The 53,212-nt window shown below is 66.0% G+C and carries 56 protein-coding genes and 1 riboswitch (1 of these 57 only partly in view); of the genes, 34 read left to right on the top strand and 22 right to left on the bottom strand.

The genetic code is table 11. The annotated features are described in order from the left end of the window. Positions 1 to 49: 49 nt before the first annotated feature. A riboswitch (yybP-ykoY riboswitch) is annotated at positions 50 to 156 on the top strand. A gap of 80 nt (positions 157 to 236) precedes the next feature. After that, positions 237 to 809: a manganese efflux pump MntP gene (locus AC4PRM_RS02710; protein ID WP_492038689.1), complete on the top strand. Its 573-nt coding sequence runs from the start codon at positions 237 to 239 to the stop codon at positions 807 to 809. 75 nt (positions 810 to 884) lie between these two features. Here the strand turns inward: AC4PRM_RS02710 and AC4PRM_RS02705 are convergent, their stop codons facing one another. Next, complete coding sequence (locus AC4PRM_RS02705) at positions 885 to 1,598, bottom strand: NAD-dependent deacylase (RefSeq protein WP_492038688.1); 714 nt, start codon at positions 1,596 to 1,598, stop codon at positions 885 to 887. 60 nt (positions 1,599 to 1,658) lie between these two features. On the opposite strand from AC4PRM_RS02705, the gene AC4PRM_RS02700 reads away from it, so the two are divergent. From AC4PRM_RS02700 to AC4PRM_RS02675, 6 genes are read left to right on the top strand one after another with little or no spacing between them, the layout of a single operon-like run. Continuing rightward, positions 1,659 to 2,135: a hypothetical protein gene (locus tag AC4PRM_RS02700; protein ID WP_492038687.1), complete on the top strand. Its 477-nt coding sequence runs from the start codon at positions 1,659 to 1,661 to the stop codon at positions 2,133 to 2,135. Then, positions 2,132 to 3,238, top strand: a complete 1,107-nt coding sequence (locus AC4PRM_RS02695) for an S-(hydroxymethyl)glutathione dehydrogenase/class III alcohol dehydrogenase (RefSeq protein WP_492038686.1) — start codon at positions 2,132 to 2,134, stop codon at positions 3,236 to 3,238. The genes AC4PRM_RS02700 and AC4PRM_RS02695 overlap by 4 nt, the downstream gene beginning before the upstream one ends. A 45-nt stretch (positions 3,239 to 3,283) precedes the next feature. Next, positions 3,284 to 3,985: a hypothetical protein gene (locus AC4PRM_RS02690; protein ID WP_492038685.1), complete on the top strand. Its 702-nt coding sequence runs from the start codon at positions 3,284 to 3,286 to the stop codon at positions 3,983 to 3,985. A 37-nt stretch (positions 3,986 to 4,022) separates the two neighbouring features. Further along, complete coding sequence (locus AC4PRM_RS02685; RefSeq protein WP_487922835.1) at positions 4,023 to 4,403, top strand: VOC family protein; 381 nt, start codon at positions 4,023 to 4,025, stop codon at positions 4,401 to 4,403. Positions 4,404 to 4,411: 8 nt separating this feature from the next. Then, positions 4,412 to 5,275 (top strand): S-formylglutathione hydrolase, encoded by an 864-nt coding sequence (fghA, locus tag AC4PRM_RS02680; protein ID WP_492038684.1) that lies wholly within the window; start codon positions 4,412 to 4,414, stop codon positions 5,273 to 5,275. A 12-nt stretch (positions 5,276 to 5,287) separates the two neighbouring features. After that, positions 5,288 to 5,524 (top strand): hypothetical protein, encoded by a 237-nt coding sequence (locus tag AC4PRM_RS02675; RefSeq protein ID WP_492038683.1) that lies wholly within the window; start codon positions 5,288 to 5,290, stop codon positions 5,522 to 5,524. On the opposite strand, the gene AC4PRM_RS02670 is transcribed toward AC4PRM_RS02675, so the two are convergent. Continuing rightward, a complete protein-coding gene (locus AC4PRM_RS02670) occupies positions 5,521 to 5,766 on the bottom strand; it encodes a hypothetical protein (RefSeq protein ID WP_492038682.1) in 246 nt (81 codons plus the stop codon). The two genes, AC4PRM_RS02675 and AC4PRM_RS02670, sit on opposite strands and share 4 nt — an antisense overlap. 150 nt (positions 5,767 to 5,916) lie before the next feature. Between AC4PRM_RS02670 and AC4PRM_RS02665 the strand changes: the two genes are divergently transcribed. From AC4PRM_RS02665 to AC4PRM_RS02645, 5 genes are all read left to right on the top strand, one after another. Continuing rightward, entirely contained in the window at positions 5,917 to 6,531 is a 615-nt protein-coding gene (locus AC4PRM_RS02665) for a superoxide dismutase (protein ID WP_373255968.1), read from the top strand. A gap of 111 nt (positions 6,532 to 6,642) precedes the next feature. After that, positions 6,643 to 7,533 (top strand): MBL fold metallo-hydrolase, encoded by an 891-nt coding sequence (locus AC4PRM_RS02660; protein ID WP_492038681.1) that lies wholly within the window; start codon positions 6,643 to 6,645, stop codon positions 7,531 to 7,533. A gap of 101 nt (positions 7,534 to 7,634) precedes the next feature. After that, positions 7,635 to 10,001 carry a bifunctional diguanylate cyclase/phosphodiesterase gene (locus tag AC4PRM_RS02655; protein ID WP_492038680.1) on the top strand — a complete coding sequence of 789 codons (2,367 nt, stop codon included), beginning with the start codon at positions 7,635 to 7,637 and terminating at the stop codon, positions 9,999 to 10,001. A 150-nt stretch (positions 10,002 to 10,151) separates the two neighbouring features. Continuing rightward, complete coding sequence (gene rpsD, locus AC4PRM_RS02650) at positions 10,152 to 10,769, top strand: 30S ribosomal protein S4 (RefSeq protein ID WP_373255965.1); 618 nt, start codon at positions 10,152 to 10,154, stop codon at positions 10,767 to 10,769. Between the two features lie 149 nt (positions 10,770 to 10,918). Continuing rightward, positions 10,919 to 11,305, top strand: a complete 387-nt coding sequence (locus AC4PRM_RS02645; RefSeq protein WP_492038679.1) for a hypothetical protein — start codon at positions 10,919 to 10,921, stop codon at positions 11,303 to 11,305. A gap of 369 nt (positions 11,306 to 11,674) precedes the next feature. Here AC4PRM_RS02645 and AC4PRM_RS02640 read toward each other — a convergent pair whose 3' ends face one another. Continuing rightward, positions 11,675 to 12,448 (bottom strand): hypothetical protein, encoded by a 774-nt coding sequence (locus AC4PRM_RS02640; RefSeq protein ID WP_492038678.1) that lies wholly within the window; start codon positions 12,446 to 12,448, stop codon positions 11,675 to 11,677. Between the two features lie 169 nt (positions 12,449 to 12,617). Between AC4PRM_RS02640 and AC4PRM_RS02635 the strand changes: the two genes are divergently transcribed. Both AC4PRM_RS02635 and AC4PRM_RS02630 read left to right on the top strand, forming a co-directional pair. Beyond that, entirely contained in the window at positions 12,618 to 12,749 is a 132-nt protein-coding gene (locus AC4PRM_RS02635; RefSeq protein ID WP_373255961.1) for a hypothetical protein, read from the top strand. Next, positions 12,746 to 13,126: a hypothetical protein gene (locus tag AC4PRM_RS02630; RefSeq protein WP_492038677.1), complete on the top strand. Its 381-nt coding sequence runs from the start codon at positions 12,746 to 12,748 to the stop codon at positions 13,124 to 13,126. The genes AC4PRM_RS02635 and AC4PRM_RS02630 overlap by 4 nt, the downstream gene beginning before the upstream one ends. Here AC4PRM_RS02630 and AC4PRM_RS02625 read toward each other — a convergent pair whose 3' ends face one another. The 7 genes from AC4PRM_RS02625 to map all read right to left on the bottom strand — a co-directional run bounded on the left by AC4PRM_RS02625 (position 13,127) and on the right by map (position 18,073). Continuing rightward, positions 13,127 to 13,555, bottom strand: coding sequence for an acyl-CoA thioesterase (locus AC4PRM_RS02625; RefSeq protein WP_492038676.1), 429 nt, complete (start codon positions 13,553 to 13,555; stop codon positions 13,127 to 13,129). Beyond that, positions 13,555 to 13,920, bottom strand: coding sequence for a Grx4 family monothiol glutaredoxin (gene grxD, locus AC4PRM_RS02620; protein WP_487922845.1), 366 nt, complete (start codon positions 13,918 to 13,920; stop codon positions 13,555 to 13,557). The genes AC4PRM_RS02625 and grxD overlap by 1 nt, the downstream gene beginning before the upstream one ends. Before the next feature lie 91 nt (positions 13,921 to 14,011). Continuing rightward, the gene (locus AC4PRM_RS02615; protein ID WP_373255957.1) at positions 14,012 to 14,947 is read right to left on the bottom strand and encodes an aldo-keto reductase family protein; all 936 of its coding nucleotides are present in this window, start codon (positions 14,945 to 14,947) and stop codon (positions 14,012 to 14,014) included. 3 nt (positions 14,948 to 14,950) lie between these two features. After that, positions 14,951 to 15,190, bottom strand: a complete 240-nt coding sequence (locus AC4PRM_RS02610; protein ID WP_492038675.1) for a BolA family protein — start codon at positions 15,188 to 15,190, stop codon at positions 14,951 to 14,953. Positions 15,191 to 15,238: 48 nt separating this feature from the next. Further along, positions 15,239 to 15,766 (bottom strand): GNAT family N-acetyltransferase, encoded by a 528-nt coding sequence (locus AC4PRM_RS02605; RefSeq protein WP_492038674.1) that lies wholly within the window; start codon positions 15,764 to 15,766, stop codon positions 15,239 to 15,241. Next, complete coding sequence (locus tag AC4PRM_RS02600) at positions 15,763 to 17,169, bottom strand: isoaspartyl peptidase/L-asparaginase (RefSeq protein ID WP_492038673.1); 1,407 nt, start codon at positions 17,167 to 17,169, stop codon at positions 15,763 to 15,765. The genes AC4PRM_RS02605 and AC4PRM_RS02600 overlap by 4 nt, the downstream gene beginning before the upstream one ends. A gap of 79 nt (positions 17,170 to 17,248) precedes the next feature. Next, on the bottom strand, positions 17,249 to 18,073 hold the full coding sequence (map, locus tag AC4PRM_RS02595) for a type I methionyl aminopeptidase (RefSeq protein WP_373255951.1): 825 nt from the start codon (positions 18,071 to 18,073) through the stop codon (positions 17,249 to 17,251). A gap of 103 nt (positions 18,074 to 18,176) precedes the next feature. Between map and AC4PRM_RS02590 the strand changes: the two genes are divergently transcribed. Beyond that, on the top strand, positions 18,177 to 18,938 hold the full coding sequence (locus AC4PRM_RS02590) for a competence/damage-inducible protein A (RefSeq protein ID WP_492038820.1): 762 nt from the start codon (positions 18,177 to 18,179) through the stop codon (positions 18,936 to 18,938). Here AC4PRM_RS02590 and AC4PRM_RS02585 read toward each other — a convergent pair. Continuing rightward, positions 18,935 to 19,672 (bottom strand): polysaccharide deacetylase family protein, encoded by a 738-nt coding sequence (locus AC4PRM_RS02585; RefSeq protein ID WP_492038672.1) that lies wholly within the window; start codon positions 19,670 to 19,672, stop codon positions 18,935 to 18,937. The genes AC4PRM_RS02590 and AC4PRM_RS02585 overlap by 4 nt on opposite strands. 112 nt (positions 19,673 to 19,784) lie before the next feature. On the opposite strand from AC4PRM_RS02585, the gene AC4PRM_RS02580 reads away from it, so the two are divergent. From AC4PRM_RS02580 to AC4PRM_RS02570, 3 genes are read left to right on the top strand one after another with little or no spacing between them, the layout of a single operon-like run. Beyond that, on the top strand, positions 19,785 to 20,672 hold the full coding sequence (locus AC4PRM_RS02580) for a glycine--tRNA ligase subunit alpha (RefSeq protein ID WP_492038671.1): 888 nt from the start codon (positions 19,785 to 19,787) through the stop codon (positions 20,670 to 20,672). Further along, on the top strand, positions 20,672 to 22,945 hold the full coding sequence (glyS, locus tag AC4PRM_RS02575; RefSeq protein WP_492038670.1) for a glycine--tRNA ligase subunit beta: 2,274 nt from the start codon (positions 20,672 to 20,674) through the stop codon (positions 22,943 to 22,945). Before AC4PRM_RS02580 ends, glyS begins: the two co-directional genes overlap by 1 nt. A 13-nt stretch (positions 22,946 to 22,958) precedes the next feature. Continuing rightward, a complete protein-coding gene (locus AC4PRM_RS02570; protein ID WP_492038669.1) occupies positions 22,959 to 23,894 on the top strand; it encodes a DMT family transporter in 936 nt (311 codons plus the stop codon). Here the strand turns inward: AC4PRM_RS02570 and AC4PRM_RS02565 are convergent. The 8 genes from AC4PRM_RS02565 to AC4PRM_RS02530 all read right to left on the bottom strand — a co-directional run bounded on the left by AC4PRM_RS02565 (position 23,891) and on the right by AC4PRM_RS02530 (position 31,972). Continuing rightward, positions 23,891 to 24,934: a glycerophosphodiester phosphodiesterase family protein gene (locus AC4PRM_RS02565; RefSeq protein WP_492038668.1), complete on the bottom strand. Its 1,044-nt coding sequence runs from the start codon at positions 24,932 to 24,934 to the stop codon at positions 23,891 to 23,893. The two genes, AC4PRM_RS02570 and AC4PRM_RS02565, sit on opposite strands and share 4 nt — an antisense overlap. 55 nt (positions 24,935 to 24,989) lie before the next feature. Continuing rightward, the gene (locus AC4PRM_RS02560; RefSeq protein WP_492038667.1) at positions 24,990 to 25,898 is read right to left on the bottom strand and encodes a cobalamin biosynthesis protein CbiG; all 909 of its coding nucleotides are present in this window, start codon (positions 25,896 to 25,898) and stop codon (positions 24,990 to 24,992) included. Between the two features lie 104 nt (positions 25,899 to 26,002). Beyond that, entirely contained in the window at positions 26,003 to 26,581 is a 579-nt protein-coding gene (locus AC4PRM_RS02555) for a hemerythrin domain-containing protein (protein ID WP_492038666.1), read from the bottom strand. Next, complete coding sequence (mnmA, locus tag AC4PRM_RS02550) at positions 26,574 to 27,785, bottom strand: tRNA 2-thiouridine(34) synthase MnmA (RefSeq protein ID WP_492038665.1); 1,212 nt, start codon at positions 27,783 to 27,785, stop codon at positions 26,574 to 26,576. Before mnmA ends, AC4PRM_RS02555 begins: the two co-directional genes overlap by 8 nt. Before the next feature lie 128 nt (positions 27,786 to 27,913). Next, entirely contained in the window at positions 27,914 to 28,204 is a 291-nt protein-coding gene (gene sciP / locus AC4PRM_RS02545; RefSeq protein WP_292170909.1) for a CtrA inhibitor SciP, read from the bottom strand. 162 nt (positions 28,205 to 28,366) lie between these two features. Next, positions 28,367 to 29,809, bottom strand: coding sequence for a flagellar hook protein FlgE (flgE, locus tag AC4PRM_RS02540; protein ID WP_487922858.1), 1,443 nt, complete (start codon positions 29,807 to 29,809; stop codon positions 28,367 to 28,369). A 12-nt stretch (positions 29,810 to 29,821) separates the two neighbouring features. Continuing rightward, positions 29,822 to 30,580, bottom strand: a complete 759-nt coding sequence (locus AC4PRM_RS02535; RefSeq protein ID WP_492038664.1) for a flagellar hook assembly protein FlgD — start codon at positions 30,578 to 30,580, stop codon at positions 29,822 to 29,824. A 3-nt stretch (positions 30,581 to 30,583) separates the two neighbouring features. Further along, entirely contained in the window at positions 30,584 to 31,972 is a 1,389-nt protein-coding gene (locus AC4PRM_RS02530) for a flagellar hook-length control protein FliK (protein ID WP_492038663.1), read from the bottom strand. A gap of 395 nt (positions 31,973 to 32,367) precedes the next feature. On the opposite strand from AC4PRM_RS02530, the gene flgK reads away from it, so the two are divergent. The 8 genes from flgK to AC4PRM_RS02490 all read left to right on the top strand — a co-directional run bounded on the left by flgK (position 32,368) and on the right by AC4PRM_RS02490 (position 41,765). Next, entirely contained in the window at positions 32,368 to 34,467 is a 2,100-nt protein-coding gene (flgK, locus tag AC4PRM_RS02525) for a flagellar hook-associated protein FlgK (RefSeq protein WP_492038662.1), read from the top strand. Continuing rightward, positions 34,467 to 35,390, top strand: coding sequence for a flagellin (locus AC4PRM_RS02520; RefSeq protein ID WP_492038661.1), 924 nt, complete (start codon positions 34,467 to 34,469; stop codon positions 35,388 to 35,390). The genes flgK and AC4PRM_RS02520 overlap by 1 nt, the downstream gene beginning before the upstream one ends. Positions 35,391 to 35,452: 62 nt before the next feature. Continuing rightward, on the top strand, positions 35,453 to 36,694 hold the full coding sequence (locus tag AC4PRM_RS02515; RefSeq protein WP_492038660.1) for a putative DNA modification/repair radical SAM protein: 1,242 nt from the start codon (positions 35,453 to 35,455) through the stop codon (positions 36,692 to 36,694). Next, positions 36,694 to 38,142: a UdgX family uracil-DNA binding protein gene (locus AC4PRM_RS02510; RefSeq protein WP_492038659.1), complete on the top strand. Its 1,449-nt coding sequence runs from the start codon at positions 36,694 to 36,696 to the stop codon at positions 38,140 to 38,142. The genes AC4PRM_RS02515 and AC4PRM_RS02510 overlap by 1 nt, the downstream gene beginning before the upstream one ends. A gap of 114 nt (positions 38,143 to 38,256) precedes the next feature. Continuing rightward, a complete protein-coding gene (locus AC4PRM_RS02505) occupies positions 38,257 to 39,372 on the top strand; it encodes an MlaE family ABC transporter permease (RefSeq protein WP_492038658.1) in 1,116 nt (371 codons plus the stop codon). Positions 39,373 to 39,443: 71 nt separating this feature from the next. Continuing rightward, complete coding sequence (locus AC4PRM_RS02500; RefSeq protein ID WP_492038819.1) at positions 39,444 to 40,205, top strand: ABC transporter ATP-binding protein; 762 nt, start codon at positions 39,444 to 39,446, stop codon at positions 40,203 to 40,205. A 13-nt stretch (positions 40,206 to 40,218) separates the two neighbouring features. Next, complete coding sequence (locus AC4PRM_RS02495; protein ID WP_373255932.1) at positions 40,219 to 41,157, top strand: MlaD family protein; 939 nt, start codon at positions 40,219 to 40,221, stop codon at positions 41,155 to 41,157. Further along, positions 41,154 to 41,765 (top strand): ABC-type transport auxiliary lipoprotein family protein, encoded by a 612-nt coding sequence (locus AC4PRM_RS02490; RefSeq protein WP_373255931.1) that lies wholly within the window; start codon positions 41,154 to 41,156, stop codon positions 41,763 to 41,765. Before AC4PRM_RS02495 ends, AC4PRM_RS02490 begins: the two co-directional genes overlap by 4 nt. 6 nt (positions 41,766 to 41,771) lie before the next feature. Here AC4PRM_RS02490 and AC4PRM_RS02485 read toward each other — a convergent pair whose 3' ends face one another. Then, a complete protein-coding gene (locus tag AC4PRM_RS02485; RefSeq protein WP_373255930.1) occupies positions 41,772 to 42,422 on the bottom strand; it encodes a 3-oxoacid CoA-transferase subunit B in 651 nt (216 codons plus the stop codon). Further along, entirely contained in the window at positions 42,422 to 43,126 is a 705-nt protein-coding gene (locus AC4PRM_RS02480) for a CoA transferase subunit A (RefSeq protein ID WP_492038657.1), read from the bottom strand. Before AC4PRM_RS02480 ends, AC4PRM_RS02485 begins: the two co-directional genes overlap by 1 nt. A 199-nt stretch (positions 43,127 to 43,325) precedes the next feature. Here AC4PRM_RS02480 and AC4PRM_RS02475 point away from each other — a divergent pair, with 199 nt between their 5' ends. From AC4PRM_RS02475 to AC4PRM_RS02440, 8 genes are all read left to right on the top strand, one after another. Continuing rightward, a complete protein-coding gene (locus AC4PRM_RS02475) occupies positions 43,326 to 44,243 on the top strand; it encodes an SGNH/GDSL hydrolase family protein (RefSeq protein WP_492038656.1) in 918 nt (305 codons plus the stop codon). A gap of 17 nt (positions 44,244 to 44,260) precedes the next feature. Further along, on the top strand, positions 44,261 to 45,661 hold the full coding sequence (locus tag AC4PRM_RS02470; protein WP_492038655.1) for an MBOAT family O-acyltransferase: 1,401 nt from the start codon (positions 44,261 to 44,263) through the stop codon (positions 45,659 to 45,661). A gap of 13 nt (positions 45,662 to 45,674) precedes the next feature. Further along, positions 45,675 to 46,112, top strand: coding sequence for a hypothetical protein (locus AC4PRM_RS02465; protein ID WP_492038654.1), 438 nt, complete (start codon positions 45,675 to 45,677; stop codon positions 46,110 to 46,112). 229 nt (positions 46,113 to 46,341) lie between these two features. Beyond that, entirely contained in the window at positions 46,342 to 48,843 is a 2,502-nt protein-coding gene (locus AC4PRM_RS02460; RefSeq protein WP_492038653.1) for a S9 family peptidase, read from the top strand. Positions 48,844 to 48,933: 90 nt separating this feature from the next. Then, positions 48,934 to 50,346 carry a circularly permuted type 2 ATP-grasp protein gene (locus AC4PRM_RS02455; RefSeq protein WP_492038652.1) on the top strand — a complete coding sequence of 471 codons (1,413 nt, stop codon included), beginning with the start codon at positions 48,934 to 48,936 and terminating at the stop codon, positions 50,344 to 50,346. A gap of 138 nt (positions 50,347 to 50,484) precedes the next feature. Next, on the top strand, positions 50,485 to 51,417 hold the full coding sequence (locus AC4PRM_RS02450; RefSeq protein WP_492038651.1) for an alpha-E domain-containing protein: 933 nt from the start codon (positions 50,485 to 50,487) through the stop codon (positions 51,415 to 51,417). A gap of 9 nt (positions 51,418 to 51,426) precedes the next feature. After that, positions 51,427 to 52,251 (top strand): transglutaminase family protein, encoded by an 825-nt coding sequence (locus AC4PRM_RS02445; protein WP_492038650.1) that lies wholly within the window; start codon positions 51,427 to 51,429, stop codon positions 52,249 to 52,251. A gap of 103 nt (positions 52,252 to 52,354) precedes the next feature. Continuing rightward, complete coding sequence (locus AC4PRM_RS02440) at positions 52,355 to 53,083, top strand: proteasome-type protease (protein ID WP_492038649.1); 729 nt, start codon at positions 52,355 to 52,357, stop codon at positions 53,081 to 53,083. Positions 53,084 to 53,188: 105 nt separating this feature from the next. Here AC4PRM_RS02440 and AC4PRM_RS02435 read toward each other — a convergent pair whose 3' ends face one another. Next, positions 53,189 to 53,212, bottom strand: partial view of a hypothetical protein gene (locus AC4PRM_RS02435; protein WP_492038648.1) — the 3' end only. The gene runs 1,263 nt beyond the window's last position; 24 of the gene's 1,287 nt are visible here — the last part of the coding sequence; its start codon lies beyond the right edge, outside the window — the gene reads right to left on this strand; it ends in the stop codon at positions 53,189 to 53,191.

Genomic DNA, 53,212 nt, shown 5'->3' with positions numbered 1-53,212 from the left:
TGGGGGAGGAATAGGTCGAGCCTTGCGTCCGTCGGCGGGCTTCTGTAGTCACCGCGCCGTTGGGGAGTAGCCGCCGGCAAGGATCAGCCGGGATCGCGTCAACACACTCGTCGTTCCCATGCGACGTGGTGCGATCAGCGGATTTCATATCCGCCTGGCGAGACCAGCGTGCTTTGCGACCCCACCGGCGGGGCCGTGAACGCGCTGTCCCGTGTGTCCGGCGAGTGCTCGTTTCCATGACCCCCATCTCCATCGCCGTGCTGTCGCTCAGCATGTCGGCCGACGCCTTTGCCGCCTCCGTGGGGCGCGGGGCGGCGCATCGTCCCAACTTTTCCACAGCCGTCAGAAGCGGCCTGGTGTTCGGCCTGATCGAGGCGATCACCCCCCTGATCGGCTGGGCCCTGGGTCTGGCGGCGGCCGGGTTCGTGGAGCGGGTCGATCACTGGATCGCCTTCGGTCTTCTGGCGGCGGTCGGCGGCAAGATGCTGTGGGAATCGTTCCAGCCGGTCGAGGCGGACGACGGGCGCAGGGCCGCGCGGCGCGGCGTGCTGGCCCTGATCGCCACGGCCATCGGCACCAGCATCGATGCGGCCGCTGTGGGCGTGGGCCTGGCCTTCATCGGCGCCAACATCTGGATCATCGCCGCCGCGATCGGCTTCACCACCTTCGTCATGACCACGGTCGGCATGCTGATCGGACGGGCGGTCGGTCTGAAGTTTGGCAAGATCGCCGAGATGATCGGCGGGGTGGCGTTGATCGGCCTGGGGACGATGATCCTGCTGGAGCACACGGGTGTGATCGGGGGGTAAAGGAGCGCGGACCTCCAGGTCCGCGTTTCTCGGTGGCAGGCGTTCGCGGACCTGGAGGTCCGCGCTCCTCAAGAGTTACTTCAACATCTCAAGATACGGCGGCAGGGTCTGGGTCGCCGGACCATACAGACCCAGGTCGAAGCGGTGGCTGCCGCTGGTCGGGGCCAGGTCGAATTCCACCGTCTGCGCCCCCGCCGCCCGGGCAATCTCGACGAAACCGGCAGCGGGCCAGACCGCACCCGATGTCCCGATGGACAGGAACAGGGCGCAGGCCTCGAGCGCCGCCTCGATCCGCTCCATCTGAAGCGGAATCTCCCCGAACCAGACGATGTGGGGGCGCAAGGTGCCGCGCGGGTGATGGGGCGAGGGCTCATCCACGGCCATATCGCCGGGCCAGTCGCAGATCGCGCCCGACACGGTGCAGCGCGCCTTCAGCAGTTCGCCATGCATGTGGACCAGGTCGAAGCCCGGGGCGGGTGCCACTTCCGCATGCGCCCGGTCGTGCAGGTCGTCGACATTCTGGGTGACCAGCAGGAATTCTCCCTGCCAGCGTGCCGCCAGTTCGGCCAAAGCCATGTGCGCGGCATTGGGCACGACGGTAGCCAGCAGGCGACGGCGCTGATTGTAGAAGTCCTGCACCTGGGCCGGATCGCGCGCAAAGGCCTCGGGCGTCGCCACATCCTCGATCCGATGCCCCATCCACAGCCCGTCCGACGCCCGAAACGTCGGCACGCCACTCTCGGCCGATATGCCGGCCCCGGTCAGGACGACGAGGTTGCGGTGGGTCATGGGGTTCCATAGCATCTGCGGTCTGTCATACAGGAGCGGCAACGCAGAGAGGTTCTTCGCGTGAAAACCTACTCCACCTGCATCGTCATCGTTCTGTTGGCAATTTCGATGGCGGGATGTGAAGGCGAGCCATCTTCGGGTGTGAGCAACGCCGAACGAGTTGCCCTATGGAGATCGGAGGCGGCAGACAATGCGCGGGCTGACGTCGAGTTGACGGTCGCCGTTCAAGGGACCGTTGCGGCGGTCAGCGCGACAAACCGCTCGGACAGGCCGCTTTGCACATCGGGAACTGTCTGGCCAGACAAGCAGATGGCAGGCGACGCGTTCCTGATTAGGGCTGGCGGCCGCTACTGGCTCTATGGCGGGCCGTTGTCCAGCATCATTGGCTATGATTCAATAGCTGTGGCCCCGGGTGAAACCTTGCGGGGCAGGGTGGACATCGCGCCGTATTATACTTTGCCTTCTGACGCCGGAATCGAGACAATCGAGTTTTCGGCTCGGTTCTATGACTGCGCACCCAAAGGAAACGCTAAATGAAAACCCGCGCCGCTGTCGCGTTCGAAGCCAAACGTCCGCTGGAGATCGTCGAGGTCGATCTGGAGGGGCCGCGTGCAGGCGAAGTGCTGATCGAGATCAAGGCGACGGGCATCTGTCACACCGACGCCTATACGCTGGACGGGCTGGACTCGGAGGGCATCTTCCCCAGCATCCTGGGTCACGAGGGCGCGGGCGTGGTGGTCGAGGTGGGGCCGGGCGTGACGTCGCTGGCCGTCGGCGATCACGTGATCCCGCTGTACACGCCGGAATGCCGTCAGTGTAAGTCGTGCCTGTCGCGCAAAACCAACCTCTGCACCTCGATCCGCGCCACCCAGGGCAAGGGCCTAATGCCGGACGGCACCAGCCGCTTCAGCTACAAGGGTCAGGCGATCGCCCACTACATGGGGTGTTCGACCTTCTCGAACTATACGGTGCTGCCGGAGATCGCGGTGGCGAAGATCCGCAAGGACGCCCCCTTCGACAAGGCCTGCTACATCGGCTGTGGCGTGACGACGGGCGTCGGCGCGGTGGTCAACACCGCCAAGGTCGAGCCGGGTGCCAACGCCGTGGTCTTCGGCCTGGGCGGCATCGGGCTGAACGTCATCCAGGGTCTGAAGATGGTCGGAGCCGACATGATCGTCGGCGTCGACATCAATGCCGACAAGGAAGAATGGGGTCGCCGCTTCGGCATGACCCATTTCGTCAATCCCAAGGAGGTGAGCGACGTCGTCGCCCATCTGGTCGAGATGACCGGCGGCGGGGCCGACTACACCTTCGACTGCACCGGCAACACCGTGGTCATGCGCCAGGCGCTGGAGGCGTGCCACCGCGGCTGGGGCGAAAGCATCGTCATCGGCGTGGCCGAGGCGGGCAAGGAAATCTCCACCCGCCCGTTCCAGCTGGTCACCGGCCGGGTGTGGCGCGGCTCGGCCTTCGGCGGTGCGCGAGGGCGGACGGATACGCCCCGGATCGTCGACTGGTACATGGACGGCAAGATCGAGATCGACCCCATGATCACCCACACCCTGCCGCTGGAGCGGATCAACGAGGCCTTTGACCTGATGCATGCGGGCGAGAGCATCCGTAGCGTGGTGGTGTTCTGACAGATTGACTGGCTAGCTTGGGCTTCTGCGGATCGACCTGTTCACATGCAAAAAGATCGTCTCGCTCTGAATCAGGAATTCTTCGAGCGCGCTTTGAAGGCTATCGATACCCTGACCGAAAGAGGAAATAAGTCAGGTGTGGCGCGCAACTATACCCGACTTCCGGGCTATCGGTTTATGTCGGCTCTACTGCTCTGGCGTCGGGGTGAAAATCCCCGTGATTACATCGACCAGGGCATCCAGACTCTGGAGGATAATGCGCCGTCCCTCATAAAAGAGATTCCGGACATAGGGCCGAGCGACTTCCATCTCGAGGTCGGCGCTGTGTTCGCTTTCCTGATTGGCCGTCCTTACTTCTATGACCTTCAGCCAGGGGAGATCGGTTATCCGGATGGTCGCCTTACCGTGCATCTATTGCACGCTCTAGAAGGTAGGCTTGATCGTCCTGCGATGGAGGCCGAACTGGAGTCGTTTGCGCGCAACAAGCGCCACGCCTTGGCGGCCAAAACCTACAGACAATACTTTGAAATCCTAGACGCCGCGGCGGTTGGGCGGCCCGTAGACGGCCTGATTGAACAGGCCGGCGTCCTTTACGAAAAGCGTGAAAAGAACGCATTCTATTCAGGCGGTCCGGCACTGGAAGGCGGCGGACCCGGCAACAGCGATCTAATCGACTACAACCTCGGTGCAGTTCTGAAATACATCGATTATCGAGGACCCTGCATCCACGCTTGGCGGTGGGGTTGAGCCGAAGATAAGGCCAGCCATCCAGGAAAGAAAACACATGTTCACACACATCACCATCGGCGCGAACGACATCGAGGCTTCGCGGAAATTCTATGATGCGGCCCTGGGCGCGCTGGGCATTCCGCCGGGCACGGATGACGACCGGGGCCGGGTGTGGTGGCGCACGCCGCGCGGGGCCTTTGCCATCACCAGGCCGCTGGACGGCCAGCCCGCCTGCCACGCCAATGGCGGCACCATCGGATTTGGCGCACGCGACGCCGAGGCCGTGAAGGCGTTCCACGACGCCGGCGTGGCGGCCGGCGGCACATCGATCGAGGACCCGCCCGGCGAGCGCAACGGCGCGTTCGGCACACTGGTGCTGGGCTATCTGCGGGACCCGTCCGGCAACAAGATCTGCGCCGTGCACCGGCCCGGGTGAGCCAGATCATGGACGTGACCAAGACCCACGCCGTCCACGGCGGCACCCTGCGCTATCTGAAGCACGACAGCGCGACGACCGGCACGCCCATGACACTGTCGGTCTTCGTGCCGCCGGGCCCCGACGGAAAAGGAACAGGGCCGTTTCCGGTGCTGATCTGGCTGTCGGGGCTGACCTGCACCGAGGACAATTTCACCACCAAGGGTGAGGCCTATCGGGCGGCGGCCGAGCACGGGATCATCGTTGTGGCCCCCGACACCTCGCCGCGTGGCCCCGATCTGAAGGGCGAAGGGGTGGCGGACGATGCGGCCTATGACCTGGGGCAGGGGGCGGGATTCTATGTCGATGCGACTGAAGGACCCTGGGCCCCGCATTTCCGGATGGAGACCTATGTCACCTCCGAGCTGATCGCCCTGATCGACAATCAGTTTCCGACGACGAAGACGCGGTCGATCAGCGGCCATTCGATGGGCGGACACGGGGCGCTGACGCTGGCGCTGCGGCATCCGCACCTGTTCCGTTCGGTCTCGGCCTTTGCCCCGATCGGGTCGCCGACGCGCTGTCCCTGGGGCGAAAAGGCTTTTGCGGCCTATCTGGGCGACGACCGGGACGAATGGGCGCGGCATGATGCGGCCCTGCTGATCGAAGCGGGCGCAGCGCGGGGCCACTACGACGACATCCTGATCGATCAGGGGGACGCCGATCAGTTCCTGACCGACCAGCTCAAGCCGGAGCTGTTGCAGGCCGCGGCCGAGGCGGCAGGTCAGCCAGTCACCCTTCGCATGCAGCCCGGATACGACCATTCCTATTTCTTCATGGCCAGTTTCATGGCGGATCATGTGGCGTTTCATGCCACACGTCTGCGCGACTGAAGGACGACTGCCATGACCGACACTGCCCCCAACTACGACGACCTATTCGCCGCCCTGTGCCGCGAGGTCGGCTTCTGCCTGCATCCCAAGGGCGAGGCCAGGGTGCGCGCCGCCCTGGCCAACGGGCTGGACGCGGCCACCAGGGCCGTGTTCGAGGCGGACGGAGCGGACTTCACCGCCGCCAACGGCGATCAGCGCCGTGCGGTGCGGGACTGCCTTAAGGCGAACCTGCCTGCGACTGAGGGTTAGGTTTCGTCGTCTTCATCGACCGGGGGCGAAGGAGACGTTGTCGTCGTTGTGGTCGTCGTCACCGTCGTGCTGCTCTGATTGACGGAGTAGCTGACTGTACATCCCGGCGTGGGGATGAAGTCTCCTCGGCTGGTATGGCAGGTCGACTGCGCCTGCATCGTCGAGGGCGTGGCTGCACTCATACAGCCGCCGAGGATGAGCAGAGCAGCGGGGGCCAGAAGGCTGAGATTGCGACGACGCATGGAGACGCTCCGTTCCAGGGTCGTCACCTTCCCGGATGGATTGCAACTCTGCAAGCGCACAAGGTTCAGCATTTTCTTGTCTGCACCTTTGGATCAGGCACAACAGCCCCTACATGCCGGTAGCCTCATTCTGTCGAAAGGATCTCTTCCATGGCCTTCACCCTCGCCCCCCTGCCTTATGCCTATGACGCGCTGGAGCCGGCCATCGACAAGGAGACGATGACCTTCCACCACGACAAGCACCATCAGGCCTATGTCGACAATCTGAACAAGTTCGTGGACGCCACGCCTGCCGCCCAGGGCAAGAGCCTGGAAGAGCTGCTGGCCGTGATCTCGACCCTGCCCAAGCCGATCCGCAACAACGGCGGTGGTCACTGGAACCATGCTCTGTTCTGGGAGCTGCTGGCCCCCGTCGGCGAAACGGGCGAGCCGTCGGCTGAGCTGGCCGCCGCCATCGACCGCGACTTGGGCGGAATGGACAAGTTCAAGGAAGACTTCAACGCCGCCGGTGCTGGCCAGTTCGGCTCGGGCTGGGCCTGGCTGATCGTGCAGGACGGCAAGCTGAAGGTCACCTCGACCCCGAACCAGGACAATCCCCTGATGGACGACGTGGCCGAGAAGGGCGCTGTCGTCCTGGCCGCCGACGTGTGGGAACACGCCTATTACTTGAAATACCAGAACCGCCGCCCGGACTATCTCAAGGCCTTCTGGACCGTGGTGAACTGGAACAAGGCCAACGAACTGTTCGCCGCCGCCACCGCCTGATGCTGATGACGCCCGCCGGATCGATCCGGCGGGCGTTTCTCTTTCCGAACCGGAGCCGATGATGCGCCTGACCCTGACCGCCGTTTCCGCCCTGGCCCTGACCATGGCGGCATGCTCCCCCCTGCCGCCGAAAAGGCCGCCGAGACGCCGGCCACCGCGTCTGCCACCACCACCCAGTCCACGAACGAGGCCTTCGCCTTCAAGATCGGCGCGCTGGACGCCTATGCCCTACAGGACGGTAGCCTGTCGGTGCCGAACAATGGCGAGGTGCTGGCGATCGGCGAGGCCAAGGCGGATGTGGATGCGCTGCTGACCGCCAACGCATTGCCGACCGATACGCTGGGCCTCAGCATCCAGCCGCTGCTGGTCAAGATGGGCGACAAGGTCGTGCTGTTCGACACGGGCGCGGGCGGTCAGATGGGCACGGAGGGCAAGCTGCTGACGTCGCTCACTGCGGCGGGCGTGCAGCCGGGTCAGGTCACCGATATCCTGATTTCGCACGCGCATGGCGACCACGTTGGCGGTCTGGTCAATGGCGAGGGTCAACTGGTGTTTCCGAACGCCACCATCCGCATGACGACTGACGAGTGGGACGCCCTGAAAGCCGATCCCACGATGACCGCACTGGTCACGGGCCTGACGCCCAAGGTGCAGACCTTTGCGGCCGGTGCCGAGGTCCTGCCCGGGGTGACGGCGGTCGACATCCAGGGCCATACACCCGGCCACACCGGCTATCAGATCGCCTCGGCCAACGAGGGCCTGCTCTACATCGGCGACACCATGCACCACTCCGTGATCTCGGTGCAGCGCCCGGACTGGACTATCCAGTTCGACGGGCGGGCTGATGTCGCCGAGGCCAGCCGCCGGGCCTTGCTGGAGCGCGCGGCTAGCGAAAACCTGCGCCTGTACGCCGTCCACTTTCCCTATCCGGGCCTGGGCCGGATCGAGCGGCGGGCCGACGACTTCGTATGGGTGGCCGAGCCGGGGCCTGCCGCCCGATAGGTCCGGGTGATGGCAAGGAACGGTTAAGCCTGATCGTTAGGCCTGCGCTCAAGGTTCCGCATTAGGAGCTGCTGCAGTTTCAGTTCGTTGCGGCAGTTCGTATGCGTGTGTTTTCGTGCCTGGTGGAGGATCACAACCTCTACCTGACGGCCCTTGCGGCCGTGATCTGCGTATTGGGGGCCGTCATCATGGCCCGACTATACCGCAAGGTGAGGGCCAGCCGCCGGCGGATGCGCTGGTCCTGGCTGTTCCTGGGGGCTGTGGCTGGCGGAGCCACCATCTGGTGCACCCATTTCGTGGCCATGATGGCCTATCGACCCGGCGTCGAGATCACCTATGCGCCCTTCCTGACAGGAATATCGTTGCTGGTCGCGATCGTCGGCTGCGGACTGGCCATGGCCATGGGGTCGCAGCGGCACCGTCTGTCGCCCGAAGCGGGCGGCGTGACCTTTGGTCTGACGGTGGCGGCCATGCACTATGTCGGCATGGCGGCCTTCACCGCCGATGCCCTGGTGATCTGGTCGCCGGTCTATGTGGCCGCATCCCTGATCGCGGCGGTGGTGTTCGGCGCTCTGGCCTTTGCCCAGGTCCGGAACACGGTGTCGGGGCTGAAGACCTATATCGCCCCCGGCTTGCTGGTTCTGGCGATCGTGTCGTTGCACTTCACCGGCATGGGGGCCATGACCATCCTGCCCCTGGCCCCGGTCGAAGGCGCAGTCACGGGTGATGTTGCCTCCGCCCTTCTGGCCGTGGGCGTGGCCGTGGTCGGTTTTCTGATCCTGGGCGTCGCGATCGCCAGCCATGCGCTGGAGGACCAGACCAGCCGGGATTCCAACAGCCGCCTCTATCAGCTGATCGAGGGCAGCGTGGACGGGATGCTGGTCGAAAGCGAGGGCGTGATCCTGATCGGCAACGCAGCCTTTGCGGGTCTGTGCCGCGTTGCGGTCGATGATCTGGTGGGAGAGCCGCTGGAACGCTGGCTGGACGAGGAAGCGCGGTCCGCAGACGGCATGCTGGTTCAGGGAGCCCTTACGGCCAGCGACGGCGAGGCGATCCCGGTCGAGATCGCCGTGCGCGCGGCGCGGCGCGACGACGGGGCCGGTCACTATCGCATTTTTGCGGTCCGCGACCTGCGGGCCCGGCTGGCGCAGGAGCGTCGCATCGTCCATCTGGCCCGCAACGACAGCCTGACCGGACTGCCCAACCGCGTGTCGTTCCTGGAGGAGATGGAGCGCCGGGTCGCCCAGTCGGGTGGCCAGCAGTTTGCCCTGTTCGCCATCGACCTGAACCGGTTCAAGGAGGTCAACGACGTCTATGGCCACGGGGTCGGCGACCGGCTGCTGATCCATGTCGCCGATCGGATGATGGCGACCCGCACTGAAGGCGACTTCGTTGCGCGGCTGGGCGGTGACGAATTCATGGCCCTGACCCCTGTCACGAGCCGGCTGCACGCCATGGAGGCGGCCGAGCGTCTGCGCAGCGCCATCATGGAGCCGATGCAGGCGGACCATGCCGATGTGCAGTGCGGTGCCGCCATCGGCATCGCCCTGTGGCCCGATGACGCGCGCGAGGCGTCCGTCCTGATCAACAATGCCGATCTGGCCATGTATCGGGCCAAGGCCGCGCTGGCGACCGACGTCTGCTTCTACGAGGAGGCGATGGACGAGGCTGTGCGCGATCGTCGACGCCTGACGCAGGGATTGCGCGAGGCCCTGGATAACGACCGGTTCGAGCTGCACTATCAGGTCCAGGCCTCGCTCTCGACCGGCAAGGCGACCGGGTTCGAGGCCTTGTTGCGCTGGAAGCAGCCGGACGGCTCCTACATTCCGCCGGATCAATTCATTCCCTTGGCTGAAGAGACCGGCCTGATCCTGCCGATCGGGGAGTGGGTTCTGCGGGCCGCCTGTGTCGAGGCCGCCAGCTGGGAGGTGCCGCACCGGATCGCGGTCAATCTTTCGCCGGTCCAGCTGTCGCACATCGACCTGCCCCGACTGGTGCACCAGATCCTGATCGAGACGGGGCTGAAGCCCGAGCGGCTGGAACTGGAGATCACCGAGACGGCCATGATCGCCGACATGGAACGCACGACCCATATCCTGCGCCAGCTCAAGCTGCTGGGCGTGTCTGTGGCCATGGATGACTTCGGTACCGGCTATTCGTCCCTGTCCACGCTGCGGGCCTTCCCCTTCGACAAGATCAAGCTGGACCGGTCCTTCATGTCAGAACTGGAGGGAAGCCAGCAGTCCAAGGCCATCATCCGCGCCGTCCTGGCCCTGGGCGAGAGTCTGGACATCCCTGTCCTTGCCGAGGGTGTCGAAACCCGGATCCAGCTGGAATTCCTGCGGGCCCAAGGGTGCGACGAGGTCCAGGGCTATCTGTTGGGCCGCCCGTCGCGCGATGGCCAAAACAACACCGATGCCGAGGCCGACCTGACAGTAGAGGCTGCGGAGGCGTCCCAGGCGGCTTGACTCCGGAAGGCGCGACGTCGATAAGCGCCGCCTTCACGTCGTCGGGGCAACCCTTCGATGCGATGACACTACGGACGATGCGTGGACCGCCGTTGAGATCGTCTCTCCATCTGGGGAGGGACCGGGCCGCATCATATAAGAGAGTGACACATGTCCAAGCGCCACAGCGCCAAGTACAAACTCGATCGGGTCATGGGTGAAAACCTGTGGGGCCGCGCGAAATCTCCCGTCAACAAGCGGTCCTATGGCCCTGGCCAGCACGGCCAGCGCCGCAAGTCGAAAGTCTCGGACTTCGGCCTGCAGCTGAAGGCCAAGCAGAAGCTGAAGGGCTACTACGGCAACATCACCGAGAAGCAGTTCTTCGCCACCTATGAAGAAGCCTCGCGCCGCAAGGGCAACAGCTCCGAGAACCTGATCGGCCTGCTGGAATCGCGCCTGGACGCCATCGTCTATCGCGCCAAATTCGTCCCGACCGTCTGGGCCGCCCGCCAGTTCGTCAGCCACGGCCACGTGACTGTCGACGGCAAGAAGGTCGACATCGGCTCGTACCGCGTCAAGCCGGGCCAGGTCATCGAGGTCAAGGAAAAGAGCCGCAACATGGCCCTGGTCCTGGAAGCGCAGCAGTCGTCGGAACGCGATATCCCGGACTACATCGAACTGGGCGACCGCGGCTTCTCGGTCCGCTACGTGCGCGTGCCGGAGCTGGCCGACGTGCCGTTCCCGGTGAAGATGGAGCCGAACCTGATCGTGGAATACTACTCCTCGTAAGGCGGTTGATCGCTGGTTCAGCGAGACAAAATTCTGGAAAGGGCCCCGGAGCGATCCGGGGCCCTTTCTATTTCACGGAACCGGGGTTCACCTGTGACGCGAACAGGCGCACTATGATAAAGTTCAGAGACGGTCTGGAGGGCCGGGGCATGAAATCGATCGCTAGTCTGGCCGGCGCGACCCTTCTGGCCATCAGCCTTTCGGCCTGTGCCCTGTCAAACCCTTTTGCGGATGCTGATGTGGTGGCGCACGGTTCGATGCCCGGTCAGATGGAGCCGGTCCACGCCGCCGTCATCGCCCATGACCAGGCTCTGTTCCGCGTCACCTCCAACGGCTGTACCGCCAAGGCCGATCTGACGCCCGTTGTGCGCCAGACGCGGGACGAAGCGGTCATCACCCTGCGCCGGATCAAGGAAGACCGCTGCCAGCGACCCGTCACCGACGGTCTGGAGATCACCTGGACCTTCGAGGAACTGGGCCTGGCACCCGGCGCGCGGGTTTCGGTCGAAAACCCCTACCAGCTGCCGCGAACCTGATACCGGTCAGACCCGGTCTTTACGCTGACCGCCGGCCGACAATGTCCTGATCAGCCCTCCGGTGCCTGCTGCCCGGTGTTGCTGTCCGACGCCGTGCACCGTGGATCGCCCGGGCATGTCGGAAGCGGTGGCGGCGGCGGCGGGGGAGGCGGCGGGGGAGGCGGCGGCATGGGGATGTCGGGCGTCGGCGGTACCGGCGGATCCTGTGGCTGCTGACTGCAGGACGCCATCACCAGGGCAACGGTTCCAATGGCCCATGGCGTCAACAGGGTCAGTACGCGACCAGCAGACTTCAACATCGGATGTCTCCCCAACGGCGAAGCCAGACAAGAACGCCCTGATGGCGCGCGCGTCAATAACAATGTTCAGTCAAGAGGGGCCGGACTGGCAGGGGAGTATGGCCCAACCCTTGTTCTTCAACTGCGCCGCCAGCCAGGGTCGATAGGTCACCGCCCCTTTCGGTCGCAGGTCGACAATGCAGGTTGCGGTCTTTTCGCCGTCAGAGTGCAGACGATAGTGGAAGCGTATGACAAGGCGCTCGGCACGGTCCAGCGCCTGGCTTGCGCTGGTGAAGTTGCGGTAGGCGTCACAGTGGCCAGAAGGCGCGCAGTTGCTGCTGTTGAGGACAAAGCCGATATACTCTGACCGTGAGGAGCCGCCCGCCACGTCCAGCGTCCGGCGAGGCTCCTCGATGGCCAGGAAATTGCCGTTCAGGACACAGCGTGACGTGACCGGACAGTTCGCAGCCTGACGCGCAGCCGTCTCGCTGAACACCGGCGTCACCAGGGTCTGGTACCGGAACACAGCATCGCGATCGCCCGGGGCATCGATTTGCATCGTGATGCGGGTGACGACGTCGCCATAGTTTGCGCTGGCCGTGTTGACCAGCGCCGTATCCACTCCGGCCGTCAGGACGGCATTCTCTATGGCTGTTAGTGAAGGATCATTGCTGGCGTCGCGGTAGAAGAAGATGTTTTCCGGCGGCACCGCTGTGACCACCGACCCACGCAGCACAAACCAGGCCGAAGTTGTCAGCGTGATCAGAGACAGCATGACCGCCACGGCCGCTACGGCGGCTTCTGACGTAACTTCGGGCCAGCGGATCTTGGCCGGCGCTCGCCGTCGTATCGGCTTTCTGACCATGGTCCCTCCACCAGGGCCGACTATGCTGCATATCCGTGATTTCCCAAAGTCATGGCTCCACCTTGCGGATTGTTCACGTGCCATTCGCCCGGGCAGGCGGCAGATTGAAGATCAAGCGTCACATCAGGTGACGTCATTGCTCTCTCGCCCTTTTCGAATGGAACACCTCATGCTGCGTCGTCTCGCCATAGCTGCCGTCCTGACGGCCTTTACCGCCCCACTGCTGGGTGGCTGCATCATCATCGCCACGGACAAGCCGACGACCCGGGTCGTGCATCAGTCTTCGGACGCGGCCCAGTGAAGCGCATATTCCTGGCCTCAGCCTTGATCGCGCCCCTGCTGTCGGGCTGCGTCATCTATGCCAATGACGAGGGCAAGACCGATGTGGTGCGCCTGTCCGATGCGGCGTCGACCTCGCTCGAAGCCGTGGGTGAGCCGCGCGTCGAGAACGGTCGTCTGATCGTGCGCGTGGGCTCGAACGGCTGCACCAGCCTGGACAGTTTCGAGGTCCAGCTGACCGAAGCGGCGGACGGCTACACGGATGTGGTCCTGAACCGCCGGGCTCCGGACATGTGCAAGGCTCTGGTGGCCGAGGGCGTCGAACTGTCGTGGAGTTTTGCGACCCTGGGCCTGGCCCCGGATGCACGCCTGCGCCTGATCAATCCGCAGACGCTCTAGTCAGCGGGCCTGAAAGGCCGGCAGCATGTCTGCCGGGATTCTATGCGGCCGCATCGTCTGCGCATCGACCAGTACCCATTCGGAGACGCCCTGGGCACAGACCTGGCCCTCGGCATTCTCGATGCGGACATAGCGGTTGAAGCGCGGGCCCTGCGGATCGCCGACCCAGGTGCGCGCGACGACGCCGGTTGCGTCGGGCATCAGGGGGCGCAGATAGTCGATCTCGTGCCGGACACCGACCCAGGACCATTTGGAGCGGGTCGCCGCGTCGAAGCGGGCGGTCCAGTGGGCCGTGCCGGCATCCTGAAGCCAGCCGACATAGACGACATTGTTGACGTGGCCGTTCTCGTCGATGTGCTCGGGCCGGATCGTCAGGGGTACGACGAAGATCTCGCGGTCCTCGCGCGGTTGCAGGACCGGGCGGGCCATCAGGCGTCGGCGTCCTCACCCATGGGCACGCCCTTTTCGGCCATCAGGGCCTGAAGCTCACCGGCATTGAACATCTCGCGCACGATGTCCGAGCCACCGACGAACTCGCCCTTCACATACAGCTGGGGGATGGTCGGCCAGTCGCTGAAGCTCTTGATGCCGTCGCGCAGACCCTCGTCCTGAAGCACGTCTACCCCGACGAAGGGCGCGCCGATATGGTCCAAGATTTGGACAGCCAGGGATGAGAAGCCACAGCGCGGCGCGTCCGGCGTGCCCTTCATGAACAGAACGACCGGATGGGTCTGCACCGCATCGGTAATGAAGGCATGGATGGGGTCGGCGGAAGTCACGGCTTGATCGGTCACTGAAGGGGGCCTTTCGTGAAGGCCGTCAGCTAGGGACCGGGCGGGCCAGGGTCAAGGGCGCGGGCCATTTATGACGCGGTGTTGAATGGGGTCAGGCCGCGACGGACTTGGCACCGGCCACACGCGCCATCTCGATCTGGGCGGCCAGGCCGGGCGGCAGGTCGCGGTCGGGGATGGCAGCCAGCTGGTTCAGACGATCGACATCCTCGGCATGGATCATGGCGCTGGAGATCGACGGATCGGTCAGCACATAGGCCAGGCAGATTTCCTCGGCCGTCCAGTTGGGCGTGCGATGCAGGAAGGCGAAGGTGCCTGCACCGCGCAGGGGGTCCGACTTGGCCCGACCGCCGGAGCCGCCGAAGCCGAACAGACCCCTTTTCTTGGGCTCCGCATGAACCATTTCGGCCTTTTGGGCCGTATCCAGGCTCTCCGGGAAATAGCCGATGGCGAAGACGGCCATGTCCTTTTCGCGGGCATCGCGCAGACGCGAGCGGACCTGCCAGGGCGAGTTCACATGATACGGCGTGACCAGCACGTCGAAGGCCCCGGTCGAGACATAGGCGTCCATCACCTCACCATCACCCGCCACGCCCAGCAGGCGGACGCGATCGGTAGCGCGCAGGGCCTTCAGCGCATTCAGAGACGATTGGGGCAGTTCGTCATGCATCGGCTGATCCAGCAGAGCCTGGTCGAACCAGCCCAGCGACGAGGCGTGCAGGGCGCGGTCCATGCAGGCCGTCATCCCCTCGGCCGAGAAGTCGCGGTCCGACCCCTTGCGACCGTCTCCGGCCCCCAGCGTCAGCGAGATCTGCAGCAGGCGGCGATCCACCTCCTTCAGACTGTCGCCCAGGATTTCGGCCAGCACGGGGTTGGCGTCGCGCAGGCGATAGCTGTTGATGCCTGCTTCCAGCGCAGCATAGATGATCGCGCGCGCCGCCTCGGGGCCACGGGCGATGTCGCGCGAGCTGAGGCCCAGGGTCACGGCCGAGACCGCCTGTCCTTTGTGGCCGAAGGGACGGTAACGCATGGCTCAGGCCTCCGTCGGCGTCGAGGTTTCGAGCGCCAGCGCGTGCAGTTCGCCGCCCATCTTGCCCTTCAGCGCGGCATAGACCAGCTGATGCTGGCGCACGCGCGGAAGGCCCGCAAAGGCGGTCGAAACGATCCGCGCCCGATAGTGGTCGCCGTCGCCCGCCAGATCGTCGATGGCGATCTCGGCATCGGGAAAGGCCTCGACCAGATGGCCGCGAAGCTCTTCGACAGGCATGGGCATGGGCGCGGCGATCTCCGACAATTCACCTGTGACTATGGCGCGTAAACCTTAATGGCTGGCTACGGTGGTCCTGCGCTCCAGCAGCACGACCGGACTGCCTTTGTAGATAGCCTCGGCATAGGGAACGTAGCCCACACGCCGGGCCAGGGCGTGCGACGGGCCATTGGCGGGGTCGATCATGCAGACGGTGCGTGCGGTGTTCAGCGATCGGTCGCACCATCCCAGCGCCGCGCTGACAGCCTCGAACGCCAGCCCCTGTCCCTGAAACCTCGGTGCTACGCCCCAACCCAGTTCCGGCACGTCGAAGGCGGGCGTCATCAGGCGACGATGGTCCAGCACGCTGACATTGCCGATGTAGACGCCGTCGGCCGTTCGCCGCACCGACCAACTGCCATAGCCCCGAACCTGCCACTGCCCGATGTCGCGCAGCAGGCGGAACCAGACGTCCTCGGTATTCATGGCTTCGGGCAGGATGGCGGTGGCGAAGGCTGCGTCGCCCCAGAGAGCGCACAGGTCGTCATAATCATCCACGCTGACTGGCGTCAGGGTCAGCCTGGCTGAGGTCAGCACAGTCATGCGAACAGGGCACCGGCCCGCTCGATCCGGGTCGTGCCGTCGGCGGCGGTGACCGCATAGGTAAAGCCGGGCTGCAGGGCGAAGGCCCCGGCACGGCCCTGTTTGTCCAGGGCCAGCAGGGCCACCTGAGATGCGGCGACCTTGGTGCCGCGTAGCCGGGCCAGCCGTTCGATCACGCCGCGACAGGCGGCGGTGGGGTCCATTCCGTGGCGCATGGCCTCGACCACGGCATGGCTGCCGGCCACGCGGACCACATCCTCGCCGACACCGGTGGCGGTGGCCCCGCCGACCTCGTCATCGACATAGAGGCCCGCGCCGATCAGGGGGCTGTCGCCGACCCGGCCGCGCATCTTGAAGGCCATGCCCGAGGTGGTGCAGGCCCCGCCCATATGCCCGTCCGCCCCGATGGCGATCAGGCCGATGGTGTCATGGTTGCCCGGACCGCCCGGCCCCCTGAAATCTGGAGTGCTGCGCCAGTCGGTGTTCTCGCTGTTGATGCGCGGGGCGTATTCGGCGGTCTTCAGCCAGTCGCGCCAGGCGGCCTCGGCGCGCGGGGTCAGCAGGGTCTGGGTCGGAAAGCCTTGGTCGACGGCGAACGTCCGCGCCCCCTCGCCGACCAGCATGGTGTGCGGCGTCTTCTCCATCACCGCGCGGGCGACCGAGACGGCATGGACCACATCCTCCAGGGCGCAGACCGCCCCGATGTCGCCGTTCCAGCCCATGATGCAGGCATCCAGCGTCACCCGCCCGTCGCGGTCCGGCAGGCCGCCGAGGCCGACGGAGGAATTGCTCTCGTCCGCCTCGGCCACGCGACCGCCCGCCTCGACCATGTCCAGGGCCGAGCCGCCCGCCTGCCGCCGCGCGACTTCGGCGGCGCGGGTCGAGACGCCCAGAACCGTTCGGATGCTGTCGGGGATCAGGGCGTGGTCGAATGGCTCGTGCGTCGGCTGCTCTCCCCGTTTCACCATAGTCTGGGTGCCATAGATCTGTGGCTGGCCGATCTTCTGAAGGTAACGGTCCAGCGTCGCGGCCGCGAGCCAGGGCGACTCGGTCGAGCCTTCACCCAAGGCCGCCACAGCCAGGGTGTGGGCCATCAGATAGTCCTCGGCCGTATCGCCATGCTGATAGACCAGGGCGGCGGAATAGAAGTCCGTCGCGGTGCGCAATGCCCCTGCGTCCAGCAGGGCCTTCACCTGCTGGCGGCGCACGGTGTCCTCAGCGTAGATTCGCAGCGCCGCCTCTCGTCCGCCGGCCAGGATCGCGGCGACGTCCTGTCGTACGGCCTGATCCGCCGCATAGATCGCCGCCATGTCCGGATTGTCCGCGACCGGCTCCGGCTCCTGGGCCAGCGCGGGCCCAGCCAGCGTCAGTATCATCCCGACCGTCGCCAGAACCCGCTTCATCGACGCCACCCTGCAAACGCTTCGCCGAAACGATGCAGGCGCGCCGCCGGGACGCCAAATGAAATCCCGGTAAGGTGGCTCAGAACTTCGGTCTGAACAGTCCCGCCGGGCTGGCGCTGAACAGTTCGGCGCCGTCGTCCGTCACGCCGATGGTGTGCTCGCACTGGGACGACAGGGACTTGTCGCGGGTCACGGCGGTCCAGCCGTCGGACAGCACCTTCACGTGCGGCTTGCCCAGGTTCACCATCGGCTCGACGGTGAAGAACATGCCCTTCTTCAGCACCGCGCCCTCGCCACGACGGCCGTAGTGCAGGACGTTGGGGCTGTCGTGGAACAGCCGCCCGATGCCATGACCGCAGAAGTCGCGCACGACCGACATGCGATTGGCCTCCACCACCTGCTGGATGGCATAGCCGATGTCGCCGAAGGTGTTGCCCGGCTTGATCATGGCCAGGCCGGCGTCGAGCGAATCATAGGTCACGTCGATCAGCTTGCGCGCGCGGGCGTTGATTTCGCCGATCGGGTACATGCGGCTGGAGTCGCCATGCCAGCCATCGACGATGACGGTGTGGTCGATGTTGACGATATCGCCGTCCTTCAGCACCCGGTCGCCCGGAATGCCGTGACAGACGACATGATTGATCGAGGTGCAGACCGTCTTTTCATAGCCCTTGTAGCCCAGACAGGCGGGCAGGGCCCCGTGGTCCAGCGTAAAGGTGCGGATCCGGTCGTCGATCTCCTGCGTCGTCACGCCGGGCACGGCGAACTCGGTGATCATGTCCAGCGCCTGGGCGACCAGCTTGCCGGCCGCGCGCATGCCCTCCCAGGCCTCCTCGTCCTGATGGACGCGGATCTCGTGGGTGCGGACGAAGGCGTCCTCGTCCAGTTCGGGGGTCTCGTACATGCGTGCAGGCTTTCAGGCGGGGTCGGCGATCAGGTGGGGAGCATAGCACAGATGCTCAAGGCGAGACGATGACGTGCGGGCCGGATGCGCCTATCTGCATCAGATGAGCAACGCTTCCCCCACCGCCGCCGTCCTGATCATCGGCGATGAAGTCCTGTCCGGGCGGACACAGGACACCAATCTGAACACCATCGCCCGGTTCCTGGGCGCGCTGGGCATCGACCTCTTGGAAGCCCGCACTGTCGGGGACCGGACGGAGCAGATCGTCGACAGCCTGAATGCCCTCAGGTCCACCCACGACTATGTCTTCACCACCGGCGGCATCGGGCCGACGCACGACGACATCACCGCCGATGCCGTGGCCAGTGCCTTTGGCGTGGCCCTGCCGGAGCATCCGGACGCGGTGGCGATCCTGGAAAAGCGCTATGGCCCGGGCGAGTTCAATGCGGCGCGGCGGCGAATGGCGCGGGTGCCGGAGGGCGGCAGCCTGATCGCCAATCCCGTCACGGATGCGCCGGGCTTCCAGATCGGCAATGTCTTTGTCATGGCGGGGGTGCCGAAGATCATGACGGCCATGCTGGAGGATGTGGCTCCGCGCCTGCGCACCGGGGCGGTCGTGCATGCGCGGACGGTGCGGGTGTCGGGTGTGGGCGAAGGGACGATCGCGGACATGCTGGGCGCGGCGGCGAAAGCCAATCGGGAACTCAGCTATGGCAGCTACCCGTTCGGCCACGGCTCGGTGGGAGAGATCGGGACCAATCTGGTTATCCGCGGGCGAGACGCGGCAGCGGTCGAACTGGCGGTCAATAGCCTGCTGGCCGATCTGGCCACGGCGGGCATCGAGGCCCGGGTGATCACGGCCTAGGCCGCCAGTTTCGCCCAGGCTTGACCGATCGGCAGGATCTCCAGCCCCGCGCTCTTGGCGGCGCGCAGCACACGATCCAGATCGTCCGGGGTGCAGCCATAGTCCGTGGGCCGGTCCGAGACGTCGTGGCCATAGGCGGTCAGCCAGCCGTTCGATGACGCCGCCTCGGCCATCATCGCCTCCAGATCGTAGTGTGGCAGGCGGCGGTTCTCCAGGCCGATTGACTTGATCAGGCCCCGGTCCTCGCGCCCCGCATTGACCCCGTCACGCACCCCGCGCCCCAGGGCGAAGCGGCTTCGGATGATCCGCTTGGCCGCCAGCGTCGCATCCCCGAACGGATAGGCGAAGGTGGTCATGCGATGACCGTCCAGCCGCGCGGCCACCCAGGCGGCATTGGCCTCAAGGCTCAGCCGCATCGCCTCGGCATCCATGCGCAGCACGCTGGTGTGGCCGAAGGTATGGCAGCCGACCTCATGTCCCGCCGCATGCAGGGCCTGCAGATGCTCGGTGCGAAACTGCGGCCGCTCCATGTTCCAGCCGCTCTCCAGCCCGCCACAGACATAGTAGGTGGCCAGAACGCCATGCTCGGCCAGGATGGGCCCGGCCTCGGTCCAGGCCGTCTCGGGGATGTCGTCGAAACTCAGCGAGAAGACGCCCTTCGCCGGCGCGATGGTCACGGCGTCGATATCGAGATAGCGGGCGGCCCTGCGCCGCATCTGGTCGATGGCCTTCATGGATGCGGTTCTAGCCGCCCTCGCTTAAGGAAGCGTATGGCCTCGGCTTGCCGCGCAAAGGCCCGCCGTCTAGGGTCCGCGCCTCTCATTTTGCGACTGCGAACAGCCACCCGTGACCACCGAACCTCTCGCCTTCCAGGACCTGATCCTGACCCTCCACAAATACTGGGGCGATCAGGGCTGCGCGATCCTGCAGCCTTATGACATCGAGGTCGGGGCCGGCACCCTGCACCCGGCGACGGTGCTTCGCGCACTCGGTCCGCGCCCGTGGAAGGCCGCCTATGTCCAGCCCAGCCGCCGCCCCGGCGACGGGCGCTATGGCGAAAACCCCAACCGGCTGCAGCACTATTACCAATATCAGGTCATCCTGAAGCCCAACCCGGACAACCTTCAGGAGCTGTATCTCGGTTCGCTGGCGGCGATCGGCATCGATCCAAAACTGCACGACATCCGCTTCGTCGAGGACGACTGGGAGAACCCCACCGTGGGTGCCTGGGGGCTGGGCTGGGAGGTCTGGTGCGACGGCATGGAGGTGACGCAGTTCACCTATTTCCAGGGCGTCGGCGGCATCGAGGTGGACGTCGTTTCGGGCGAACTGACCTACGGGGTGGAGCGCCTGGCCATGTACGTCCAGGGCGTGGACAACGTCTATGATCTGAAGTTCACCAAGGAGGGCCTGACCTATGGCGAAGTCTTCCTGGAAAACGAGCGCCAGCAGTCGGAAGCCAACTTCCACGGCTATGACGTCGACGGGCTGAAGCGCCGGTTCGAGGACATGGTGGCCGAGGTTTCGCGCTTCCTTGAGATGAAGGGCCCGCAGGATCAGGCTCTGGTCCTGCCCGCCTATGACCAGGTGCTGAAGGCGTCGCACCTGTTCAACCTGATGGACGCGCGCGGGGCCATCGCCGTCGCCGAACGCCAGAGCTACATCGGACGGATCCGGGACCTGTGTAAGGCCTGTGCCGTCGCCTATGTCGACCAAGAGCGGAAAACCGCCTGATGCCCCAACTTCTCATAGAACTGTTCTCCGAAGAAATCCCCGCGCGCATGCAGGCGGGGGCGGCGCGTGATCTGGAGCGGATGGCGGCCGAGAGGCTGAAGGCGGCGGGTCTCGCTTACGAGGCCCTGACTACCTATGCCGGCCCGCGGCGTCTGACGCTGGTAGTCGAGGGGCTGCCGTCGGCGACGCCGGACCGGTCCGAAGAGGTCAAGGGCCCGCGCACCTCGGCCCCCGATCAGGCGCTGGACGGCTTCCTGCGCAAGACCGGCCTGGCGAAGGATCAGCTGACCGAGCGTGACGGCGTCTGGTTCGGTGTCCTGTCGTCCACGGGCCAGGCGACCACGGCCATCATCCCCGACATGGTCGACCAGATCGTGCGCGGCTTCCCTTGGCCCAAGTCGATGCGCTGGGGGTCCGGGACCCTGCGCTGGGTGCGACCGCTGAAGCGGATCGTGGCCCTGTTCGACGGGGCGGTGGTTCCGTTCGAGATCGACGGCATCCACAGCGGCGACACGACCGAGGGCCACCGCTTCCTGGGTTCCGGCGAGCCGTTCACGGTCAGGGACTTCGCCCACTATCGCGCCAAGCTGGAGCGCGAATTCGTCCTGCTGGATGTGGCCGACCGCAAGCTGCGCATACTCGACGGGGCCAAGGCCGCCTGCGCCGCGCGGGGTCTCGCGCTGGTCGATGACGACGGCCTGCTGGACGAAGTGGCGGGGCTGGCCGAATGGCCGACGCCGATCCTGGGCGACATGGATCCGCAGTTCCTGGACCTGCCGCCCGAGGTGGTGCGCCTGTCGATGAAGGTGCACCAGAAGTATTTCGCCGTCCGTGACCCGGCCACGCACAAGCTGGCACCCAACTTCCTGGTGGTCGCCAATGTCGAGGCGTCCGATGGCGGCCAGGCCCTGGCCGCCGGCAACAGCCGGGTCCTGAGCGCGCGCCTGAACGACGCCCGCTTCTTCTGGGACGAGGACCTGAAGGTCGGCTTCGACGCCTGGAACGACAAGCTGAAAGGCGTGACCTTCCACGCCAAGCTGGGCACGCTGCACGACCGGGTCGAGCGCATCGCCGCCCTAGCCCGCGAAATCGCGCCCCTAGTGGATGCCGACCCCGATCAGGCCGAGGCCGCCGCCCGTCTGGCCAAGGCCGATCTGGCCAGCGGCATGGTCGGCGAGTTCCCGGAACTGCAGGGCGTGATGGGCGGGTATTATGCGCGCGCCTTCGGCCATCCCGACACCGTCGCCGACGCCATCCGCGATCACTACAAGCCCCAGGGCCCCGCCGACACCGTGCCGACCGCGCCGCTGACCGTGGCGGTCGCCCTGGCCGACAAGCTGGACATCCTGGTTGGCTTCTTCGCCATCGGGGAGACACCGACGGGCTCCAAGGATCCGTTTGCGCTTAGACGTGCCGCATTAGGGGTGATCCGATTACTAACAGACACCGGCTCTCGGATTGGACTTCGATCTGCGATCAACGCTGCGGTGGATTCCGGAATTCTGGGCGAACTCGGAGTGATCGAAAAGCTCGCGTCGCTCGAGGAAGGGCAACACGCTCAGGCACGAGAGCTATTGGAGCTCCACGGCCTTCCTCACATGCGAACGATCTCGGCGGCTACCGGCTTAACATCCCAGGTCAACCTTTGGCCGATGGCTTTCCCCTTCGCGAGCTTCAACCGACGAGCGTTTGATTACGCGTTTCGCGACAATCGGATTTTTGGCGGAAAGTACGATCTTATCGACAAGGGGGATCAACTCCTCGCCTTCTTCGCCGACCGCCTGAAAGTCCTCCTCCGCGATCAGGGCAAGCGTCACGATCTCGTCGATGCCGTCTTCGCGCTGGGCGACGACGACCTGGTCCGCATCGTGCGGCGCGTCGAGGCGCTGGACGGGTTCCTGAGCACCGACGACGGGGCCAATCTGTTGGCGGGCTACAAGCGGGCGTCGAACATCCTGCGGGCCGAGGCCAAGAAGGGCGACGTGCCCACCGGCATGGTCCAGACCGGCCTGCCCGGCCAGCCCGAGGAAGAGGTCGCCCTGGCCTTTGCCGTCGGGGCCGCCGGCACGGCGGTGGATGCGGCGCTGGAAACCGAGGACTTCGCCGCCGCCATGACCGCGCTGGCAGGCCTGCGCGGACCTGTCGACGCCTTCTTCGACAAGGTGCTGGTCAACTCCGACGTGGCCGAGGAGCGGGACAACCGCCTGAAGCTGCTGGGCCAGGTGCGCGACGTCATGGGCCGGGTCGCCGACTTCGGACAGGTGGGCGGCTAACACCGCCCCCCACATGACCCACCCCCTGCTCACGCGCCGCGCGTCGGTCTTTGCCCTGGCGACACTGTGCTGCCTGCTGTGGGGCAGTGCCTATCCGGCGGTGAAGGCAGGATATGCGATGCTGGACATCGCGCCGGCGGACATGGCCAGTCAGCTGTTGTTCGCGGGGTGGCGGTTCCTGCTGGCGGGGGTGATCCTGCTGGGCGTCACCGTGGCGATGCGAAAGCCGATCCTGAAGGTGACGGGCTCGCAGGCGCGCCAGCTGGTGCTGCTGGGGCTGTTCCAGACCACGTTGCAATACGTCTTCTTTTACATCGGCCTGGCGCATGTGACGGGGGTCAAGGCGTCGATCCTGAATGCGACCGGCACCTTCTTCAGCGTGGTGCTGGCCCATTTCATCTACTCCAACGACCGCTTGAGCCACCGCAAGGTCTGGGGCTGCATCGTCGGCTTTCTGGGCGTGCTGGTCGTCAATCTGGGCCGGGGCGGGTTCGGCCTGGACGTCACCCTGCTGGGCGAGGGCTTCATCATCGGCGCCGCCTTCGTGCTGGCCGCGGGGTCCATCTATGGCAAGCGGATTTCGCAGGGTCTGGACCCCATGGTCATGACCGGCTGGCAGCTGGCGCTGGGCGGGGCGGTGCTGGTGGCGATCGGCCTGATCGGCGGCGGTCATCTGGGGGCGTTCGACCTCGGTTCGGGGGTCTTGCTGCTTTATATGGCCCTGCTGTCCGCCTTCGCCTTTGCGACCTGGAGCCTGCTGCTGAAGCACAATCCGGTGGGGATGCTGGCGGCGTTCAACTTCCTGATCCCGGTCTTCGGCGTGGCCCTGTCCAGCCTGTTCCTGGGGGAGAGCGTGATGCGCTGGACTTATGGGGCGTCGCTGGTGTTGGTCTGCGTGGGCATCTGGCTGGTGACGCGGCCGCAGAAGGTTCTAGGTTTCAGGGGCTAGGTTCCAGGGAAAGGCTGCATGCTCGAGTGTCGTCCCTGGAACCTACCCGGCTGATCCATAAACACCGCATCCAGCCCATAGGCCGCGAACCGCGCCAGCCGCTCGTGCAGCCGACCATGTTCCGCCGGGTCTGATCCGATCCTGTCGCCCGTAGGCAGGAAGGCGTTTTCGGCGCGGAAGGTCCAGGCGGAGACCTTGAGCCGCGCCGCCTGAGCGTCGGCGATCAGGACCGTCGGGGCACCCGGCTCCGGTTCGATCAGGGCGGTATCGACCCCGATCCACTCGGCATAGGTGGCGATCTCGGCCAGTCCCTGCGGCGTGGTCATGGCGTCGTAGCTGAGGGCCGGACCGTCCGCCGGCTCGCCGCTCGCCGCGATCAGTTGCAGCAGGGGCGTTTCAATCCGCTCATTGAGCCGACGAAGTGTCCCGACCTCGAAACACTGGACGATGACCGGGGCCTCCGCCCCCGTCAGCCCGTGCCGTTCCAGCACAGCCACAAAGGGGTCTTCCATCGGCAGGCCAATGCCGGCGAAATACGACGGATGCTTCAGCTCCGGCACCACGCCGATGATCCGCCCCGTCCGGGCGCCGGCATCCCGCGCGATCTCCAGCACCTGTTCGAAACTCAGGATCGGCTCCACGTCGTCGAAGGCCGTGTTCTCGGGCCGCAGCTCCGGCAGGCGTTCGCGCGCGTACAGCGTCTGCAACTCGGCCCAGGTGAAGTCCTCGGTGAACCAGCCGGTGACGCTGTCGCCGTCGATGATCTTCGTCGCGCGCCGATCCGCGAATTCTGGTCGATGGGCGACGTCGGTGGTGCCGCCGATCTCGTTCTCGTGCCGCACGATCAGGACGCCGTCGCGGCTCATGACCAGGTCCGGCTCGATCATGTCCGCCCCCTGTTCGATGGCCCGCTCATAGGCCATGCGCGTATGCTCCGGCCGCTCTCCGGATGCGCCGCGATGGGCAATTATCAGTGGCGATTGGGCCAGGGCCGGGCTTCCGATCAGCAGCAGGACGGTCGCCAGAATGAGCCGGATCATCCGCAAAGGGTAGGGGCGGCCCGTGACGGTTTCATTGCGCCACAGATGCCCCGCCTCAGGCCCCCAGAATCCAGCCTTCTTCCTGCTCGACCTGGGCGATCAGGTCGTCGGAAGCCCCCTTCGGCGGGGCGAAGGCCTTTTCCAGATCGCCGGCTTCATCCAGCTTTGCGAAATGCTCTGCTGTGACGCGGACCTGCGCCTGATCCTTGAATTCGCCGGGGTTCGGTGTCGCGTCCCACATCGACGGATAGACCTCGGCCACCAGGGCAGACAGCGGCTCGAGGTCGTCGGTGCCCAAGGCCCGCCAGCCGGTGCCGAAGGGCCAGACGGCGCCTGACGGTCCCAGCTTCTCCAGCAAACGGCGCACGGCTGGAATGCCGACCAGGGTCTGGCCGCCGACGGCCCCGGCTCCGTGCATCTGCCAGTTGGACTTGGGTTGCAGGCGACCCTTGCGGATCGCGTTCTCGGTCGCGCGGAACTCGGTGATGTCGGCCCCGGCACCTGCGGGCGGCTTGGTCGTGGTCAGCCAGCGCTGGGCCTGTTTGGCCGGCGCGCCCCAGAAGGGCCAGGCCTCGTCGGTCATCAGCCGGTTCATCTTGGCCGCGACCTGATAGCGGTTATTGGTGTTGTCAGCCTTGTCGACGATGTTGCCGGCCAGGAATTTCCACAGCGCGGACCAGGCGGGCGTGTCCTTCAGGCCCAGTCGCGCCGCCGTGCCCGCCGGATAGCCCAGCGAGAAGTCGAAGCCGACCAGCACCCGGTCGCCGCGCTTCCTGTGGTCGGCCAGAAGGGAGGCCAGCAGGGCCTCGCCTTCGGCGCGCGTGGCGACATTGTGCGTCTCGGAATACAGGCGGAAGCGCACGTCGCGCTTGGCCACCCCTATCCAGACGGAGTTGTCGCCCAGCTTCTTGCCCTCGGCGGCAGTCCAGTCAGCGATGATATAGGCGTCGAACAGGCGGGCCACGGTGGGCTCCTAAAAGGCTGGGCGTAAACAGGATGCGGGCTTCTAGCCCATTTTGGCGCGGGGGCTAATCGTGCTGCGCCCAAAAAAAGCGTTTCGGCGTTCGTTCAGACCGCAGGCGCACCGCGCAACTGGATCAGGGGGATGATGATGTCTTCCTCGTCGTCCAGATGGCGCAGCAGGGGACGGGCCGCACCCGCGATCCGGTCGCCGAGGCGATGGGCATGATCGGCGGCGTCGAGGGCCTTGCCGGCCACAGCCTGGTGGAAGGCCATGCCGTCGCGGAACATGGCCTCCAGCGTTTCGTGGACGGCGTCATGGTCGCGGTCCAGCAGGTCGATGCCCCGGTCGATCCGGGGCTCCATCGCACGCAGGGCCGGAAAATAGTGGCCACTCTCGACGCGGTGGTGGCCGTCCAGATGCTGCAGGAAGCCTTGCAGGGCGGGGATCAGCTGCCGGTGCAGGGCAATCAGGTCGCCGTCTGTCCGCCACCGGTCGACCAGATCGTCCATGTGTCGCTGATGGTCGCGAAAGCCGTCGTGCATCTGAAGCCAGAAGGCCGCGGTCTGATCCAGTTCGCTGCGCACCCAGCGATCGCGCGGAAAGCCCTCGACCAGATAGCGCATCTCGGACGGCAGGCCCGGGCGAACGCCCAGCGCCCAGGCATCTTCGGCGGGATCAGACAATGGCGGTCGTGGTCTTGATGAAGCCGCCGCCCAGCAGGCGGTCGGGATCGGCGGGGTCGTACAGGGCGCAGGCCTGGCCCGGCGCGACGCCTTCCTCGCCCTGGTCGAAGGTCACGGCCACCACGCCGTCCGTCATGGACAGGCGGGCAGGCGACGGCGGGCGGGTCGAGCGCACGCGGGCAAGTACGGCCGCACCGGCTTCAGCCGCAGCCCGCATGGAGGCCTCGTCACCCAGCCAGTTGGTTTCGTCCAGCGTCAGAGACGCGGTCAGCAGGGCTTCGCGCGGGCCGACGATGACGTGACGTTTCGCCGGGTCCAGCCGGGTCACGAACAGCGGCTCGCCCACCGCGACGTTCAGACCGCGACGCTGGCCGATGGTGTAGTCGGTGATGCCCGCATGGTTGCCCAGGACGCGACCGTCCATGTGCACGATCTCGCCCGCCTCGCGCCCCTGCGGCCTCAGCTTGTCGATCAGGGTGCGGTAGTCGCCGTTGGGCACGAAACAGATGTCCTGGCTATCCGGCTTGGCCGCGATCCGCAGGCCCAGCGCCGCCGCCACGCCGCGCACCTGGGGCTTCTCCAGATCGGCCAGGGGAAACCGGAGGTAGTCCAACTGGTCGCGGGTCGTGGCGAACAGAAAGTAGGACTGGTCGCGCGAATGATCGACCGCCTTCCTCATCTGGGCGCGGCCATCTGTGACGGATCGGCGGACATAGTGGCCCGTCGCCATCGCCTCAGCCCCCAGGTCGCGGGCGACGTCCAGCAAGTCGCGGAACTTGACCGTCTGGTTGCAGCGGATGCACGGCACCGGCGTCTGGCCGGCCAGATAGCTGTCGGCGAACTGGTCGATCACCGCGTCGCGGAACTTGGATTCATAGTCGAGGACATAGTGAGGGATACCCAGCATCTCGGCGGCTAAGCGGGCGTCGTGAATGTCCTGACCGGCGCAGCAGGCCCCCTTCTTCTTGAGGGCCGCACCGTGGTCATAGAGCTGCAGCGTCACCCCGACGACGTCATAGCCTGCCTTGTGCAGCAGGGCCGCCACCACGGTGGAATCCACACCGCCCGACATGGCCGCCACGACGCGCGAACCGACCGGCAGGCCGACCGCCGCGCGCGCGGCCTCAATCGCCGCATCCATGTCGTCCTGCGACGACACGGGGGCGATGTCGGGGATCGGGCAAAGGTCCTCGGTCAGGGTCATGGCCGCTATCTAGGCCTTGAACGGCGCGATTTCGAGGCCTGAGCGTGGACGCACGTCAAAACGACAACGGCCGCCCCTGTTGTCAGGAGCGGCCGCTGGCCGTCGGGGGAGAGAGATCGGGCCGATGATCAGTCGTCGCGGCCGTAATGCTGGATGCGGGTCGTGCGCAGGCCCTGCATGCCCCATTTGTCGATGGCCTTCTGCCAGGCCAGGAACTCCTCGGCCGTCAGACGGTAGCGGGCCAGGGCGTCCTCCAGGCTGATCAGGCCACCGCGCACGGCGGCGACCACTTCGGCCTTGCGGCGGATGACCCAGCGGTCTGTATGTGGCGGTGGCAGGTCGCGCAGGGTCAGCGGCGTGCCCGTGGGACCCACGACATACTGTTCACCCTGGGTATTAAGACGTCGCTCTTGCAACATGGGCTTTTGCCTCATTCACCACCACACTGAGCAGGCAAGGTAGCGCGACCCACCTAAGGGCCGTTTAAGCGTCGTGGTGAAGGGAATCCTAAAATCCCCTCCGTCCACCCGCCTGGTTTTCGTCGATCGGTCCATGCGCCGTTCCCCCCGTTCAGGCCTTTATCAGCGCTTGATGTTGATCAGTTCGGCCAGCATTTCGTCGGCCGTGGTGATGATCTTGGACGAGGCGGAATAGGCCCGCTGGGTGGTGATCAGGCCGGTGAACTCGGCCGACAGGTCCACGGTGGAGGCCTCCAGCTGCGAGGCGCCGATGAAGCCTGCGCCGCCCGTGCCGGCCGTCTTAAGGTTGAAGGTGCCCGAGCCGCGGCTGACGCGGTAGGCGTTACCGTCCTCGACCGTCAGATTGTCCGGGCTGGCGAAGGTGGCGATGGCGACCTGGGCGATGCGGCGCGTCACGCTGTTGTCGAAGATGGCGGTGACGAAGCCTTCCTTGTCGATCTCGATGCTGGCCAGGTTGCCGAAGGCGGTGCCGTTGGTGTTCACCGACTGGACGGCCGAGGCGCTGCTGTACTGGGTCAGACCGCCGGCGGAGGCATTCAGCGCCAGATTGATCGGCTGGGCCGCGATGCCCAGGCCGGTCGCCCATTTTACGGTACCGGGCGCGGCGGCCGAATCCGAGGCCCCGATGCTCAGGGTGGCGGCGTTCAGGTCGGGGAACAGGGCATTGGCACCGAGGGCTGCGGTGGCAACGGGGTCCAGACGCCCGTCCTGGGTGAATACGATCCGACCGCTCTTGATCAGGCCATTGGCCCCACCTTCAATGTCGGACGCGGGCACGGCGTGGATTTCGGCATACCATTCGTTGGGGTTGACGCCCTTCAGGAACGACAGGGCCACCGTCCGCTGGCCACCCTTGGAGTCCGAGACCGGGATCGACATGGTGAAGTCGGGCTTCACGCCCACCCCCGTGTCCGGGTCATACATCGCCATGGAGTTGGTGGCCGGATCGTAGGCGTCGGCCCCTGCTGGAACGGTGGAAGCGGCGGTCGCCTCGGCCGAGATGGCCTGGCTTGACTGCAGGTTGGCGTTCAGCTGGGCGCGGGTGGTGGCCTCGGCGGCGCCGCCGACCGAGCCGATGTTGATCGACTGCAGGCGGTTGATGTCCGACGGGTCGGTGGCGATGTTGCCCTCGGAATCCACCGGCCAGCCCTGCAGATACAGGCCCGCCGTATTCTTCAGAAAGCCGAAGTCGTCAGGCGTGAAGGCCCCCGCGCGGGTGAACAGGCGCGCATCGATCGGCGTCAGGTTCTCGGGCTTTTCCGTCACGACGAAGAAGCCCTGGCCAGCGATGCCCAGGTCGGTACTGGAGGTCGTGCGCTGCAGCTGACCGCCCTGCGAGGTGTAGTGGCGGGTATTGGCGATAACGCCGCCGGCGGAATAGCCGGTGCCGGCGGACTGGCCGTTGATGACGGTCTGGAACTCGCTGGTCGTACGCTTGTAGCCGACCGTGTTCACGTTCGCGATGTTCTGCGAGATCGAGGCCAGGGCGGCGGCGTTGGCGGACAGGCCGGAAACACCGGCCCACAGGGCGCTATTCAGAGACATGGCTCGGGTCCTTTACGAAAACAGTTTGAGGGGGTTCAGCGCCGAGGCGATGGAGGCCAGCAGGCCGTCCTCGCTGTCGTCGTTCGCTGGTGTCGGAGTGGAGGTGGCCGTCCGGTTTTCTTCCAGGGCGATCACGGTGGAGAGAGGCAGGATGGAGTTGCCGACGGTCAGATAGGCCTCACCGTTGTACATCTCGACGCCGGTGATCCGGCCGCGGGTCAGGACCTGGCTGTCGACGGTGCCGCCGGTCGCATTGTTGGCGGTGATCTTCAGCGTATAGACGCCGCCCTCGGTGGCGTTGACGCCGCTGGTGGTCTTGCCGTCCCAGGTGAAGTCGTGGACGCCGGTGGACTTGTCGGGAGCCGTGCCTTCCCAGACCACCTTGCCCTGGGCGTCCAGCACCTGAAGCTTGGCGTCGGTGGCGGTGTTGGCCAGCTCATAGCTCCAGGTCGCCTTGCCGTCGGTCAGCTTGGTCGCGGCCCAGGCGGCGGTTGCGTCCTTGCCGATGTAGTTGGCCGCATTGGCCAGGCTGCCGCCGCCCTGACCGGCGACCAGGGATTTCAGCAGGTCGTTGGTCAGCAGCTGCTGCTCCACGCCCGCCATCTGGGTCAGCTGGGCCGTGAACTGATTGGAATCCACGGGCGACAGCGGGTCCTGATTCTTCAACTGGGACGTCAGCAGCGTCAGGAAGGTCTCGAAGTTCGAGGCCAGCATGGTCGAACCGGAGTTGATCCGGGTCGTCGCGGTATTGGTGCTGATGGAATCGACCATCGGTTAAACCTTCAAATCCACGCCCGAGGGCGAGAGGGACAGCGACATCCAGCGCGGCGGCTGGGCCACATCGATTTCGGCATTCAGGCGAGAGGCGGCGGAGAAGGCGCGGTTCTGGCGCTGATTGTCGTTGTGATCGGATGAGCCCCGGTCAAAGGCGCTGGAGCCGCTGTCGCGCTCGGCGAATTCGAAGGCGTCGTCGGGCACGTGGAAGCCCGCGTCCTGAAGCTGACGACGCAGTTCGTCGGCCCGGCCGCGCAGATCGGCGGCGGCGGCCGGGTTGTCGAAGGCCATGCGGGCGGCGAGCCGACCCTCGGCATCGATCTCCAGCTTGACGTCCACCCGGCCGAGGTCGTCGGGCGTCAGGGCCATCTCGAACCGGGTCGACCGGCCATCCAGCTTGCGGATGATCTGGGCCGCGATCTGGGCCGTGGCGTCGATGCTGGCGCGCGACAGGGTCGACAGGCTGGCGTCATGGCTGACGGCGGCCTCGGCCTGCGACTTGGCGGTATCGAGCGAGGCTGTGGCCCCATCGGTATTCAGGTCGCCGGAAAGATCGGCCTGAGCTGTCAGTGCGGCAGACGCAGGCGGCAGCGCGGCAGCGTCGGCGGTGGCCTTGCCGAGCGTCGGTGCTGAGGTCGCAGAGGCGGATGATGCGTTGGCGGTGGCGGTCGCGCCGTCGGCAGACACCTTGGCCTCGCTCCCTTCGCGGGTCAGTCCGTCATGGGTGCGGCCCGTACGTTCGGACGCGGGTTTCAGTGGGGCCGGTGCGGGCGGCTGGACCTGGGGAACCGGTGGTGTCGTCGCGGCGGCCTTCTCGGCGGCGGCGGGCGGCAGGGTCTGGGCGTCGTCGGTAGCGGCCTCGGAGGCTGCGGCCAGCAAGGCGGCTTCAGCAGCGTCGGCGGCGGTCACGTCTGGCAGGACAACCGGCGCGGTCGATGTCGGAGCAGCTGTCGACGCCGTTGCAACGACGGGCGTGGGCCCGACGGGCAAGGGCATGACGGGGGGCTGATCGTCGGTGTTCGCGCCAGTGCCAGACGCTGATGGATCAGTTTCCACAGCGGGGCCGGGGAAGGTGAGGGCGACGTCCGTTGCCTTGGTGTCGTCAGTCTCGTCCGTCGGGGCGGGGGGCTGGGTCTGGATGGTGCCTGTCGGGTCGATCAGGGTGCCGGGTGTGCTGCTGTCCAGGGCGATCAGCTTGTTCGTGGCCCTGGCTGTGTCACGTGGCGGCAGGGTGGTGGGATGCGGCGGGACGCTGTCGTCAGTGCCGCCCTCGCCCGCTCCGACATCGGACAGCAGGCCGCCAAAGATCGACGCATCGGCATCGCCCGCCGCCTGCACAGGCAATGGAGCGGAGGGCGCGATCAGGTTGAGGACGGCGGTGGCTGACATGAGACCGTGACGGCTCGCGGTGAAGCGAGAGGACGAGGGCGCCTGCTGCGCCGGACATTCGGCAGCTCCGCCGCAAGTCGCGGGCCAACTTCGCTCGCCCCTCCAAGCCACTGTTTCTTAATAACAAAATCCACGTCTTGCTGTCGGCGTGACTCAGCTGGCTGTGATCAAACTTGCCGCGTGGTGACGGTATTTGCCCGGTAGGCAGGGCGATTCACGCCGCCTGTCCGTCTGGCCCGCAGCTTGCGCACCTGATCAGCCATGACCCAGGCGCGAAACACGATCTTGCGTAATATCAGTGACTTGACGGGATCGCCCGCGTACGCCGCCGGGCAAAAAGCGCAGGTGGCATGGCAGGCTTTGCCGGGTGCCGCCCGTGACGGAGGGCTGTTCGCATGACCCTGAACGCCATCATGAACACGGCCAGCAGTGGCCTGTCGGCGGCCCAGACCCAGTTGCGGGTGATCTCGGACAACGTCTCCAACGTCAATACGCCGGGTTATGTCCGCAAGATCGCCGATCAGAAGACCCTGACGGGCACAGGCATCGGCTCGGGCGTCGAGATCGCGCGCATACGCCTGGCCACCGACACCTTCCTGCAGGCGGCCAGCATGAAGGCAGGCGCTGAATCTGCCCGCCAGACCGTGCGCTATGAACTATACGACCGGATCCAGTCGCTGTTCGGCGACCCCGGTGGCGACAACGGCTTCTTTTCCCAGATCGACAGCCTGTTCTCGGCCTTTGCGGCCAGCGGTGAGAACCCGACGTCCTCGCCCAGCCGCCAGGACGCCTTGTTCAAGACCCAGGCCCTGTTCGACGAGGCCGGGCGGATCAGCAAACAGATCGATGCGGTCCGCCAGGACGCCGACGCTCGCATCCTCAGCGCGGTGGAAAAGGCCAATAGTCTGCTGGAGCAGATCGAGGGGCTGAACCTGGAAATCGCCCGTGCCTCGGCGACCAAGGGCGATTCCTCCGGTGCCCAGAGCGCCCAGTCGGCTCTGCTGGGCGAACTGTCCAAGCTGATGGATGTCCAGATCACCCAGCGCCCGATCGGCGGGGTCACCGTGCGCACGAATGGCGGGGCCATGCTGGCCGGCCAGGGCGTGGGCAAGATCAGCTATAATCCGACGGGCACGGTCACCAGCACCAGCGCCTTCAACGAAATCTATGTGACTGAACCCAGCGGCCAGAAGCGGGCCCTGCTGGACGGCATCACCTCGGGCGAGATCAAGGGCCTGGTCGAGCTGCGCGACGTCGATGCGCCCGCCGCCGCCGCCCGGCTGGCCGAACTGGTCAGCCATGTCGCCGACGAGCTGAACCGCGCGCACAATGCCAATACCGCCGTGCCGGCACCCAACCGACTGACCGGGCGCAATGTCGGCCAGTCGCTGGAGACGGCGCTGACCGGCTTCACCGGCCAGACGACGATCGCGGTGGTGAATGCTTCGGGCGTGATCCAGAGCCGCGCCGACATCGTCTTCTCGGGCGCGACCATGACGGTCAACGGCGTGGCGGCGGACCCGACCACCTTCCTGGCCACGCTGAACAGCCAGCTGGGCGGGGCGACGGCCAGCTTCGTCGACGGCAAGCTGAGCATCCAGGCCCCGGCGGGCAGCGGCATCTCCATCGCCGATCCGGCGGGTGCCGCCTCGAACAAGGCGGGGCGGGGTTTCTCACACTATTTCGGCCTGAACGATCTGGTCTCCACTGACACCCCGGCCATCTATGACACCGGCCTGACCGCCGCCTCGGCCCACGGGTTCACCGCTGGCGAGACCATGAGCTTCCGCTTCACCGACGAACGGGGCGCGCGCATCCGCGACATCGAGGTGGCCGTCCCCGCAGGCGGCACCGTCGGCGATCTGATCACGGCCCTGAACGATCCGATCACGGGCGTCGGTCGCTACGGCAGCTTCAGCCTGGGGCCTGACGGGGCGCTGAGCTACACGGGCGCAGGCAATCCGTCGCCAAGCATGAGCGTCCTGGACGACCGGACGAGCCAGGTCCCGTCGGGCGTCTCGGTCTCGGCCCTGTTCGGGATCGGGGAGGGGACGCGGGCCTCGCGTGCCGACAGCTTCACCATCCGCTCCGACATCCGCACCAGCCCGGCCAATCTGGCGCTGGCCCAGCTGAACCTGGGCGCGGCCGCAGGCTCGGCGGCCCTGACCAGTGGCGACGGACGCGGGGCCCTGTTGCTGGCCGACGCCGGTCAGCGCACCAGTGCCTTCCAGTCGGCGGGCGGGTCGATGTCGGTGTCGCGCTATGCGTCCGAACTGGCCGGCGATATCGGCGGCAAGGCCGCAGCTGCCAAGACCCGGGCCCAGACAGCCGACGCCCTGGCCAATGAAGCCAGCGCCCGGCAGATTTCGCAGGAGGGCGTCAACCTGGACGAGGAACTGGTGCTGATGACCACCTATCAGCAGGCCTTTAACGCCTCGGCCCGCATGATCCAGGCCGCCAAGGACATGTACGACACGCTGCTGGGGATGGTCTGATGAACCGCGTTGCCACCTTTGGAAACTATCAGTCGGCCCTGCTGAATCTGATGAACACCCAGATGAAGGCCAACGACGCCCAGGAACGGGTGTCGACCCAGAAGAACGCCACCGATCTGGTCGGCTTCGGACGCCAGTCGGAGACTCTGACGGCGCTGAAGGGCTCGTCGGCGCGATTGCAGGGGTTTCTCGATACGTCCAACTCGGTCGCCGCGCGCCTGACGTCGCAGGATCTGGCGATGAACCGCGTCGGCGAAGGTACCGAAGGCATCCGCTCGGCCCTGGGCAATGCCATCGCGGCCGACACCAGTGTGGGCCTGATGACCGAGCTGGAGGGCCTGTTCCAGTCGGTGCGCGGCGGCCTGAACACCAAGCATCAGGGCAACTATCTGTTCGCCGGCTCATCGGTGGATGTGGAGCCGCTGGCCGCCGAAACGATGTCGGACCTGACCACGGGTCCGCTCGCCGCCCAGTTCCGCAACGACAGCCTGAAGACCGCCAGCCGCGTGGCCGAGGGCACCACGCTGGAGACCGGTGTTCTGGCCAGTGACCTGGGCACCGACACCCTGGCCATCCTGAGCGACATCCAGGCCTTTCACGAGGGGCCGCAAGGTCCGCTCAGCGGCAAGCTAACGGAGCCGCAGAAGACCTTTCTGACCAGCCAGCTGAACTTGCTGGAACAGGCGGGCAAGGCCGTGACGGAAAAGACCGCCATGACCGGGGCCCAGGCCAATCAGGTCGACACCCTGATCGCCAGCCACAAGGATCAGATCGCCTCTCTGGATGGTCTGGTCGCAGACCGCACCGACGCGGACATGCTGAAGGCCGTGACCGATCTGCAGCTCTCGCAGGTCGCCATCCAGGCCTCGGCCCAGGTGATCAGCCAGCTGCGCCAGTCGACCCTGCTCAACTATCTGAGCTGACGCGACAATTCGTTCCACGGCCACGCTGGACGTCACAGCAGTATTGGAACATACCATGAACAATGGCGCAGCTCGATCTCAAGCGGAAACTGTCGATCCTGGCTGATGCGGCCAAATATGATGCCAGTTGCGCCTCGTCGGGGACCAGCAAGCGCGACTCCATGGGCGGCAAGGGCATTGGCTCGACCGAGGGCATGGGTATTTGCCACGCCTATACGCCGGACGGTCGGTGCGTGAGCTTGCTCAAGATCCTGCTGACCAACTTCTGCATCTACGACTGCGTCTACTGCATCAACCGGGCGTCCTCGAATGTGCAGCGGGCGCGGTTCGACGTCGATGAGGTCGTGTCCCTGACCCTGAACTTCTACAAGCGGAACTATATCGAAGGCCTGTTCCTGTCGTCGGGCATCATCCGCTCCGGCGACTATACGATGGAACAGCTGGTCCTGGTGGCCAAGACGCTGCGGATCGACCACGGCTTTCGCGGCTACATCCATCTGAAGCTGATCCCCGAGGCCGATCCCCGCCTGATCGAGGAGGCGGCACTGTATGCCGACCGGCTGTCGGCCAATATCGAACTGCCGCGCGACGAGGCCCTTCATCGGCTGGCACCCCAGAAAGATGTCGCCGTCATCAAGAAGGCGATGAGCCAGGTGCGTCTGGGCGTCGAAGCTGCGAAGCCGTCGAAGAAGGACCGCATAAAGCCGCCGAAGTTCGCGCCCGCGGGCCAGTCGACCCAGCTGATCGTCGGGGCGGACGGGGCACCGGACACGGAGATCATCGACCGGTCGGCGTCGCTTTATGGCGGCTATGGCCTGCGCCGCGTCTACTATTCCGCCTTTTCGCCCATACCGGATGCGTCCAGCGTCCTGCCCCTGACCAAGCCGCCGCTGATGCGTGAGCATCGGCTGTACCAGGCCGACTGGCTGATGCGGTTCTATGGCTTTTCGCCGCCCGAGATCGGCGAGGCGACCGTGGACGGAATGCTCGATTTGGCGATCGATCCCAAGCTGGCCTGGGCCCTGAACAGTCGGGCGCAGTTCCCGGTCGATGTGAATACCGCCCCGCGCGAAATGCTGCTGCGGGTGCCCGGCCTGGGCGTGAAGTCGGTCAACCGGATCGTCCAGGTCCGGCGCTGGCGCACCCTGCGGCTGGAGGATATCGGGCGGCTGTGCCGGGGCATCGACAAGGTCCGGCCCTTCATCACGGCCCTGGACTGGACGCCGGGCGGCCTGACCGATGCCGCCGATCTGCGGGCACGCCTGACCCCGGTCGAGAAGCCGGTGCAACTGAGCCTGTTCTGATGCGGGTCGCGACCCTGGCCAGCGAGATCGACTTCGACGGCTGGCGCAAGGCCGCGCGCGCCTTCCGGCTGGAGGGGGTCGAGCCGTCGCAGGCGCGGTTTGTGGTGGCGGGCAGTGAGGATCAGGTCGGGCTGTTCGACGCTGGCCCGTCGCCAACCGCACCGGCAACCAGGTCTGTGTCTGAGTTCGCCGTTCCAAAGGCCTTCGTCGATCTGGCCCAGGCGGTGATCCTGCATCGCTCTGCCGATCGGTTTGACCTGCTGTATCGCTTGCTCTGGCGACTGCGCGACGAGCCGGATCTGATGAAAGTGGTCACCGACATCGATGTCGCCGACGCCTTCGAGCGCGCCAAGAATGTCAGCCGGGCCAGCCACAAGATGAAGGCCTTCGTCCGCTTTCGCGAGGTTCAGGACGAGCAGGGCGAGGCCTGGGTCGCCTGGTTCGAGCCGGCCCATCGGGTGCTGGAGCGTACCGCCCCCTTCTTCATGCGGCGGTTCACGACCATGCGGTGGTCCATTCTGACGCCTGACGGCTGTGCCTTCTGGGATGGTCAAGCCCTGACATTCGGGCCGCCCGCCACGCGCGACATGGCCCCGACCGAGGACGAGATCGAGGAGTTCTGGAAGACCTACTATGCCTCGACCTTCAATCCGGCGCGTCTGAAGACCGGCACCATGCAGGGCGAGATGCCCAAACGGTACTGGAAGAACCTGCCGGAGGCGGCTTTGATTCCAGAACTGATCGCCCAGGCTGCGGTTCGGGAAGACAGAATGGTCGCCGCGCCCGCATCCATGCCAAACCCGCGCCTGGCCCAGACGCTGTCGCCGATCGTCCGCAAGGGCGAAGTGGCCGAAGACTATGTGCCGACATCGCTCGACGACCTGAACCGCGCCGTTCAGGGCTGTCGCCGCTGTCCGCTGTGGCGCGATGCGACGCAAGGCGTGTGCGGGGTGGGCGCCACCGCAGCGCCCCTGATGATCGTCGGTGAACAACCCGGCGATCAGGAGGACCTGGCCGGTCAGCCGTTTGTCGGTCCCGCCGGTCAGGTGCTGAACAGTGCGCTGGACGAAGTCGGCATCGACCGCGATCAGGCCTTCGTCACCAATGCCGTCAAGCATTTCAAGCATGAGCCGCGCGGCAAGCGCCGCCTGCACAAGACGCCTGTGGCCAGCGAGGTCACGGCCTGTCGCTGGTGGCTGGACAGCGAGCGGCGGCTGGTCAGGCCGCGCCTGATCTTGGCCCTGGGCGCGACGGCGGCGCTGGGTGTGCTGGGCCGCAAGGTCACGATCGGCAAGGAGCGCGGTCAGCCGATCGCGCTGGACGACGGCGTGACCCTGATGATCACGGCCCACCCTTCCTATCTGCTGCGGATTCCCGATGAGGCCGGGCGGGCGGCGGAGCGGGCGCGCTTCGTCGAGGATCTGGCGCGCGTCCGGACAGCCCTTTGAAACGTATGGTCGATTGTGGCTGAACGAATACGGTTCAGCAGCGTTGTCATCGGCTGATGAGCTTTGCCGTTCAAGGAACGTGGTCAAAGCCTACGGGGCGATTTAAGTAGCGACATGGCCGCAGCGGACTTTGACATCGACGATGGCGGCTCAGGCCTGACCCTGCGGCTGACCGGCGACTGGACGGCGACCGAGCTTGGCCGCGTGTCGCGGCGTCTCGACGAGCAGTTGCACGAGCGCTGCGTGGACGCTGTCGACCTGAAGGATATGGGCCGTTTCGACACCGCCGGTGCCCTCGCGATCGTTCAGGCCTCCAACTGCGTCCTGCCCGAAAAGGCCTGGTCCGAGCGCCCTGAAGCGGGCCGCACCTATGCCATGGTCGAAAAGCTGGAACGGGAGAGTGCGCCGCCGCCGCGCCGCCCCCTGCCGGTCGTTCGGTTCTTCAGCAAGATCGGCCTGGGCGTCCACGACATCGCCATGGAGGCCATGCTGTCCATGGCCTTCCTGGGCCGTCTGATCGTGGCGGTCGGCACGGCGTTCAAACATCCCGGTCGGATCCGCTGGGCGGCCTGGTTCAGTCAGGGCGAGCGCGCCGGTCTGGACGCCCTGCCGATCATTGCGGTGACCAACTTCTTCATCGGGGCCGTCATCGCCCTGCTGGGGGCCAACCTGCTGTCGCAACTGGGGGCAGGGGTCTTTACGGTCCAGCTGGTCGCCGTAGCCGTGCTGCGTGAACTGGCCGTGCTGATCACTGCCATCCTTCTGGCCGGTCGTTCGGCCTCGTCCTTCGCCGCCGAGATCGGCTCCATGCGCATGACGCAGGAGGTCGACGCCATGCAGGTGATGGGCGTCAATCCGTTCCAGGCCCTGGTCATTCCGCGACTGGCGGCCATGGTCATCATGATGCCGCTGCTGACCTTCGTCGGCATCGTGACGGGCCTGTTCGGTGGTCTGCTCGTGACCTGGGGCGTGCTGGGTTACGGCCCGATCTTCTTCATTCAGCAGATGTCCCAGGATCCCTTGATGGGCAATCACCTGATGGTCGGCATGATCAAGGCCCCGATCTTCGCCATCGTGGTGGCTGCTATCGGCTGTCGCCAGGGCATGGCCGTGGCCGGTGATGTCGAAAGCCTGGGACGCCGCGTGACCGCCGCCGTGGTCCAGGCCATTTTCGCCATCATCTTCCTGGATGCCGTCTTCGCCATGATCTTCATGGAGCTGAACCTGTGACGGATACCGTGAAGGACGACACCGTCGTTACGCCCGCCGGCGACCAATCCGCTAAGACGGGGCCGGAAAACCTGATTGAGGTGCGTGGTCTCGTCAGCCAGTTCGGCGACCAGGCCCCCATTCATGAAAACCTCGATCTGGACGTGGTCCGGGGCGAGGTTCTGGGCGTGGTCGGCGGTTCGGGTACCGGCAAGACGGTGCTGCTGAACACCATCATCGGCCTGAAGGAGCCCGAGGCCGGCTCCATCAAGATCTTCGGGCATAAAACGGCCGATATGACCAAGGCCCAGGCCGCCGACATCGAGCGCCGGACCGGCATCCTGTTTCAGCAGGGGGCCCTGTTTTCCTCCCTCAGCGTGCTGGACAACGTCGCCTCGCCGCTGGTGGAGCATACCAACCTGTCCAAGGCCGTGATCCGCGAACTGGCCGAGATGAAGATCGCCATGGTGGGCCTGAAGCCCGAGGTGCATCATCAGAAGCCGGCCGAGCTGTCTGGCGGCATGAAGAAGCGTGTCGGCCTGGCCCGTGCCCTGGCGCTGGATCCTGAACTGGTTTTTCTGGACGAGCCGACGGCCGGTCTGGACCCTATCGGGGCCGCGGCCTTCGACGATCTGATCCGCCAGCTGTCGGATGATCTGGGCCTGACCGTCTTCATGATCACCCACGATCTGGACAGCCTGTACGCCATCACCGATCAGGTGGCCGTCCTGGCCGACAAGCACGTCGTTGCCAAGGCCCCGGTCCGCGAGCTGGAACGCTCGGACCATGCCTGGATCAAGGAATACTTCCTGGGGCCGCGCGGACGCGCCGGTTCCGGATCGAAAGCGGCCTGAGGAGAGCCGACCCATGGAAAGAGACGCACACTACGCCGCCGTCGGCATCGCCACCGTCGCCCTTCTGGCGGCCCTGGCGGTGTTCACGATCTGGCTGGCCCGGCTTCAGTTCAACAACGACTACGACGTCTATGACATCGTCTTCTACGGCCCCGTACGCGGCCTGTCCGAGGGCGGTGAAGTCCACTTCAACGGTATCCGCGTGGGTGAGGTCACCGACCTGAACCTGGACCCCAACAAGGGCGATCAGGTCATCGCGCGTATCCGCGTCGATGGCACCACGCCCGTGCGCGTCTCCTCGCGCGCCCAGCTGGAACCGCAGGGCATCACGGGCCTGAACTACATTCAGATCACCGCCGGCGACGCCAACAGCGCCATCCTGAAGAGCCAGTATCCGGACAACGTCATTCCGGTGATCCAGAGCCAGCCGTCGCCGATCGCGGAGTTGCTCAGCGGCTCTGGCACAGTGCTGGCCCAGACTGTCGATGCGCTGAACCGGATCAACCGCGTGCTGTCCGACGACAACGTGCGCAGCTTCTCGACCAGCCTGAAGAACGTCGAATCCCTGACCGCCGAACTGGAAGCGCGCAAGGGCATGTTCGAGCAGCTGGAACAGGCTCTGGCCAAGGCCAACTCGGCCATCGGCGAATATGAGGCCCTGGGTGCCGAGGCGCGTCGTCTGGTCGAGACGGACGGTCGTTCCGCCATCGCCAACATCAACTCCGCCGCCGAAGAGGCCCGCGGTGCCATCGCCACCATCAACCGCACGGCCGAGGGTGTGGAGGGTCCGCTGACCGACTTCACCGCCACCGGCCTGCCGCAACTGCAACAGTCGATCCAGGGCCTGGAAGACGCCACCCGTTCGCTGGAGGGCCTCGTTGATGAGGTTCGCGCCAGCCCGCGTGACTTCATCGGCCGTGCCCCGACCCGTGAACTGGAGGTTCAACCGTGATCCGATCCAACCTGCTTCGTCTCGCTGCCGTTGGCGCGACCGCCATCTCCCTGTCGGCCTGCGCCCTGTTGTCTAGCCCGGACCCTGTCCAGACCTATCGCTTCGGTGGCGTCTCGGGCCAGGCGGCGACGCCGGTGGCCGATCCCATTCTGGTCGGGATGCGAAGGGTGGAGATGCCCGAGGCGGCCGAGGGCGACCGGCTGCTGGGCGTTACCGGTACGGAAACCGCCTACATCGGCGGTGCCCGCTGGATATCTCCGGCTGCGGACCTGCTGACCGATAGTCTGGAGAATGCCTTTGCCAGCCAAGCGACACAGGTCCGTCTGATCGGCCCTCGCGAACTGGCGCGCAGCACGCGGACGCTGGATATCGATATCCGCGCCTTCGAGACGCGCTACCCCGCCCCGGAAGCTGTGCCTACGGTCGTCATCACGGCCCGGGTGCGCCTGCTGACCCTGCCGGAGCGGCAGGTGAAGGTGGAGCGGATCTTCACGGTCGAACAGCCCGCCGCCGCCAACCGCGTGGGGGCCATCGTCGAGGCCTATGACCTGGCCACGCGCGATCTGAACACCCAGATCGTGGCCTGGACCGAAGCGAACGCAGCCTGACGCCGATCAGGCCAGGCCGGGTGCGATCGTATAGGTCGCCTCGGTCTTGGCCGCGACGTCGTCCAGGGTCACCCCGTCGGCCAGTTCGATCAGCTCCAGGCCCGCGCCGTCCGGCTTGACGTCGAACACCGCCAGGTCGGTGATGATGCGGCTGACCACGCCGGTGCCGGTCAGGGGCAGGGTGCAGGCCTTCAGCACCTTGGACTGGCCGTGCTTGTTGGCGTGATCCATGACCACCACCACCCGCTTGACGCCTGCGACCAGGTCCATGGCACCGCCCATGCCCTTCACCAGCTTACCCGGGATCATCCAGTTGGCGATGTCGCCGTTCTCGGCGACCTCCATGGCTCCCAGGATCGACAGATTGATATGGCCGCCGCGGATCATGGCAAAGCTGTCCGCGCTGCTGAAATAGGCGCTCTCGGGAATCTCCGTGATCGTCTGCTTGCCCGCGTTGATCAGGTCGGCGTCCTCTTCTCCGGCAAACGGAAACGGCCCCATGCCCAGCATGCCGTTCTCGGACTGCAGGGTCACTTCCATTCCGGCGGGGATGTAGTTCGCCACCAGGGTCGGGATGCCGATGCCCAGGTTCACATAGAAGCCGTCCTGCAGCTCCTTGGCGGCGCGTTCGGCCAGTTGTTCGCGGGTGCGGGGCATCAGACGGCCTCCCTCTGACGGATGGTTCGCTGCTCGATGCGCTTCTCAAACGTGCCGACGAACAGACGGTCGACGTAGACGCCAGGTGTGTGGATATGGTCCGGGTCCAGCGAGCCGACGGGCACGATCTCCTCGACCTCGACCAGTGTCACCTTGCCGGCGGTGGCCATCATCGGGTTGAAGTTGCGGGCTGTCTTGCGGAACACCAGATTGCCCCGCTCGTCGGCCTTCCACGCCTTGACGATGGCCAGGTCGGCGACGAGGCCGGTTTCCATGACGTAGTCGCGGCCATCGAAGTTGCGCACTTCCTTGCCCTCGGCGACCAGGGTGCCGACGCCAGTGGCGGTGAAGAAGGCGGGGATCCCCGCGCCGCCCGCGCGGATGCGCTCGGCCAAGGTGCCCTGCGGGTTGAACTCCAGCTCCAGCTCACCGGCCAGATACTGGCGCTCGAACTCCTTGTTCTCTCCGACATAGGAGCTGATCATCTTGGCGATCTGGCGGGTTTCCAGCAGCTGGCCCAGGCCAAATCCGTCGACGCCCGCATTGTTGGAGATGACCGTCAGCCCCTTGACGCCACTGTTCCGCAGGCCCGCGATCAGGTTCTCGGGAATGCCGCACAGGCCGAAGCCGCCGGACATGACGGTCATGCCGTCGAACGTCAGGCCGTCCAGCGCCGCCCGCGCATCGGAGACAATCTTCCGCATCGCTTCCTCTTTTCATCTTTTGATGAATATCTGATCTTCAGTCGTCTCTAGCTTTCCCCGCGCGGGCGGGCAAGCGCAAGGCGCGATCCGCGCCGAACCGTAATCGACTGACACCTTCTGTCAGGGTCGGGGGGCTGGAGACGGCGGCGAAAAAGGCTAAAGGTCGGTGCGACAATCTGGCTTTTTGGGAACCGTGGGAATGAGCGTGCGCAAGGTCATCAATGCCCTGACCCTGATCTTCGTGATCGGCGTCGTGGCGGGTCTGGCCCTGACCCCGGACGGTCGCGAATGGCTGCGACATCCGACGCTGATGCTCGGCCAGGGCCAGGCAGCGGAGGCTTCCGCGACCCCCGATGCGCCCACACCTGCCCCGGCCGCTGACACCATCCGCCCGGCCTTGCCGACGGCGGCTGTCGATGCCCGCACCGTCACGCCTCTGTCCCAACGCCTGGCGCAGGGCCCGCTGAAGATCGGCGTGTTTGGCGACTCCATGGCGTCAGACCTTTACACCGGCCTGTACCGCGACATGCAGGCCTATCCGAACGTGACGGTCAGCAAGTTCACCCAGCCCGCGACCGGCCTGGCCCGCTACGACTTCGTGGACATTCAGGCCAAGACCCAGGGACAGCTGGCCAATGCCGATCTGGACGTCGCCATCATCGCCTTCGGCACCAATGACGGCCAAGGCATGGAGGTCGACGGCACCGTTCATCCGTTCGGCAGCGACGGCTGGAAGGCCATCTATGGCAAGCGGGTCGACGACCTGATCGCCCTGCTGAAAAGCCGTGACATCGCCGTCTACTGGGTCGGCAATCCGCGCATGCGCAGCGATGCCTTCAACACCAAGATGCAGATCATCAACGATCTGGTCCGCAGCCGCATGCAGGCCGCCAATGTCACCTTCATCGACATGGTGCCCCTGACCGCCGACGCCCAGGGTGGTTACGAAGCCTACGGCCAGGATGCGAACGGTCGCCGCGTGCTGATGCGCAAGGACGACGGCATGCATCTGTCGCTCGCGGGGGTGATGCACGTCAGCGGTAATATCGTTGATCGACTGGTGCGCGACGCGGGACTGACACGGCCGCAACCCGCCGCCGCCCAGCCTGCCGCCTGATCGCCGGGACCGACTGAATGCTGTTCCCGACCCTGGCCTTCGCGGTCTTCTTCCTGATCGTCTATTTCGCGACCTGGGCGCTGGGGGCGGAGAACCGGTCCCGCAAGATATTCCTCTTGCTGGCCAGCTGGTTCTTCTATGCCCAGTGGGACGAGCGGTTCGTCGCCCTGCTGATCCTGTCGGCGGTGCTGAACTGGGGCATTGCGGCGATGATCGCGCGGCGGGCCCCCGACCGGCGCAAATGGCTTCTGGTTCTGGGCGTCACCGCCAATCTGCTGATCCTGGGGACATTCAAATACTACGGTTTCTTCGTGGAGCAGTTCGCCAACTTGCTGGCCCCGCTGGGCTGGGGGCGCGACATCCAGATCCTTCAGATCCTGCTGCCGGTCGGGATCAGCTTCTTCACCTTCCAGGGCATCAGCTATGTCGTGGACGTCCATCGCGGCAAGACCCCGCCGGCCAAGAGCCTGCTGGACGTCATGCTGTTGATGAGCTTCTTCCCGCATCTGGTGGCCGGGCCGATCGTGCGGGCCTCGGACCTGCTGCCCCAGTTCGACAAAGCTCCGCGCCTGACGCGCGAAGCCGCCACCTGGGGCCTGTTGCTGATCGTCTGGGGCCTGTTCAAGAAGTCCATCATCGCCACCGAAATTTCGGTCAATCTGGTGGATCCCGTCTTCTTCGATCCCTCGGCCTACAGCAGCGTCGACATCGCCTTTGCCGTCTATGGCTATGCGGTTCAGATCTATTGCGACTTCTCAGCCTATTCGGACATGGCCATCGGGATCGCGGCCCTGCTGGGCTATTCCTTCCCGCGCAACTTCGACCAGCCGTACCGGGCCAGTTCGATGCAGGATTTCTGGCGGCGCTGGCACATCAGCCTGTCCAGCTGGCTTCGCGACTATCTGTACATCCCGCTGGGCGGCGGCAAGAAGGGGCTGTGGGCCAGCTGCCGCAACGTCTTCATCACCATGCTGCTGGGCGGCCTCTGGCATGGTGCGGCCTGGACCTTCCTGGCCTGGGGCGCGCTGCACGGCTTGGTGCAGGTGGTCGAGCGTCTGGCGCGATCTGTGCTGGGCGATCGCAAGGTCATGCCGACGATCATCGGTGTGGTGATTACCTTCCACATCGTCTGCCTGGGCTGGATCCTGTTCCGCGCCGAGAGTTTCGGCATGGCCATGGCCATGCTTCAGGGCCTCGGCCGACCGGGTCCGGTGATGGCCCTGACGCCACTGCTGCTGGTGCTGGTCGTCGGCGGCCTGGCCATGCACTGGCTGCCGCCGCGCGCCATCGAGGGCGTGGCGGTGCGGCTCAAGGAGGCTCCGGCCCTGACGTTTGGTCTGCTGCTGTCCGCCGCCTTCCTGATCCTGGAGGCGGCCCGGCCCGACGGCGTCGCCCCCTTCATCTATTTCCAGTTCTGAGGCGGGAGGCGTCATGACCCACGAACCCGATCGCACACCGACCCCCACCCGGTCCGATCCCGTCAGCGAATGGATACCGGATGCCGATGCTCACGACCTGCGCACCTTCCGCGGGCGGCTGCGCGCCTTCGGACGCAGCCTCTATCCCGTCGAGCCGCCGCTGGATGCCGAGGCCGTGGCTGCCAGCGACCGACGCTGGACCGACGTCGTAATTCTCGTCGTCGCGGCCTTCATGCTGACCTTCAATGCGGTCTCGCCGCTGAACTGGTCGCGCGAACAGCCGCCGGGCTGGTGGTCCGTGACGGTCGGGCGGGTGTCGGAGGTCTGGGTCGATCAACTGGCCCAGGTCGGCACCGACATGCCACGCCAGGGGATGCGCGACATCTGGCACAGCTGGCAGGACGCCCGGTTCCCAGGCCAGGAACCGGCCGAGCCGCGCCCTCCGAAGTGATACTCAAATATTCCGCTCATCCCCGCGAAGGCGGGGACCCAGTTCTGTCCAGCGTGGTGCCTGTGTTTCTGGACAACGAGAGAGCGCAGGGAATCGCACCGATCATCCAAAGCACTGGATCCCCGCCTTCGCGGGGATGAGCGGAAGGGAGAGGGTTGACCCTCAGGCACACCGACCCCTAGCGTGCCGCTCCCGTCGGGCTGGCGGGGTGTCATGGGACTGTTCTGAAATGCGTCATCGTCTGCTTGGCCGGGCTCTGCCCGCGTTCGTTCTTCTGGCCGCTATCGCCGGTCCGGTCCTGGCCCAGGAGGCACAGAACGGGGTCGCCTATCAGCAGCCGCCGGCACCGATCGCCCAGATCCTGGACACCAAGCCGACGCCGACGCCGTCGCTCAGCCCCGATGACACCACCCTGGCCCTGTTTGACCGGTCGAACCTGCCGTCCATCGCTGAACTGGCCGAGCCCATGCTGCGGCTGGGCGGTTACCGGATCAATCCTCGCAACAACGGCCCGGCCAACAGCCGCATCAGCTGGCTGACGGGCATGAGTTTCCAGCAGGTCGAGGGCGGGGCCATCCGTCCCGTCAGCCTGCCTGCCAATGCGCAGTTCACCTCGCCCAGCTGGTCGCCTGACGGCAAGTCGGTGGCCTTCCTGATGGATGCACCCGAGGGCATGGAGCTCTGGGTCGCCGACGTGGCTGGCGCGACGGCACGCAAGGTGGCCGAGGGCCACGTCAATGCCGCAGCCGGTGCCGGCTTCGACTGGCTGCCCGACAACTCCGGCCTGGTGGTCCGAATGGTGCCCACCGGGCGCGGTGCGGCTCCCGACACCACCCGCCCACCATCCGGCCCGACGATCTCCGAGACCGGCGGCCGCGCCGCCCCGACCCGGACCTATCAGGACCTGTTGTCCAATGCGGGCGACGAGGCCCTGTTCGACCATTATTTCACCTCCCAGCTGGCGGTGGTGTCGCTGGACGGTACGGTGCGGCCTATCGGTCAGCCCGGCGTGATCCTGGGCGCGGCGGTGTCGCCCGACGGGGCCCATGTGCTTCAGACCCGCGTCAAGAAACCTTACAGCTATGTGGTGCCCGCCGGCCTGTTCCCGTCCGAGGTCACGGTCACCGATCTGCAAGGCCGGGTCGTACATCAGGTCGCCGACCTGCCCCTGCGCGACAACATCCCGACGCCCTTCGATTCCGTCGCCCCTGGTCCGCGCTCGGTCCAGTGGCGCGCCGATGCCCCTGCCACCCTGGTGTGGACCGAGGCCCAGGACGGCGGCGATTCCCGTGCACCTTCGGAGGTCCGCGACCGCGTGCTGATGCTGGCCGCCCCGTTCAACGGCCAGCCGGTCAAGCTGATCGATCTGGACGAAAGGTATGGCGGTGTCGACTGGGGCCGCGACGACCTGGCCATTGTGGGGAGCCGCTGGTTCAACACGCGCAACGAGACCCGCTATGTGGTCGATCCGTCGAACCCGGGCCAGGGCCGTGTCCTTCTGGAGCGCAACTATCAGGACCGCTACAACAACCCCGGCTCTCCGGTGTCACAGCCGACCGGCAATGGGTTCAGCGTCATGCGCTTTACGCCGGACGGCTCGCGCGTGCTCATGACGGGCGCGGGGGCCACGCGGCAGGGCGAATATCCCTTCCTGGCGGCGATGGACCTGAACACGGGCCAGTCCGAGCGTATCTGGACCTCGGCCCCCGGGGCTTATGAAAGCCTGGTCGGTATCCTCGACGACGAGGGCCGCCGTCTGGTCACGCGCCGCGAAACCAAGGACATGCCCGGCAACCTCTATATTCGTAGCCTTGACGACGATCAGGCGGCGGCTCCGACCACGGCCCTGACGGCCTTCCCTGACCCGGCTCCGCAACTGGCCGGGGTGTCGCGGGAGCTTATCACCTATACCCGCGCCGACGGGGTCCAGCTGTCTGGCACGCTGTACCTGCCCGCCGGTTACGACAAGACCCGCGACGGCCCTCTGCCGCTGGTGATGTGGGCCTATCCGGCCGAGTTCACCGATGCCGCCGTGGCCGGTCAGGTGGTCGACACCGACAACCGTTTCGTGCGTCCGGGCGGGTCCAGCCACCTGTTCCTGCTGACCCAGGGCTATGCCGTGCTGGACAACCCGACCATGCCCATCATCGGCGTGAACGGGGCCGAGCCCAACGACACCTATATCGAACAGCTGAGCGCCAGCGCCGAGGCGGCTGTGAAAGCCGTGGTCGATCTGGGCGTCGCCGACCCGGACAAGATCGCTGTGGGGGGCCACTCCTACGGGGCCTTCATGACCGCCAACCTGCTGGCGCATACCGACCTGTTCCGCACCGGCATCGCGCGCTCGGGGGCCTACAACCGCACCCTGACGCCCTTCGGCTTCCAGGCCGAACAGCGCACCTACTGGGAGGCGACCGAGACCTATCAGGAGATGTCGCCCTTCACCTATGCCAACCGGGTCAATGAGCCGATCCTGCTGATCCACGGCGAGGCGGACGACAACTCCGGCACCTTCCCGGTGCAGTCGGAACGCTTTTATGCCGCGCTGAAGGGGCAGGGGGCGACGGTTCGCTACGTCGTCCTGCCGCTGGAGGCCCATGGCTATCGTGCGCGCGAGTCCGTCGGCCACACCCTGTGGGAAACGGTTCGCTGGCTGGACCAGTATGTCAAGAATGCGGGCCCGCGTCAGGTCGCGGCAGCACCGGCGACGGCGGCGTCGGGCACCCCCTGATTTCGTCGTCGCCGCGGTGCAACAATCTTGTTGCAACGCTGTTGTGTCTCGGTCCACCCTGACCGGACGCATCAGCCTGCAGGAGCCGCATTGGCGTTCGACGAAATGTCCGGAATGGGCGGCGAGGTCCGCGACAGCTATCGGGGGCTCGCCCGGTGGCTGGCGGACGCGCCGGAGGGCTTGCTGCAGGCCCGGTCGCGCCAAGCCGAGCTGTTCTTTCGCCGCATGGGCATTACCTTTGCCGTCTATGGCGAGGCCGAGAGCAGCGAACGCCTGATCCCCTTCGACGTCGTGCCGCGCATCATCGGTGCGGCCGAATGGGCGGGGCTGGAGGCCGGTCTGGTCCAGCGGGTAAACGTCATCAACGCCTTCCTGTCCGACATCTATGGCAAGCAGGAATGTCTGAAGGCCGGGATCATTCCGGCCGAACTGGTGCTGACCAATCCCTATTATGTGCCGCAGATGCAGGGCCGCCGCCCGCCGCGCGACATCTGGGTCCAGATCGCGGGCGTCGATCTGGTCCGCACCGGCGAGGACGGCTTCTATGTGCTGGAGGACAACTGTCGCACGCCGTCCGGCGTTTCCTACATGCTGGAAAACCGCGAGATGATGATGCGGTTGTTCCCCGACCTGTTCGCCGACTATCCGGTGCGCCCGGTCGAGACCTATGCCGACATGCTGCTGGCGTCGTTGCGCGGCTGCGCGCCGCTGGGGGCGGGCTCCGATCCGACGATCGTGCTGCTGACGCCGGGGCCCTACAACTCGGCCTATTACGAACACTCCTTCCTGGCCGACAAGCTGGGCGTGGAGCTGGTCGAAGGCAGCGACCTGTTCGTCGATGACGACCACGTCTACATGCGCACGACGCAAGGCCGAAAGCAGGTGGACGTCATCTATCGTCGTCTGGACGACGACTTCCTTGATCCCCTGATGTTCCGCCCGGATTCGGCGCTGGGCGTGCCGGGCCTGATGACGGCCTATCAGGCAGGCAATGTGGCGCTGGCCAATGCCGTCGGCACCGGCGTGGCCGACGACAAGGCCGTCTATACCTACATGCCCGAACTGGTTCGCTTCTATACGGGCGAGGAGCCGATCCTGAAGAATGTGCCGACCTGGCGTTGCCGCGAGCCGGAGGCGCTGAAGGAGGTGCTGTCCAATCTCGATCAGCTGGTGGTCAAGGAGGTCGGCGGCTCCGGCGGCTACGGCATGCTGGTCGGCCCGGCCTCGACCAAGGCCGAGGTGGAGGCCTTCCGCAAGAAGCTGATCAACGACCCCGACGACTTCATCGCCCAGCCGACCCTGGCGCTGTCGACGGCTCCGACGCTGGACAAGGGCGAGCTGTGCAGCCGCCACGTCGACCTGCGCCCCTTCGTCCTGTCCAGCCCGGACGGCGTGAAGGTCGCGCCCGGCGGCCTGACCCGCGTCGCGCTGAAGGCCGGTTCACTGGTGGTCAACTCCAGCCAGGGCGGCGGAACCAAGGACACCTGGGTGCTGGATGTTTGATATCTCGAACAAATCCTCCCCCACCGGGGGAGGGGGACCGCGTAGCGGTGGAGGGGGCCTGCCCCAGACACCGGCGCTTGCAGTCAGCCCTCTCCACCATCCTTCGGATGGTCCCCCTCCCCCGACGGGGGAGGAATAATGCTCTCGCGTACCGCAGACAGCCTGTACTGGACCGGCCGCTATATCGAGCGGGCGGACTTTCTCGCGCGCATCCTGGAGGCGACGTTACGCCTTGCCGCCATTCCCACCCGCGGCGACGGCGATGCCGAGACGGTCTGGGCCAGTGCCCTGGCCTCGGCCGGTGCGCCCAAGGCGCTGGGCCGCTCACCGACCGAAAAATCGGTGCGCGAATATCTGGCCTTCTCGACGCTGAACTCGTCCTCCATCACCTCCTGCATCACCCGCGCGCGGACCAATGCCCGTTCCGTCCGCACGGCCCTGACGGTCGAGCTGTGGGAGGCGATCAACGGGGCCTGGAACGGTTTGGCCGAGCAGGGTCAGCCCACCCGTCGCGACGACTTCGTGCATTTCTTGGAGTGGGTGAAGACCGTCACCCTGTCGGTCGAGGGCGCAACCAGCCGGACCATGCTGCGCGGCGATGCCTATTATTTCCTGCGGCTGGGCGCGGCGATCGAGCGGGCCGACAACACCGCCCGCTTGCTGGACGTCAAATACCACCTGCTGCTGCCAGAGGGCGAACGGGTGGGTGGCCAGCTGGACTATTTCCAGTGGACCACATTGCTGCGCGAGGTCTCGGCCCTGACCGCCTATCGCTGGGTCTATCGCGATTCCGTCAAGCCGTGGCTGGTAGCCGACCTGCTGGTGCTGAACCGCCAGATGCCGCGGTCCCTGGCCAGCTGCCAGGCCTCGATCGTGCGCTATCTGGAGCGCCTGTCGTCCGACTATGGTCGTCGCGGCCCGGCCCAGCGGCTGGCGCAGGAGCGGATGCGCGCCTTCGACGGGGCCAATATCGACGCCATTTTCCAGTCCGGCCTGCACGAATACATCCAGTCGTTCCTGTACGAGAACGGCCGACTGGGTCAGGCCATCACCGACCAGTATCTGAGCTGATCCAGACCCATGCGTATCCGGATCGACCACTCCACCACCTATAGCTACGACCGCGCCGCGCGGTTCATCATCCAGACCCTGCGTCTGACGCCGCGCACGTCCGAGAGCCAGACCGTGCGCGGCTGGCGGATCGAGACCGATGTCGACGCGCGCCTGCGTCAGTCCGAGGACGCCTTCGGCAACATCGTCCACGCCCTCTACACCGAACAGCCGACCAGCAGCCTGACGGTGCGGGTGACGGGCGAGGTGACCACGGTCGACACCGCCGGCGTCGTGCGTGCGGGCCATGAGCAACTGTCGCCCATCGTCTACTTGCGCGACACGCCCCTGACCAAGCCGGACAAGCTGATCGCGGTCTTCGCCTCGGAGTTCAAGGCCCACCCGCCGCTGGAGCGGATGCACAGGCTGATGGCCGCCATCAACGGCTCGGTCGCCTTCGAGGTCGGGGTGACGACGCCGACCCATACCGCCGCCCAGGTCCTGGCCCTCGGCCGAGGCGTCTGTCAGGACCACGCCCACGTCTTTGTCTCGGCCGCCCGGTCGATGGGGGTGCCGGCGCGCTATGTGTCCGGCCACTTCCTGCGTCGTGACCGCGAGGATCAGGAGGCCGCCCACGCATGGGCCGAGGCCTGGATTGAGGGCTTCGGCTGGGTCGGCTTCGATCCCGCCAACGGTGTCTGTCCGACCGACCGCTATGTGCGCGTGGCCGTGGGTCTGGACTACCTGGGGGCCGCGCCTGTGCGCGGCACCAGCTATGGCGGGCGGGGTGAAAAACTGGCGGTGCAGCTGACCGTGCGTGATGCCGACATGCAACAGGGCCAGCAGCAGGCATAGGTTATGGCGTGACAGGGGGATGACGGTCGCGCGAATCGGCTAGTGTCACTCAGCCGACTTTGGGGCGTCGCAGGACGGGGATCCGGTGACTTATTGCGTAGGCATGCTGGTCGAAGAAGGCCTGGCGATGATCGCCGACACCCGGACCAATGCCGGGGTGGACAACATCTCGTCCTATAAGAAGCTGCACGTCGTCAACCAGCCGGGTGAGCGGGTGCTGGGCGTCTGCACGGCCGGCAATCTGTCGGTGACGCAGACCGCCTTGGCCATGGTGCGCGACGGGGTCAATCTGCACGTCGGCGAACCGCCCGAGACGCTGGAGACCGCGCCCACCCTGTTCCGCTGTGCACAGTTGCTGGGCCACGCCTTGCGCGAAACCCGCCTGTCGATCGCGCCGGCCATGGAGGCCGACAGCCTGAACACATCCGCCTCCATGCTGCTGGGCGGACAGATCGCGGGCGGCGAGATGGGGCTGTATCTGATCTATAGCCAGGGCAACTTCATCGAATGCGGGCTGGACACCCCCTTTCTGCAGATCGGCGAGCTGAAATACGGCAAGCCCATTCTGCAAAGCGGTCTGTCCTCCGACACGCCCCTGGCCACGGCGGTCAAGCTGGGGCTGATTTCGTTCTCGACCACCATGCGATCCAACGTCGGGGTCGGTTCGCCCTTCGACATGCTGACCCTGCGGCGGGGCTATCTGAGCGGAGACGAGCGGCGGATCGACAAGGACGACGCCTATTTCACTGACCTGCACGAACAGTGGACCCGGGCCCAGACGGCGGCCCGCCGCTCCATGCCCGAACCTCCGTGGATGAACGGCCAGGTTTAGGCTCCGTCATCGCGGCCAGAACCTGTATTCGACCGGGGTTGCGGGGGCTAGCCCCGCCCACGTTTGCAATCGGCCGGCTGGTACCCCGCCGCTGATGATTCAGCGTCAGGGCGTAACGAACAGACAGGG

It is taken from the genome of Brevundimonas sp. DW-iso22, from assembly GCF_058725425.1.
This window is presented reverse-complemented; position numbering and strand designations above follow the sequence as displayed.

Excerpts from the sequence above, each read along its gene's own strand:
- AC4PRM_RS02710 (WP_492038689.1), top strand. The coding sequence starts at position 237 with ATGACCCCCATCTCCATCGCCGTGCTGTCGCTCAGCATGTCGGCCGAC.
- AC4PRM_RS02705 (WP_492038688.1), bottom strand. The coding sequence starts at position 1,598 with ATGACCCACCGCAACCTCGTCGTCCTGACCGGGGCCGGCATATCGGCC.
- AC4PRM_RS02695 (WP_492038686.1), top strand. The coding sequence starts at position 2,132 with ATGAAAACCCGCGCCGCTGTCGCGTTCGAAGCCAAACGTCCGCTGGAG.
- AC4PRM_RS02690 (WP_492038685.1), top strand. The coding sequence starts at position 3,284 with ATGCAAAAAGATCGTCTCGCTCTGAATCAGGAATTCTTCGAGCGCGCT.
- AC4PRM_RS02685 (WP_487922835.1), top strand. The coding sequence starts at position 4,023 with ATGTTCACACACATCACCATCGGCGCGAACGACATCGAGGCTTCGCGG.
- fghA (WP_492038684.1), top strand. The coding sequence starts at position 4,412 with ATGGACGTGACCAAGACCCACGCCGTCCACGGCGGCACCCTGCGCTAT.
- AC4PRM_RS02675 (WP_492038683.1), top strand. The coding sequence starts at position 5,288 with ATGACCGACACTGCCCCCAACTACGACGACCTATTCGCCGCCCTGTGC.
- AC4PRM_RS02670 (WP_492038682.1), bottom strand. The coding sequence starts at position 5,766 with ATGCGTCGTCGCAATCTCAGCCTTCTGGCCCCCGCTGCTCTGCTCATC.
- AC4PRM_RS02665 (WP_373255968.1), top strand. The coding sequence starts at position 5,917 with ATGGCCTTCACCCTCGCCCCCCTGCCTTATGCCTATGACGCGCTGGAG.
- AC4PRM_RS02660 (WP_492038681.1), top strand. The coding sequence starts at position 6,643 with ATGCTCCCCCCTGCCGCCGAAAAGGCCGCCGAGACGCCGGCCACCGCG.
- AC4PRM_RS02655 (WP_492038680.1), top strand. The coding sequence starts at position 7,635 with ATGCGTGTGTTTTCGTGCCTGGTGGAGGATCACAACCTCTACCTGACG.
- rpsD (WP_373255965.1), top strand. The coding sequence starts at position 10,152 with ATGTCCAAGCGCCACAGCGCCAAGTACAAACTCGATCGGGTCATGGGT.
- AC4PRM_RS02645 (WP_492038679.1), top strand. The coding sequence starts at position 10,919 with ATGAAATCGATCGCTAGTCTGGCCGGCGCGACCCTTCTGGCCATCAGC.
- AC4PRM_RS02640 (WP_492038678.1), bottom strand. The coding sequence starts at position 12,448 with ATGGTCAGAAAGCCGATACGACGGCGAGCGCCGGCCAAGATCCGCTGG.
- AC4PRM_RS02635 (WP_373255961.1), top strand. The coding sequence starts at position 12,618 with ATGCTGCGTCGTCTCGCCATAGCTGCCGTCCTGACGGCCTTTACCGCC.
- AC4PRM_RS02625 (WP_492038676.1), bottom strand. The coding sequence starts at position 13,555 with ATGGCCCGCCCGGTCCTGCAACCGCGCGAGGACCGCGAGATCTTCGTC.
- AC4PRM_RS02615 (WP_373255957.1), bottom strand. The coding sequence starts at position 14,947 with ATGCGTTACCGTCCCTTCGGCCACAAAGGACAGGCGGTCTCGGCCGTG.
- AC4PRM_RS02610 (WP_492038675.1), bottom strand. The coding sequence starts at position 15,190 with ATGCCCATGCCTGTCGAAGAGCTTCGCGGCCATCTGGTCGAGGCCTTT.
- AC4PRM_RS02605 (WP_492038674.1), bottom strand. The coding sequence starts at position 15,766 with ATGACTGTGCTGACCTCAGCCAGGCTGACCCTGACGCCAGTCAGCGTG.
- AC4PRM_RS02600 (WP_492038673.1), bottom strand. The coding sequence starts at position 17,169 with ATGAAGCGGGTTCTGGCGACGGTCGGGATGATACTGACGCTGGCTGGG.
- map (WP_373255951.1), bottom strand. The coding sequence starts at position 18,073 with ATGTACGAGACCCCCGAACTGGACGAGGACGCCTTCGTCCGCACCCAC.
- AC4PRM_RS02590 (WP_492038820.1), top strand. The coding sequence starts at position 18,177 with ATGAGCAACGCTTCCCCCACCGCCGCCGTCCTGATCATCGGCGATGAA.
- AC4PRM_RS02585 (WP_492038672.1), bottom strand. The coding sequence starts at position 19,672 with ATGAAGGCCATCGACCAGATGCGGCGCAGGGCCGCCCGCTATCTCGAT.
- glyS (WP_492038670.1), top strand. The coding sequence starts at position 20,672 with ATGCCCCAACTTCTCATAGAACTGTTCTCCGAAGAAATCCCCGCGCGC.
- AC4PRM_RS02570 (WP_492038669.1), top strand. The coding sequence starts at position 22,959 with ATGACCCACCCCCTGCTCACGCGCCGCGCGTCGGTCTTTGCCCTGGCG.
- AC4PRM_RS02565 (WP_492038668.1), bottom strand. The coding sequence starts at position 24,934 with ATGATCCGGCTCATTCTGGCGACCGTCCTGCTGCTGATCGGAAGCCCG.
- mnmA (WP_492038665.1), bottom strand. The coding sequence starts at position 27,785 with ATGACCCTGACCGAGGACCTTTGCCCGATCCCCGACATCGCCCCCGTG.
- sciP (WP_292170909.1), bottom strand. The coding sequence starts at position 28,204 with ATGTTGCAAGAGCGACGTCTTAATACCCAGGGTGAACAGTATGTCGTG.
- flgE (WP_487922858.1), bottom strand. The coding sequence starts at position 29,809 with ATGTCTCTGAATAGCGCCCTGTGGGCCGGTGTTTCCGGCCTGTCCGCC.
- AC4PRM_RS02535 (WP_492038664.1), bottom strand. The coding sequence starts at position 30,580 with ATGGTCGATTCCATCAGCACCAATACCGCGACGACCCGGATCAACTCC.
- AC4PRM_RS02530 (WP_492038663.1), bottom strand. The coding sequence starts at position 31,972 with ATGTCAGCCACCGCCGTCCTCAACCTGATCGCGCCCTCCGCTCCATTG.
- flgK (WP_492038662.1), top strand. The coding sequence starts at position 32,368 with ATGACCCTGAACGCCATCATGAACACGGCCAGCAGTGGCCTGTCGGCG.
- AC4PRM_RS02520 (WP_492038661.1), top strand. The coding sequence starts at position 34,467 with ATGAACCGCGTTGCCACCTTTGGAAACTATCAGTCGGCCCTGCTGAAT.
- AC4PRM_RS02515 (WP_492038660.1), top strand. The coding sequence starts at position 35,453 with ATGGCGCAGCTCGATCTCAAGCGGAAACTGTCGATCCTGGCTGATGCG.
- AC4PRM_RS02510 (WP_492038659.1), top strand. The coding sequence starts at position 36,694 with ATGCGGGTCGCGACCCTGGCCAGCGAGATCGACTTCGACGGCTGGCGC.
- AC4PRM_RS02505 (WP_492038658.1), top strand. The coding sequence starts at position 38,257 with ATGGCCGCAGCGGACTTTGACATCGACGATGGCGGCTCAGGCCTGACC.
- AC4PRM_RS02495 (WP_373255932.1), top strand. The coding sequence starts at position 40,219 with ATGGAAAGAGACGCACACTACGCCGCCGTCGGCATCGCCACCGTCGCC.
- AC4PRM_RS02485 (WP_373255930.1), bottom strand. The coding sequence starts at position 42,422 with ATGCCCCGCACCCGCGAACAACTGGCCGAACGCGCCGCCAAGGAGCTG.
- AC4PRM_RS02480 (WP_492038657.1), bottom strand. The coding sequence starts at position 43,126 with ATGCGGAAGATTGTCTCCGATGCGCGGGCGGCGCTGGACGGCCTGACG.
- AC4PRM_RS02475 (WP_492038656.1), top strand. The coding sequence starts at position 43,326 with ATGAGCGTGCGCAAGGTCATCAATGCCCTGACCCTGATCTTCGTGATC.
- AC4PRM_RS02470 (WP_492038655.1), top strand. The coding sequence starts at position 44,261 with ATGCTGTTCCCGACCCTGGCCTTCGCGGTCTTCTTCCTGATCGTCTAT.
- AC4PRM_RS02465 (WP_492038654.1), top strand. The coding sequence starts at position 45,675 with ATGACCCACGAACCCGATCGCACACCGACCCCCACCCGGTCCGATCCC.
- AC4PRM_RS02460 (WP_492038653.1), top strand. The coding sequence starts at position 46,342 with ATGCGTCATCGTCTGCTTGGCCGGGCTCTGCCCGCGTTCGTTCTTCTG.
- AC4PRM_RS02450 (WP_492038651.1), top strand. The coding sequence starts at position 50,485 with ATGCTCTCGCGTACCGCAGACAGCCTGTACTGGACCGGCCGCTATATC.
- AC4PRM_RS02445 (WP_492038650.1), top strand. The coding sequence starts at position 51,427 with ATGCGTATCCGGATCGACCACTCCACCACCTATAGCTACGACCGCGCC.
- AC4PRM_RS02440 (WP_492038649.1), top strand. The coding sequence starts at position 52,355 with ATGCTGGTCGAAGAAGGCCTGGCGATGATCGCCGACACCCGGACCAAT.